This is a genomic window from Lachnotalea glycerini (assembly GCF_003201285.1).
GTDB lineage: Bacteria > Bacillota > Clostridia > Lachnospirales > Lachnospiraceae > Lachnotalea > Lachnotalea glycerini.
This window is the reverse complement of record NZ_QICS01000001.1, coordinates 428,378-486,048: the sequence shown is the minus strand read 5'-3', so window position 1 is coordinate 486,048 and position 57,671 is coordinate 428,378. Positions and strand designations below refer to the sequence as shown.

The following is a 57,671-nucleotide window of genomic DNA, read 5'->3' as shown; positions in this document are numbered from 1 at the left end:
TACTAACCAAAAATCAAAAGAATATTATAATTACACCTCATATGAAAGAAATGTCAAGATTATCCAAGCGTAATATTAATGATATAAAAAATAATTTAATTGAAAATGCAACTGAAATGGCAAAAAAGTATAAGCTGATTTGTGTCTTAAAAGATTCAAGAACAATAGTTGCAGATTACAATAAAAAGGTATATATTAATCAGAGTGGAAATAATGGAATGGCAAAGGCAGGTTCTGGTGATGTTCTATCTGGGATTATAACTGGACTGTTGGCACAAAAAATGAAGCCTTTTGAAAGTGCCGCTCTAGGGGTATATATACATGGAGTTTCAGGTGATGAGGCATCTAATCTAAATGGATGCTATAGTACACTTGCAAGAGATATTGCAATGAATATTACAAGAGCTTTACACTAGTGTAAGGGCAGAGCCTTTATATCTACCAGAATAGGTGTATCATAAGACACGATTGGAGGTAATTATGGAGAAGTATAAAAGAGTATATGCAACTGTGAATCTGGATGCAATCGCATTTAATATACAACAAATGAAAGCAAATATAGATTCTGATACGCAGATTATTGCAGTGATTAAAGCAGATGGATATGGTCATGGAGCGGTACAGATTGCACATTTAATAGAAGAATATGATTATATTTGGGGTTTTGCTGTAGCTACAGCAGAGGAAGCTTTCATATTACGTAATCATAAGATAGCAAAACCAATTTTAATTTTAGGCTATGTGTTTCATGAGCATTACAAACAATTGATTCAAGAAGAGATACATCTTACTGTATTTACATTTGAGATGGCTAAAGAGCTTTCAGATATAGCAAAAGAGGTAAATAAAAAGGTTAAAGTTCATATTAAAATTGATACAGGTATGAGAAGAATTGGTTTTCAATGTAATTCTGACAGTCTTATGAAGATTAAAGATATAAGTAAATTATCAAATATTGAAATTGAGGCAGCATTCACACACTTTGCGAAGGCTGATGAAGCGGATAAAACTTCTGCAAATAGGCAACTTGATTTATATAAACAATTTGTAAGCGAAATAGAAGAAATGGGAGTGCCAATACCGATTAAGCATTGTTCAAACAGTGCAGGTATTATGGATATGAGGACTGCAAACATGGATGCTGTAAGGGCTGGTATTATTATTTATGGATTGTATCCGTCTAATGAGGTATCCACGGATAAGGTAATGCTTCGTCCGGCAATGGAATTAAAAAGTCATATTGTTCATATAAAAGAGATTCCTAAAGATTTTGGAATTAGTTATGGATGGACCTGGACAACAAATAAGACGACTAAGGTAGCAACCATACCGGTAGGATATGCAGATGGATATCCAAGAAGCCTTTCAAATCAAGGCTGGGTTTTGATTAAGGGACAAAAAGCTCCTATTCTAGGAAGAATTTGTATGGATCAATTTATGGTTGATGTTACAGAAATCGAAAATGTGCTGCCAAACGATGAAGTGACTTTGATAGGCAAAGATGGAGAATTATTGATAAGTGTGGAAGAAATAAGCGATATTTCAGGAAGATTTAATTATGAATTCGTTTGTGATATAGGAAAAAGAGTTCCAAGAGTTTTTTTGAAAAATAATAAAATCGTTGAAACAAAGGATTATTTTAACGAATAAAGTCGAAGAAAAATAATTACATTTTAGAATACGTCTGATGAATTGGTTAATAATAAAAGTAGATACATATACTACAATCATCGGAGTGTGAAAAAAGTGATTATTAAAAGAGGCGATATATTTTATGCAGACTTAAGGCCTGTAATAGGATCAGAACAAGGAGGAATAAGACCTGTACTGATAATTCAAAATGATGTGGGTAACAAGCATAGTCCCACTGTGATATGTGCAGCAATAACATCGAAAATGAATAAAGCAAAATTACCAACACATGTTGAAATAGACTCAAAAAAATATGCTATTGTTAAGGATTCTGTTATATTATTAGAACAATTAAGAACAATTGACAAAAAGAGACTTAAGGATAAAGTGTGCCACTTAGACAATGAAATACTGGAAAAAGTAGATAAAGCATTACTAATTAGTCTTGAGTTGAATACATAGAAAGGGATTTAAATTAAAGAATGACAAAGAACAGTCAGATTATTGGGATTATAGTTTTAGCTTTCTTGATATGTGTGGATGCATTATTATATGGTTTTGGATCGGCAATACAAGCAATAAACGAAAATACCGTAGAAAAAAGAGCAAAAGATGAAAAGGATAGACGATCTATTCTATTAAATCAAATGATTGATAACCCCGCGAATTTTATTAATACAATTCAAATTGTAATAAATCTGATTAGCATAATTTTTGGTGTTTTTATGACTAAACTATTTCAAAGACCAATATTAGCATTTATAATCATTTTCTATCTTGTACTTACATTAGGCATACAGATTCCCAAAAAGATTGGGAAAAAGTATTGTGAAAAATGGGCTTATAGTCTTGTATATTTTATAAATGCAATCATTATTTTATTGTTACCATTTACTGTAATAATTTCATACGGAACAAATTTAGTCTGTCGGATTTTTAGTATAACACCAAATGCCAATGAGGATGATGTGACAGAAGAAGAGATTATTTCCATGGTTCATGAAGTACATGAGCAGGGAGATCTTTTGGCCAGTGAGGCCGAAATGATTAATAATATTTTTGAGCTGGGTGATAAGGAAGCCAAAGATATCATGACTCATAGAAAAAATGTAGTTTCTGTCAATGGTAATGATACCGTGTCCGAAGCTTTAAAATATATGTTAAAGCAGAATTATTCAAGGTTTCCGGTATTTGAAGACGATTTGGATAATATTATAGGTCTGATTCATTTAAAGGATATATGCATAGCGTATTACGAGCATAAGGAATTAAGGGACAGACCAATTAAATTAATTAAAGGGATGTTAAGAGATGCAGTATTTATTCCTGAGACTAGAAATATTAATGTACTGTTTCAATCCATGCAGTTACAAAAAATACATATGGTTATCATAGCAGATGAATATGGACAAACTTCAGGGATTATTGCTATGGAAGATATTTTAGAAGAAATTGTAGGCAATATATTAGATGAGTACGATAAAGAGGATGCCATGGTAGTAAAGCAGTTGGATGGTTCATATTTGGTGGATGGCATGACCAATCTTGAAGATTTAGAAGAAATTCTTGAAATAGAGTTCGAAACAGATGACTGTGAAATCTTAAATGGATTTTTGATTACACAATTGGATAAAATACCTACAGAGGGCGAAAGCTTACTGGTGAATTATAAAAATTATACCTTTGAAGTAATCAAAGTTGAAAATAATATGATAAAATTAGTTAAAGTTACAAAAAACAATGTCGAAGCGATGATATAAATTACTGTATTATCTTTCTCTAAAAGTAGGTACTACAGCAACAATGCAGGCGGTTATATCACCAGCAATTGCTATTGACACAAGAATAACTTGGTCGTCATCAGATAATCAGGTTGCCGTGGTTGATACCAATGGTTTGATTATCATAACCAAAGTAGGCAGATATCTTATAATATTCTTCTTGAAATAGTGTTAAAACGGTGTTAAAATTATGAAATATAGTGCGCATCAGCACTGTAATTAGTTTAGAATCATGATGTATGCTTACGCAGATCGTCTAATAGCTTAACAGAAAGCTGTTAGTTTGCAGTACATAAGGAAAAGGAGTTTAGTTCATGTCAGGACATTCAAAGTTTGCAAATATTAAACATAAAAAAGAAAAAAATGATTCAGCAAAAGGTAAAGTTTTTACCATTATTGGAAGGGAAATAGCAGTAGCAGTTAAGGAGGGAGGACCGGATGTTAATAATAATAGCAGACTAAGAGATATAGTTGCTAAAGCAAAGGCTAACAACATGCCGAATGATACAATTGACCGTGGAATAAAAAAAGCTGCAGGCGATATCAATTCAGTAAGTTATGAAGTAGTCACTTATGAAGGTTATGGTCCAAGTGGTACCGCCATTATTGTCGATGCATTAACTGATAACAAAAACAGAACGGCTGCCAATGTCAGAAGCGCATTTACAAAAGGAAAAGGAAGTATTGGAACGCAAGGCTGTGTCTCTTTTATGTTTGATCAGAAAGGACAAATAATTATTGATAAAGAGGAATGTAAAATGGATTCCGATGAGCTTATGATGCTCGCTTTAGATGCCGGTGCAGAAGATTTTAATGAAGAGGAAGACAGCTTTGAGATAACAACAGTACCTGAGGATTTTTCAAAAGTTAGACAAAGCTTGGAAGAATCAGGTATTCCTATGGTTGAGGCTGAGATTACTATGATTCCTCAGACATGGGTAGAATTAACAGATGAGACGGCAATTGCTAATTTACAAAAGACTCTGGATTTACTGGATATGGATGATGATGTGCAGGCAGTATACCATAATTGGGATGAATAAATATTATTTAATGAAAGATGTGGAAGAAGAAGTTTCCATCTGCCACATGTGCGTAAAAAGTTGCACGAATGGAGGAAATCATGAACTTTAAAGAAGGTAAATGTCCAAAATGTCTTGGTATACTTCAAGTGCCAGAAGACAGGGATAAAATAATTTGCATGTATTGTGGGGAGAAGCTTAAGGTTGCCGAACTATTAAAACAAGACGATAATCAAGCTTCAGTAATGCAAGAGTTGAAAAAACCGGCAGATTATGATAAGTATTTACAAATAGGAATGGAAAGACTTCCTAAGCTTTTAACAGAAATTGATAATCCATTGGTAGCCTTTAAAAAGGATCGGTATGAGCAGTTTTTTAACCAGATATATCAGGCAAATTCAGACCTGCTTGAAGCAATTGAACAAGTCTGTCTTTTTGCACAAGATAAAGAAGAAACAATGCAGCAAATAGCTCTTAATCTGGTAAATAAGGCAACATTAAGTATTGATGCTATCCCAAAGAAGGGTGCAAAAGAGCAAAAACTCATGGACTATAATTTGAGTCTTGCAGTTTATGTAATTCCGGTTATATTAAAATATAAAAACAGAACATTAGAAATTCTGGCAGATAAAATATTAGAGGAATGGAAAAATAAATTTCCAAAAACGAATGTTGGAAAATCCGATTATGAAAACATTAATAAGGGTTTTCGTAAAAAACTGTGCTATATAACAACAGCAGTATGCGAAACATTAGGTAAAGGTGATGATTGTTATGAATTGACTCTTTTAAGAAATTACCGTGATAATTTCTTAATGAGCCAAGATGACGGTGAGGAGATTATAAGCGAATATTACAATATTGCACCGACAATAGTTAAGAGAATTAACAAGCTATCTAATTCAAGTGAAATCTACCATGCTGTATGGGAAAATTATTTAAATCCCTGCGTTCGGTTAATAGAAGAAGATAGAAATACAGAATGCAAAAAAGTTTATTATAAAATGGTAAAAGATTTGCAACAAGAATATTGTCATTAAAGGGACCGTTGGCAAAGCGCTTTCGGTCGCTTTTTCTAAATGGATAAGAACGTTTTTGTTGGTAACAAAATTTGGAAGGAATTATTTATGATAAATTGCTTTAAGTTATCGAACCATATCAAGGTTGTATGTGAACCAATGCCATATCTTCGCTCTGTATCACTGGGGATATGGGTGAAAGCGGGATCGGTTAACGAGTCATTAGAATTAAACGGAATATCCCATGTCATAGAACACATGCTTTTTAAAGGAACAAAAACAAAAAGTGCAAAAGAAATTGCAGATATAACCACCAGTCTGGGAGGTAATTTAAATGCTTTTACCAGTAAGGAATATACTTCTTATTATATATGTACACTGGATAAGCATTTAGACGCCAGTATTGAATTGCTAAGTGATATGCTAATCAATTCTACTATTAGCAACAAGGACATAGAAAAGGAAAAAAGTGTAATATTAGATGAAATAGACATGTACGAGGATTCACCGGAAGAAATGGTTCATGAGGTATTACAGCAATATGTCTGGAAAGACAATTCTCATGGATATATTATATCAGGTGATAAAGATACAGTAAAAAGTTTTACAAAAGCTCAGATTATAAATTTTAAGAATTATTACTATACCGGAGAAAATATAGTAATATCAGTTGCGGGAAGCTTTGAACAGGACAGATTAATCGATAAGCTGGAGAGATTCTTTGGACAAATTCCTTTGAAAGGAAGTTCAAATGCACCGTTAGCGCCTATTTTCACGAGGTGCGATTATCAAAAAAATAAAGATATAGAGCAGGCACATCTGAATATTGCATATGAGGCTATTTCGGCTCTTTCTCCCAAGCGTTATGCATTTTCTATTGTAAATTCTGTGTTGGGCGGCAGTGTTAATTCCAGATTGTTTCAAAGAATAAGAGAAGAAGAGGGAATGGTATATTCGATTTACTCCTATCAAAGTTCCTATGACCAATGTGGCCTGTTTCAAATTTATGCGGCAATGAATCCTGGTTTAATCAATGCTGTTTTAGATGAAATATATGCTACAATAGATGAATTTGTAAAGATGAAGATTTCTAATTCGGAATTAAATAATGCGAGAGAAGAAATCAAAACAGAACTTATTATTAATGCAGAGAGTACGCAGTGCAGAATGGAAAATAACGCCAAATCACTATTACAGTTTGATAAAATTATTTCAATGGATGAAACCATTAAGGCGCTGGATATGGTTACTGTGGATGATACGGCACTGATTATTGATCAATATATAAGAAATATGAAACCTGCGACTGCGATTATTGGAAAGCTAGATTAGTTTAATAGTAATAATATGAATTTGGCACAATTACGTGTATACAAGGAGGAATTTATTATGAATGATAATTACAAACGAGAAACCATATGTATTCAGTCGGGTTGGCATCCCAAGGCAGTATTTGCTGAGTCAGTATCGAATCCGACTTTAGTTATTCTTGATATAGAAAAATTTGCAAACCTTGCACATAGTCATGGAGTACCGTTAATTATTGATAATACCTTTGCAACGCCAATCAACTGCAGACCATTTGAATGGGGTGCAGATATTGTTACTCATTCTACGACAAAATATATGGATGGGCATGCAGTCAGTGTCGGAGGGTGTATTGTTGACAGCGGTAATTTTGACTGGCTTGCACATGCAGATAAATTTCCGGGTCTTACTACGCCGGATGAATCTTATCATGGTATTGTATATGCTGAGAAATTTGGTAAGGGGGCTTACATAACTAAAGCAACCTCACAGCTTATGCGTGATTTGGGAGCAATTCAATCACCACAAAATGCATTTTTGCTAAACATTGGATTAGAAACGTTGCATTTAAGAGTGCCAAGGCATTGTGAAAATGCGCAAAAGGTAGCTGAATATTTAGAAAAGAAAGAGGAGGTTGCATGGGTTAATTATGCCGGACTTCCAAGTAATAAATATTATTCACTGGCCAGGAAGTATATGCCGGATGGAGTTTGTGGAGTAATTTCCTTTGGACTCAAGGGAGGAAGACAAGCTTCAACCAAAATGATGGATCAGTTTAAGCTTGTGTCTATTGTTACACATGTGGCTGATGCGCGAACTTCGGTATTACATCCGGCAAGTCATACGCATCGCCAGATGAGTGATGAACAGTTGATAGCTGCTGGTGTGGCACCTGATTTAATTCGATTGTCTGTAGGTATTGAAAATGTAGAGGATATTATTGAAGATTTAGAGCAGGCAATATCAAAATTAAAATAATATTGAATCGAATAAAAATAAAATAATCCTCCATAATAAAGGATAATAAGAACAAAATGCATTTTAACGAGTTCTTTAAATTATGGAGGATTATTTTATGGGAAATAAAGAAAATGAAAAAGTAGAAGAAGAAGTTCAGGAAAAGAAAGACGAAAAAATAAAGGCAACAGGCCAATTAACTTTAGACAAAAATAAAAATAATTATAGAATTCATTTATTAAGTATAATTGGTGAAGTGGAAGGACATGAATGTCTTCCACCCAATACAAAAACGACGAAGTATGAGCATGTATTGCCTACCATGGCTTCTATTGAAGACAGTGATGAGGTAGATGGAGTACTCATTATTATAAATACTGTTGGAGGAGATGTGGAAAGTGGTCTTGCAATTGCAGAAATGATATCATCGCTTAGTAAGCCCACAGTTTCCCTTGTGCTTGGAGGTAGTCATTCAATTGGCGTTCCGCTTGCTGTGGCTACTGATTATTCTTTTATAGTTCCAACCGGAACTATGATAATCCATCCTGTGCGGGTAAATGGACTGGTTATCGGAGTTCCCCAAACTTTCGATTATTTTAAAATAATCCAAGACAGAATTCTTAATTTTATAGTAAATCATTGTAAGACAAGTGAAAAAAGATTAGAAAAACTAATGATGGAAACAGGAATACTGACTAAGGATGTTGGAACTATTCTTGTAGGTAAGGAAGCTGTTTATGAGGGACTGATTGATGAAGTCGGTGGTATTAAGGATGCATTAAAGAAGCTTTATGAAATGATTGATTCTTATAAGATTCAGAATAAATAGGAACAGAACGGACAAGTCAGCATCAGCGGTCAAATCCCTCACACATGAGGGACTTGACCGCTTTGCCGCGCAAAATGCTGTTACGCAGTGACATTTTCTCCTTGCATTCGTACGCATTGTGTTTTTATTTCATAGGAATCAAACTTTTTACTTAACAACAAGGTCTTTTCTATGAAATAAAAACAGAGGGTTTCCTAAAGCTGTAAGCGATAGGAAACCTTTTAAGTTGTGTATTGTATTAACATAAGTAATGACATTTTTATAGTTAAATGATATAATAAAGATTGAGAAAGATAAAGCAAACATATGTTTGTGCGTTTAAAACACACAGGAGGAGAAACAATGTCACTTTTTCAAGCAATTTTAATGGGGATTATACAAGGAATCACAGAGTTTTTACCTATTAGCAGTTCAGGACATTTAGCTATTTTTAAAGAATTGTTTAAAGTGAACTTAGAGACAGGTATTCTGTTTGATATATTACTGCATTTGGGCACATTGGTAGCTGTTTTTATAGTTTACTTTAAAGACATTAAGAAATTAATAATAGAGGGATTTTGTATACTTGGAGACTGTATTATTAATTTAAGAATATTTTTTTACAATAAAATACGTAAAGAGGAAATGCCTTACAGACTTGTGATTCGTAACTCTTACAGGAAGTTTGTTATGCTTGTAATCGTATCAACTGTACCGACGGCTATTATAGGTTACGCAGCTAAAGACTTGGTGGAAGCAGTATCAGAAATTTTAATCGTACCTGGTGTTTGCTTGATTATAACAAGTATATTATTGTTTATTGCAGACAAATATAATGAGGGAACAAAAACACCAAAATATGTATCCTATAATAATGCGTTTATTATAGGTATTTGCCAGGGGATTGCGACACTGCCGGGAATTTCACGCTCGGGAACAACAATAACAGCATGTCTGGTGAGTGGGTTTGATCGAAAATTCGCAGTAAAATACTCCTTTATAATGTCTATTCCCGCAATACTGGGAGCGGCTGTTTTGGAACTGAAAGATGTAGGCAAAATGACATTTACCGCAGGAGAAATTATTAATTACTCAATAGGCGCAATTGTTGCTGCTGTTGTAGGATATATTAGTATTAAAATAATGTTGGTTGTAGTTCGAAATAAGAAATTTAAAATCTTTGCCATTTATTGTTTACTGGTTGGTATTACAGCATGCATCGGGTATTTCCTTTATATTTGAGAAATTTTGAATTTTAAAATTAAAAAAGGGACTACGACAGTATATAATTTTTCACGCTACACGCAACTGATACATTGGCGGTTTGCGGATAGAAGTATGCTGTGCGTATTCTGTTTTGATGCGCTAAGCTGGAAGAAGATTAAAACTTGGGAGGCAGTATAATGAGTTCAAGTACTAACAAAAAAGTAACTACATCGCGAAAGAAAAAAAATACATATAATAAAAACAGAAAAGGTACTAATAAAAAAACAAATAAGACACAAGATGATAATAGTTTTATCAAGGCAGAGGTGGTTTTATTATTAGTATTGGCATTTTCAATAATACTATTGATTAGTAATTTTGAATTAGGGGGAAGTGTTGGCAGCTATATTAGTAGTATGGTATTTGGTGTATTTGGATTAATGGCATATGTGTTACCCTTTGCATTATTTTTTGGCTGCGGTCTATTTTTATCAAATAGGCATAATACTAAGGTTGTAGTAAAAATAATTGCTGGAATCATGTTATTTCTATTTATTTGTGTATTAACACAGTTAATAAGCCAAGCTTATAAATGGTCTAATACCTTACAAGAATATTATAATTATTCTTCTATAAACAAGAGTGCAGGAGGTGCAGTTGGAGGAATTTTATGCAACCTGTTTTCCTCAGCTTTTGGTATTGCAGGTGCTTATATTTTAGATATTACATTAATTATAATTTCTTTGGTTATCATTACGGAAAGATCATTTTTTAAAAGTGTGAAGAAAAGCAGCAATAAGGTTTATACTACTGCTGTTGCTGGAAATGAAAGATTAAAGGAACGTGCGCAGCAAAGGCACATTGAGGCAGAGAATAGACGTATTAATAAGCGTGTGGAAGGTGTATGTGTAAACACCTCAATTGATACCAAAAATAAGACTGCCAAGCAGGATATTCACGAAATAACAATGGATTTTATTCCTGATCCTAATTTAGCAAGTCTTCATATTGAACGAGCTGAGTTAAACGCAAATGCTTTGGAACAGAAAGAGACAGTTACAACAATATGTGATACAAGTATTCCCTTTTATGAGTTACCTGAAACTTCTGAGCAGGAAGAAGAACCAAGCATTCTGAAAGCGGATACTTTGATAAAGGAAAAGCCAATAAACAATCCAGAAGAAACAAATACCTCCTTAGAGAAAGAAGCATTGGAAGTGATAAAAGCAGCACCGGATATGAAGCAGGAGCACACGAGTGATGGAGAAGCCTTTTTACAGGAAACTCTGATTAATAATAAGGAAGTTGCTGCAAGCGTACAGATAAAAGAAAGAGAGTATATATTTCCTCCAATTGAGTTACTAAAACGAGGTTCTTTGAAAGGAACCGGTGATACGGATGGACATCTACGTGAAACGGCGAATAAATTGCAGCAAACGTTACAAAATTTCGGAGTTCGGGTTAATGTAACTAATATTAGCTGCGGACCAACGGTTACTCGTTATGAATTACAGCCTGAAATGGGTGTTAAAGTAAGCAAAATAGTCAGTTTATCTGATGATATAAAGCTTAACCTGGCGGCGGCAGATATTCGAATTGAAGCTCCCATTCCAGGTAAAGCTGCTGTTGGAATAGAAGTTCCGAATAAAGAAAACAGTACGGTAATGCTTCGAGAGCTGTTAGAAACGAAAGAGTTTAAAAAACACTCATCCAATATTGCATTTGCTGCCGGTAAAGATATCAGTGGACATACTGTAGTTACAGATATTGCTAAAATGCCTCATTTATTAATAGCTGGATCGACAGGTTCGGGAAAATCGGTATGCATTAATACTTTAATCATGAGCATTTTATATAAGGCAAAGCCTGATGATGTGAAGCTTATTATGATTGATCCTAAGGTGGTAGAGCTTAGTGTTTATAATGGTATTCCACATTTGTTTATTCCGGTAGTAACTGATCCCAAAAAAGCGGCAGGAGCACTTAATTGGGCAGTAGCCGAAATGAGCACAAGATATAAGAAGTTTGCCGATTTAAATGTAAGAGATTTAAAAGGATATAATGAAAAAATTACTTTAATTGAAAATATTGAAGATGAGAATAAACCTGAAAAACTTCCTCAGATTGTAATTATTGTAGATGAGCTTGCTGATTTAATGATGGTAGCACCGGGTGAGGTGGAGGATTCAATCTGTCGTCTGGCTCAGCTTGCAAGAGCCGCAGGAATCCATTTGATTATAGCAACACAGCGGCCTAGCGTTAATGTTATAACAGGTTTGATTAAGGCAAATATGCCTTCTAGAATAGCTTTTGCTGTTTCATCTGGAGTAGACTCCAGAACAATTATTGATATGAATGGTGCGGAAAAGCTTCTTGGTAAAGGAGATATGTTATTTTACCCTCAGGGTTATCAAAAGCCTGTGCGTGTACAAGGTGCATTTGTATCTGATAAAGAAGTAAGCGACGTTGTAGACTTTTTAACCACTCAACATGGTGTTGCTGAGTATAACATGGATATAGAAGCAACCATTACGACGGCAGTACAGCCAGGAGCAGATGCAGGTAATACAGGTTCAGAGCGAGATACGTATTTTGTAGATGCTGGCAAGTTTATAATAGAAAAGGAAAAAGCATCCATTGGTATGCTGCAAAGGGTATTTAAGGTAGGCTTTAACCGAGCCGCCAGAATCATGGATCAGCTTTGTGAAGCTGGTGTAGTTGGCGAAGAAGAAGGTACAAAGCCTCGGAAAGTTTTAATGACTATAGAAGAATTTGAACAATTTATTGACGAAAGCCTATAAGCTGTGGTAAAAATATTTCAAAACCTTAAGGAGGAAGCAGAATGAAAACGGATATTCAGATTGCACAAGATGCACAAATGATTCATATTAAGGATATTGCGCAAAAATTAGATATTATGGAGGATGAATTAGAATTATATGGTAAGTATAAAGCTAAATTATCGGATGATTTATGGGATAGAGTAAAAGGTAATAAAGATGGTAAGCTGGTGTTAGTAACTGCAATCAATCCAACACCTGCCGGTGAGGGTAAGACGACAACAACAGTAGGCCTTGGACAAGCATTAGGCCAGTTAAATAAAAAAGCAGTAATAGCACTAAGAGAGCCATCTTTAGGACCGTGTTTTGGTATTAAGGGTGGAGCTGCCGGAGGTGGTTATGCACAGGTGGTTCCGATGGAAGATTTAAATCTGCATTTTACTGGTGATTTCCATGCAATAACTTCTGCGAATAATCTACTGGCAGCACTGCTTGATAATCATATACAGCAAGGAAATGAGCTTAATATTGATACCAGACAAATTATTTGGAAACGTTGTGTTGATATGAATGACAGGGTTTTGCGAAATGTTGTGGTTGGTCTTGGTGATAAAATGGATGGAGTAGTAAGAGAAGATCACTTTGTTATTACCGTGGCTTCTGAAATTATGGCTATTCTTTGCCTTGCAAAGAATAGGAAAGATTTAAAAAAGAGACTAGGAAGTATTATTGTAGCATATAATTATAATGGTGAACCTGTAACTGCGAATGATTTACAGGCTACCGGTGCGATGGCCGCACTCCTAAAAGATGCAATGAAGCCTAATTTGATACAGACCTTAGAACATACTCCTGCTATTGTTCATGGCGGTCCATTTGCCAATATTGCTCATGGGTGTAATAGTGTAATTGCAACCAAGACTGCACTTAAGCTTGCGGATATTGTAGTGACAGAAGCGGGCTTTGGTGCTGATTTGGGCGCCGAGAAATTCTTTGATATTAAGTGTCGTAAGGCAGATTTAAAGCCTGATGCAGTTGTTTTAGTAGCAACGGTACGTGCACTTAAATATAATGGAGGAGTTGCAAAGCAAGATTTAGCGGTAGAAAATCTGGAGGCATTAAAAAAGGGAATCGTGAATCTGGAGAAGCATATTGAAAACCTTCAAAAATATCAAGTTCCGATTATTGTAACACTAAATTCTTTTATTACGGATACGCAGGAAGAGTATAAATTTATCAAAGACTTCTGCGAACATAAGGGTTGTGAATTTGCATTGTCCAAAGTGTGGGAATTAGGTGGAGCTGGCGGAATTGATTTAGCTAATAAGGTAATTGAAACCTTAGAGAATAAAAAGAGTAACTTTAGCCCATTGTATGAGGATGATTTATCCTTAAAGGATAAAATATATAAGGTTGCATCTGAAATTTATGGTGCTTCTCATGTTATTTATGCGCCGGCTGCTGAGAAAGCAATAAAGCGTATTGAAGAGATGGGATTTGGACAGTTACCTGTATGCATGGCTAAAAATCAATATTCATTGTCTGATGATGCCACTTTGCTCGGAAGACCGACTGACTTTGATATTAATGTAAGAGATATCTATGTATCTGCCGGAGCAGGCTTTGTAGTAGTGCTAACAGGAGCTATTATGACAATGCCAGGACTTCCTAAAAAACCGGCAGCGAATAATATTGATGTAGATGACAATGGAGTAATTACCGGACTATTCTAATGATATAGGCAGAGAGGAACACAAATATGACACAAATAATTGATGGCAAGATTATATCGAAGCAAATTAAAGATGAGCTAAAGCAAACCGTAGATAAATTAAAAACCGAGAATAAAGAAATTACATTAGCTGTGATCCAGGTTGGAAATGATCCTGCATCTTCTGTCTATGTAAATAATAAGAAAAAAGCATGTGCATATATTGGAATCAATTCACTTTCCTATGAATTAGAAGAAAAGGTTAAAGAAACTGAATTGTTGGAATTAATTTATGATTTGAATGACAATCCAATAGTAAATGGAATTTTAGTTCAATTACCATTACCGTCACATATTAACGAAGATAAAATAATCAATGCCATTACTCCGATGAAAGATGTAGATGGCTTTCATCCACAAAATGTAGGAGCCATGTGTATAGGGGGACAAGGATTTGTTTCTTGCACGCCTGCTGGAGTGATTCAATTATTAAAGCGTTCTCAGATTGAAATTGCCGGAAAAGAGTGTGTAGTTGTTGGCAGGAGTAATATTGTAGGTAAGCCAATGTCTTTATTGCTTTTAAAAGAAAATGGTACTGTAACAATCGCTCATTCCAAAACGAAAGATTTAAAGGAAGTGACAAAACGAGCCGATATTTTAGTCGTTGCAGTTGGTAAACCTAAATTCATAACTAATGAGTATGTGAAAGAAGGTGCAGTTGTAATTGATGTTGGTATTCACCGTGATGATAATAATAAATTATGTGGTGATGTAGATTATGAAGCAGTTTATAATAAAGTGAGTGCAATCACACCTGTACCTGGAGGGGTTGGTCCTATGACAATAGCTATGTTAATGAATAATTGTGTAGTATCAGCATTAAATTTTTAGAAATGAGGAAATGATTATGGTTTGCACTAAATGTGGTGCTGAACTAAAGGATACAGATTTATTTTGTCTAAATTGCGGCGAGGAAGTTCGAATCGTTCCAGACTATAGTCCGGTTGAGGAATTAGTCATACAAAATCTTGCAGAAGCCCAGCAAAACGAAATAACATTTGAGAATGCAAAGGAAGCAATATCTGAGAAAGTAATAATAAATAAAAATACCAAAAAAGCAAAACCGAAACCGAAAGATAAGAAACCAAAGACACCTAATGAAAAATGTAATCGTAAGAGCAATCATAGTCTGTCACTCATGATTGCTGCTTTTGTTATACTTGTTATAGTAGTAGCTGTATTATGGAATTTACATAAACACTCATTTGAATATCAATATAATCAGGCTATAAAGAATGTAGATAGTGATAATTATGCAGCTGCTTATGATTATTTATCTGATGCATTAAAAAAAGATGACAGTAATATTAATGCGCGTTTATTAATGGCGTCTGTATACCTGGAGCTTGGAAAAACAGAAGAAGCAATCTCATTGTTAAAAGAAACATTGAAAATGGATCAGACGAATGAGGAAGCCGCAAAACAACTGCTTGAAGTCTATTCGGAATATAACTATACGGATGAATTAACTGAATACAGTTTACAGCTAAAAGGAACTCATCTCGCTGAGGCATTAGGCGATTTTTATGAAAACAGACCGGTTTTTAGTATAGATGGTGGAATTTATGATAAATACATTTCGGTTGAATTAACTTCAAAAGAAAATAGTGATATCTATTATACTGTTGATGGGTCAAAGCCAAATAACTCTGCTATAAAATATTCAGGGCAGATCAGACTGCGTGGTGGTACAACTCAAATCAGAGCAGTTGCTATTAATGAATCAGGAGATTTAAGTTTGGAAACAATTCAAGAATATACGGTCAACTCTACTGTACCTGATAACCCAGTTATCAAACCAGCTTCAGGAGTATATTCAACCCCTATTTCAATTAATATAATAGTACCTGATAAATGTAAGGTGTATTATACTTGGGATGGAACTGAGCCGACAGAAAAATCAAATCTTTATTCAAAACCATTGGATATGCCAATCGGACAACATACATTATCGGTTGTGGCTATTGATGAAAATGGCATTACAAGCAATACGATTCAAAGCAATTATGATTTGGAATTTGAAACTCATTTTACAGTTGATCAGGCTTATGAAATTATAATACAAAGACTCGGTGGTGAGCTTGTTGATGATAAGGGAGCTTTTGATTTAGAGTGTAGTTCTGCAATTGAAATTGGAGGGTATAATCTTTATGTTTTTGATAAAGTTTACGGTACCGATGATAACGGCAATAAGATATATGGAACAGAAAAGTTTACTTTTGACGTATTAACCGCTGAGACCTTTTATACAATCCGAAATGCGGCAGGGGGTTATGATTTAACTCCATTTTAAAGCGGAAGATACAAAAATCTTCCGCTAAGGATGTTAACTTTTTCGACACCCCTTTAAAATTTAGGGCTACCGTTATAAATTTTATTTACTGGTTGATAAATGTTGGTTACAAAAGTAATCTTTGATTAGTTCTCTTGTTTTTTAAATTGGATGATTCCACCTTTAAGAGATTCAATTCTTGCCAAAGAATAAACCTCAATCATAGCTTCGTTTAATTTATTTCGACCTGCTTGAAAAGATTTCTCAATTAAAATTCCAACGCCTGCAATGGTGGCATTTCCTTTCCTGACAAGTCGGATTGCACCTGTAGATGCTTCACCGTTTGCAAGAAAATCATCAATTATAAGTACATGGTCGTTCTCTGATATATGTGATTTTGATACCGTTAGCTCGTAACTGGAGCCTTTGGTAAAAGAAACTACCTCTGTATGAAATAAATCGGTTTTCATTACGTTGGACGGAGATTTTTTCATAATAATTAATGGTACGCCAAGTGCCAATGCAGTCATAAGTGCAGGTGATATTCCTGAACTTTCAATAGTAGCAACTTTTGTAATGCCTCTATCCTTAAAATATTCGGCAAATTCTTCTCCGATTTCTTTCATCAGCTTTGGATCGACTTGATGATTAATAAATCCATCAACTTTCAATATTTCATCGTTTAAAACCACACTTTCGTTAAGAATTTTATCCTCTAACAGCTTCATAGCAATCACCTCACATGTTATTATTACAATATATGTCTAATAAGATATTATATTGTTAAAAAAATTATATCATAACTAGCCATAAAGTTATAGCTTAATTTCTGTATATAAATAATTCTAATTACTGTATATAAATAATTCAATTTCTGTTCTTATTCGATAATTTTTTATTGATTTATAAAAGTCGTTATTGAATTTTTAGACATTATGACTTATCATATAAGTAGTATTTTAAAGGAGGATTTCTATGTACAAAATAGTGAAAGCTGAAGAACTTGCTAAGAATATTTATCTTATGGAAGTTGAAGCGAAGAGAGTTGCACATTCGTGTAAGCCTGGACAGTTTGTTATTGTAAAGCTTGATGAGAAGGGAGAACGTATCCCACTTACAATTTGTGATTATGATAAAGATGCGGGGACAATTTCTATTGTTTTCCAGACAGTAGGAGCATCTACACAAAGAATGGCCGAGTTAAAAGCAGGCGATAGTTTTAGAGATTTTTCAGGTCCGCTAGGCTGTGCTTCAGAATTTATTTCTGAAAGCTTGGAAGAATTAAAAAACAAAAAAATGTTATTTGTTGCAGGCGGCGTTGGTACAGCACCTGTATATCCACAGGTAAAATGGTTACATAACCATGGAATTGACGCAGATGTAATTATAGGAAGTAAAACAAAGGATATGCTGATACTTGAAGATGAAATGAGAGCAGTAGCTGGAAACCTTTATGTTACTACGGATGATGGTTCCTATGAAAGAAAAGGTTTAGTTACAGATGTAATAAAAGACTTAGTAAATAATCAAGGAAAAAAATATGATGTGATAGTGGCTATTGGTCCTATGATTATGATGAAGTTTGTTAGTTTATTAACAAAGGAATTAAATATTCCTACCATTGTTAGTTTAAATCCAATTATGGTGGATGGTACGGGTATGTGCGGTGCCTGTAGAGTTACCGTTGGTGGAAAAATTAAATTTGCTTGCGTAGACGGTCCAGAATTTGATGGACATTTAATTAATTTTGATGAAGCAATGAAAAGACAGCAAATGTACAAATCAGATGAGGGACGAGCTATCTTAAAGCTACAAGAAGGAGACACACATCATGGTGGATGTGGTCAATGTGGAGGTGACGAGTAATGGATGTAATGAAAAAAGTCCCTGTAAGAGAGCAAGATGCTAAAATTAGAGCAACAAATTTCAAGGAAGTTTGTTTAGGATATAATAAACAAGAAGCGATGGAAGAAGCCACTCGCTGCTTAAATTGTAAAAATGCAAAATGTATTGTTGGATGTCCGGTTTCAATTGATATTCCTAAATTTATAAAAGAGGTTTCGGATGGTAATATAGAAGAAGCAGCCAAGACAATTGGAAAATCTTCAGCATTACCAGCTGTATGTGGCCGTGTATGTCCGCAAGAAACACAATGTGAAGGTAAGTGCATCAGAGGAATTAAAGGAGAACCTATTTCTATTGGTAAGCTTGAAAGATTCGTAGCAGATTGGTCTAGAGAAAATAATATTGAACCAGAGGCACCAAAGCCATCCAATGGTAAAAAGATAGCAGTAATCGGTTCTGGACCAGCTGGTCTTACTTGTGCAGGTGACTTGGCAAAAGAAGGTTATGATGTCACCATATTTGAAGCTTTGCATGAGCCGGGCGGAGTATTAGTATATGGTATTCCAGAGTTTCGTTTACCAAAGGATAGCGTTGTTAAGCATGAAATTGATAATGTCAAAAAATTAGGTGTTAAAATTGAAACAAATGTTGTAATTGGAAAGTCAACTACAATAGATGACTTAATGGATGAAGAGGGATTTGATGCTGTATTTATTGGTTCTGGTGCAGGATTACCTAAATTTATGGGTATACCAGGAGAAAATGCAAACGGAGTATTTTCAGCAAACGAATATTTAACTAGAAATAACCTGATGAAAGCATTTCAGGAAGGCTATGAAACTCCAATACTTGCGGGTAAAAAAGTAGCAGTTGTAGGTGGTGGAAATGTTGCAATGGATGCTGCAAGAACCGCTCTTCGGTTAGGTGCTGAAGTACATATTGTATACAGACGAAGCGAAGAAGAGCTCCCTGCCAGAGTGGAAGAAGTGCATCATGCAAAACAAGAAGGTATTATTTTTGATCTGCTCACCAATCCAATTGAAATTCTTGTTAATGAAAACGGATGGGTAAGTGGGATGAAATGTGTTAAGATGGAACTTGGTGAGCCAGATGCTTCCGGAAGAAGAAGACCGGTTGAAATGAAAGGTTCTGAGTTTGAAATGGAACTTGATACAGTAATCATGTCGCTTGGAACATCACCAAATCCATTAATTTCCTCCACAACAGATGGATTAGAAGTTAATAAATGGCAGTGTATTATTGCGGACGAAGAGCATGGTAAAACGACAAAAGAGGGTGTTTACGCCGGAGGAGATGCTGTTACAGGTGCAGCAACCGTTATCCTTGCTATGGAAGCTGGTAAAATAGGCGCAAAGGGTATTATGGAATACCTAGGAAATAAATAAAACTAAGATATCAATTAATTTAAATAACGAAAAGGAAGTACAACCATTGAAGTACTTCCTTTTTTCATTATTAAGCCTCTGCCAACTCTTCCCACTTTTCGTATAAATTAAGCAGTTCTTCATCAATGGTAGTTTTTTCATTATTTAGCTCTACCAACTTCGAAACATTAGTGCAAATATCAGGCTGAATAATTAGTGCTTCAATTTCAGTGTTTCGTTGCTCTAGTTCGTGAATTCTAAGTTCAGTTTTAGCTAAATCATTTTCTCGTTTTCTAATTTTGGCCTGTTCCTCCTTTTGCTGTTTCCAGTCAAGTTTGGAACTATTATCCTCAACAGAGGTGTCCAAGATGTCATCCGAAGAATTGGCGTATAGTTGCGTTAGCTCCTCTCTTTTTTCAATATAATAATCATAATCACCTATATAATTAATAATCGTATGATGTGTTAAATCTAGGATTCTGGTAGCAGTTTTATTAATAAAATAACGGTCATGTGAAACAAATAAAACTGTTCCGGTGTAACTGTTTAGCGCAGATTCTAGTATTTCCTTGGAAGTAATGTCTAAATGGTTGGTTGGCTCATCAAGAATTAAAAAATTGGCTTCAGAAAGCATTAATTTCGCCAAAGAAACACGACCGCGTTCTCCGCCACTCAATTCATTAATATGTTTAAAAACATCATCATTAGTAAATAGAAAAGCAGCTAGGACATTTCTGATTTGCGTATTTGTTAAATTCGGATATTCATCTGATATTTCGTCAAATAATGTTTTTTCCTTATGTAAAACATTGTGCTCCTGATCATAATAGCCTATTTGTACCTTAGATCCAAGCTTGACCTCACCTGAATCAGATGAAATAATTCCATTTATTATTTTAAGTATTGTTGTTTTACCCGTCCCATTATTGCCGATTAAAGCAACCCTCTCACCACGTTTTATATCAAAATTTATATTTGAGAAAAGATCGAGTGAAGAGAAAGCTTTCGTAAGTTCCTTTACATCTAAAACATCGTTGCCGCTAATGACTTGTGGCTCCAATTGAATGTTCATTTTGTCATTGATTTCTGTTGGTTTGTCCAATACCTCTATTTTATCAAGCATTTTTTCACGGCTTTCCGCCCGCTTAATTGATTTTTCACGGTTAAAGGATTTTAATTTGGCAATTACCTCTTCCTGATGTTTGATATCTCGCTGTTGGTTTAAATACGCTTTTATTTCAGCTTCACGAACCATGGTCTTTTTTTGGGCATAAGCTGAATAGTTCCCCGAGAATACAAAACCTTTGCCATTATCTAATTCTATAATTTTCGATACTACCTTGTCTAAGAAATATCTGTCATGAGCAACAATGACAACAGCACCGTTATAATTGAGTAAAAAAGTCTCAAGCCAGGCAATTGATTCCATATCCAAGTGGTTGGTAGGTTCATCCAAAAGAATAATATCAGGTTTCGATACTAATAGCTTACCTAAAGCCACACGCGTTTTTTGTCCCCCCGAAAGAGAATGAATAGGCTTTTCAAAATCCTGTTCAGTAAACCCAAGTCCTTTTAGGATACCAACTACTTCGCTTTTATAAGCATAGCCGTTTTTTAATTCAAATTCGTGAACTGCCTTATTATAGGACTCTAGCATTAGAGTTAGTTCGCTGCCATCTTTTAAATGCATTTGAGCTTCATACTCACGGATTCGTATTTCTAATTGTATGATATCTGCTTTTGTTTCGAGAATTTCCTGATAAATTGTTCTTGAAGTTGATAAATTCTGATGCTGTGCCAGATAGCCAATTGTTTTTCCCTTTGCCAATATGACTTCTCCGCTGTCTGCGGTCAATTCTTTCATAATAATTTTTAACAGAGTCGATTTTCCGGCTCCATTCATTCCTATAATAGCTGCTTTTTCCCTATCATTTATATGAAATGAAATATTGTTTAGTATTTCATCTGTTCCAAATGCTTTTGATATGTTTTGACATGATAAAATCATAATAGTATCCTTTCTATTAATCTCTATTCAATATAATTTTGTAATTTCATACATAGTAGTTGCAAGATTGGTTGCAAATATCTTTATTTATAATTTTAATAAAAGTTTTATAATTTAAAAGTTTACAAAACTCCAGTATTATTATACAGTAAATAGAATAAATTACAATCACATTTTCCAAGGATTTAAATAGAAAATCCAACCTAAAGGTGATATAATTACTATAATTAGTTTGCATATGTTATTGTCTGACAGTTAGAAAATAACATATGTGTTAAAATAAAGTTGAAACTATCAATCAGGCAAAAGAAAAGTAAATAAAATAATACGAGTGTAAATGAGGGTAAAATATGAATAATTTTGAGAGAGAAGTAAAGCAGGGAGAATTTTATAAACATTTTAAAAATAAAGTATATCAGATTATTGCTATTGCAACGCATTCGGAAACCAGAGAAAAAATGGTAGTGTATCAGGCTCTATATGGAGACTTTCAGTTTTATGTAAGACCATATCATATGTTTATCAGTGAAGTGGATCATGCTAAATATCCTGAGGTAAAACAAAAATATCGCTTTGAAAAATATGATGTAAATGTGGGTTCTATTATAAAAGAAGAGAATACAAGGGTTTTCATGCAAAGCACTGATTATGTATCAGAAAAGCCGATATTGGTTCAATCCCCAAATGAAAATAATGATGTACTGAAAGAAGGAGAAGTTTCTCCTTTGTTATTAGAATTCTTGGATTGTAAAACTTATGAAGAAAAATTAGATAAATTTGTAACGCTTAAGAATAAAGCAGATGACAGAATGTTAAGTGATATTGCAATGTCCTTGGATATTACAGTAGAGAGTGAAAAGTTGCAGGATAAATATGAAGAAATAAAAACCTGTTTATTGACCTTTGTCCATTTTGAAGACAATCGAATGAGATAGAAATAGCATGTGAACTAATAAAAACAAAGTGTGAGCTTTTTTCACACTTTGTTTTTATTTATTTATATTTTATTTGATAGATATCCTCGGCAAGTTTGTCTAAATAATCTTCATTTAACTCGCCGTAGGCTTTTTGAACAATCTCTTTTATATTATCAATTCGTTTAAAGTATTGAATTTCTTCCACCATGTCAAGATTTACTCCATTGTCTGTCAAATCTTTTGTAATATTTTTATTAAACCAATCCAAAATATCATTGGTTAACTGATTTTCACTTTCAGCCTCTTTTGCTAATTTTTTGGATGCTTTTAATGAAGCAAGTCCAATTATTATAAAAATAAGCAGCAAAATAGCCATACCACTATAAGTTACATATTTTCCTGGCGATGCTAAATGCAAATCTATGATGTTTGTTATAATTAATAACAATACGATTAAACCACCAAAGCCGACAAACAGAAGAGTATATGCAGAAGATAGAGTATCCTTGTATTTATCCTCTTTTCTTACGTAAGCAGGAGTCTGCTTTAAAATTCCATCTTCATCAAGTTCATTTTCCGTCGTTTCATAATGATCAAGCTCATCGATGATTACCTCTTGTCTTATTCCAAGCTGATTTTCAAAAAGCATTTTATCGTACTCTTCCAGAGACTCCACAAGTGGTACATTGCAATCCATACAAACTTTAATACCCTTTCTATATTCATTCCTACATTTGGGACACCAAGCCATATTTTCCTCCATTCATGCGATTAATATCGTACGCTCATATAAAAAGAATCATTTTTTACACATTTTTCCTTTATTAAATATCCTAATAGAGATAGTAGCATAGTTTGTGATTCTTTTTCAAGTTTTTCATAAATATTGTAAAAATAATTATACTTTTATTCACAATATAGTATACTAAAAATTGTGAAATTAATTTATAAGTATATGAAGTTGACATAACTAAGTTATGGTAAACTAAAATAGAAAGGATTATAACATGAAGATAACCCTATTGACGGTTGGAAAAATGAAAGAAAAATATTTTAAAGGGGCGATTGAAGAATATTCCAAACGGTTAAGTAGATATTGCAAGCTGGAAATCATTGAAGTAGCAGATGAAAAAACGCCGGATCATGCAAGTATGGCTGAAGAGGAGAGCATAAAAAAAAGAGAATCTCAGAGACTTTTGAAATATATTACAGAGCAGTCATATGTTATTGCACTGGCAATTAATGGTGATATGTTAGATTCGATAGAGCTTTCTCAAAAAATTGAAAAGCTTGGAGTATGCGGGGTAAGTCAAATTATGTTTGTCATTGGCGGTTCATTAGGATTGGAGGAGGAAATTTTAAAAAGAGCAGACTGTCAGCTAAGCTTTTCTAAAATGACCTTTCCTCATCAGTTGATGAGAGTAATTTTGTTAGAACAAATTTACAGAGCGTATCGAATTGCTAAGAATGAACCCTATCACAAATGACTTAAAACTTGTAAGAATATTTGTGTTCATGTTATAATGACTTTGAATATAATTTACAGGAATAAATAAAAGCATATGCGAAGAGCGTATATGCAGGTACATAATACATTAATAATCTTTTATAAGTTGTCATAAAGGCACAAGAGGTTTGTACAAAAGGAGAAAATTATGGCATATGAAATGCTGGTTCTGGATATTGATGGAACACTAACTAATTCTAAAAAAGAAATATCAAAAAAAACAAAAGAAGCAATTTTAAATACTCAGGCAAGAGGACACCATATTGTTTTAGCTTCCGGCAGACCTACGCCAGGCATAATGCCTTTGGCAAAAGAACTGCTGATGGATCAATTTGGAGGATTCGTTTTATCATTTAATGGTGCAAAAGTAATTAACTGTAATAACAATGAGGTTATTTTTCAAAAGGTAATTCCATTAGAGCTACTACCAGAAATTTATCAAGCTGCGATTGAAGAAAAGGTCGGGATTATTTCGTATGATGATACATCAATTATTACAGCAAGTGAAATAGATGAATATATTGAAAAAGAGAGTAAAATTAATCATATGCCGATCAAAGCGGTTGATGATTTTATTTCATATATTAATTATCCAATCAATAAGTGCCTGATGACAGGAGAGCCAAAATATTTGGCAAAGGTAGAAAAGAGAATGAAGCTTCGCTTTGGTGACAAACTTAGTATTTACCGTTCTGAGCCATTTTTCTTAGAGATTATGCCTTTGCATATTGATAAAGCGCATTCCCTTGAAAAGCTTTTGGACACACTTCATATGTCGAGAGAACAAATGATTAGCTGCGGTGATGGATATAATGATTTAACTATGATACAATATGCAGGTAAGGGTGTAGCAATGGGCAATGCGCAAAAAGAAATTCAGGAAGCCGCAGATTATATTACTTATAGTAATGACGAAGATGGTGTGGCGCATGTAATTGATAAGTTTATATTAGTTTAACCGATTAGTTTATATAAAATAAGGAGATAAAAATGTACCAAATTATATTAGCGTCTGGTTCACCAAGACGCAAGGAATTATTGGAACAAATTGGTGTAAAATTTACGGTAGACCCGAGTACCTGCAAGGAAAGGATATCAGACACAGATCCTATTAAGGTAGTTGTGGATTTATCTTTTCAGAAAGCCTGTGATGTAGCAAGGCGGTATGAGAATACTATTATCATTGGTTCCGATACCATTGTTTCAAAGGAGAAACAGATTCTTGGAAAGCCTAAAAATGAAGAGGATGCTTATCGGATGCTTAAGCTCTTGCAGGGAGACACTCATCAGGTTTATACTGGAGTTACCGTAATTGACAAACAAAAAGGCGAATATCAGGTTTATTCCTTTTATTCCGTTACGGATGTAAGCTTTTATTCTATGACAGATGAAGAAATATACAGCTATATTAATACGAAAGAACCTATGGATAAAGCAGGTGCTTATGGAATTCAGGGTAAATCAGCTGTATATATTAAAGAGATTAAGGGTGATTACAATACAGTGGTAGGTTTGCCTGTAGCAATGCTTTATCAGACATTACTCAACAATGGTATCAATCTTTTGGCATAGTAGGAGGAATGACAAATGTATAAAGCATGTATTTTTGATTTGGACGGAACATTGACTGATTCAGTTGAATCCATTGCATATTCAGCTAATCGTGCCATACAAGAGTATGGTTTTAATCCCAATCCTGTTGAAGCATATAAGATGTTTGCAGGTGATGGAGCTGATAAGATGCTTAAGCGCAGCTTAATTGCTGCCGGTGACACCAATCTTTTTTATTTTGAGCAAGTAAAGCAAAGGTTTCAGGATTTATTTGCTAAAGATTGTATGTATATGGTAAAACCTTATGACGGTATTGTGGAATTGCTTATTGAACTCAAAAATAAAAATATTAAATTAGCTGTTTTATCAAATAAGCCTCATAATCGGGCGGTGGATGTTGTAGAAACCATATTTGGTAAAAATTATTTTGACATAATTATAGGACAATCCGATCATATTAATAAAAAACCAAGTCCTGACGGGGCATTAATTATTGCAGATGAGCTTTCCTTGCTTACAAATGAATGCCTTTATATAGGAGATACAGATACAGACATGCTTACCGGGAAAGCAGCAAATATGTTTACCGTTGGTGTTACATGGGGCTTTCGGGATCGCCAGGAGCTGATAGAGAATCATGCAGATTATATTATAGATTCTCCATTAGAATTATTAGAGATAGAGGAAATACAATGATTAAATTAATTGCAAGCGATTTAGACGGAACGCTTCTTCAAAATGGCGCACAACAGCTTACTGAGCAGGTCATACCATACATAAAAAGACTGAAAGAAATGGGAATTGTATTCGTAGCGGCAAGTGGCAGGCAATATGCTAATTTGCAAAGACTCTTTGAACCGGTTAAGAATGAGATTTCCTATATTTGCGAAAACGGAGCTTTAGTAGTCAATGAAGGAAAAATTTTACATAAAACGATTATTAATAAGGAATTAGGTGAAGAAATTTTAGTTGATATACGTCAAAAAGAAGGTTGTGAAATTTTGCTGTCAGGCATGAATACCTCTTATCTGGAGCCAAAAACAAATGAGTATGCACACAGAATGCAGTATATCGTAAAAAATAATGTCACAATCGTAAAAGATATTTTGGAAGTAACAGAGGACTATTTAAAAATTTCAGTCTATGAACGTGAAGGGATTAACAATTCAGAAGAATATTTTAGAGATAAATGGAAAGATAAAGTTACAGTGGTTACTTCAGGAACGGAGTGGCTGGATATGATATCCCTTGGAACAAATAAGGGTAATGCAATGAAAGTTTTGCAGGAAACCTTTCATATTTTACCGGAAGAGACGATGGCCTTTGGAGATAATTACAATGATGTTGAAATGCTTAAAAATGCTGGTTATAGCTATGCTATGAATAGTGGAAAAAAGGATATTATAAATTTATCTCGTTTTTCAACAAACAGAGTTGAGGATATCCTCGCAAAGGTATTGAATGGAGAGATTAAATAACTATGATAAAACTAATAGCAACAGATATTGACGGAACATTAGTAAAAGACGGTTCCACAGATATTAACCCTGAAATCTTTGAAACAGCTATGAAGTTAAAGAAAAAAGGAATTGTATTTGTAGCGGCAAGTGGCAGACAATATCCGAGTATTCGAAGATTATTTGATCCAATACATAATAATATTATTTTTATAGCAGAAAATGGTGCCTACATTAAGTGCCGCGGAGTAGAAATGTTTAAGTCAACTATGGATAAAGAGACGGTGAAAGAATTGATTCTTGAGGTGAGGCAATTGCAAGACAAAAATGTTATGCTTACCGTATCAACACCCGAATGCATGTATATTGAATCTAGAAATAAGGAATTTCAGGATTTGTTAGTTTATGGTTATCAAAATACAATTAAACAAGTGGATGATGTATTAAAGGAAGATTTAGATATTATCAAAATTGCATTGTTTAAAGCAGATGGTATCAGGACAATTGCAGAGGAAATCTTGATACCTAAGTGGGAAAACAGACTAAAGGTAGTCATGGCGGGTGCAGATTGGCTTGATTTTATGGATAGCCAGGTGGATAAAGGAAATGCTTTGCTAACCATACAAAACGCTTTATCGATACAGAAAAAAGAAACGATGGCCTTTGGAGATAATCTTAATGATGTGGGAATGCTAAATCATGCTGGTGAAAGCTTTGCCGTTGAAAATGCAAGAGAGGAATTAAAGGCTGTGGCAAAGCATATTGCAGCGGCTTATTATGAGGATGGCGTATTAAAAGAGTTAAAGAAACTATTATAAGGAGAATTGGTTATGTATCATTATGATGAAGAATGTTTAAAAACCTTTTTGGAAAAGCAAAAGCAAATTTATAAGGAAAATGTTGCAGAAACCTTAGAGGAAGCAGACGAGTTTTTAGAAGATTGTATGGCAATTGTAGTCAACTCTCAAAAGGAAATTAAGGTGTATTTTGATGAGGTTGGTGTAGATGTACAGGGAATGTCACTAAACGATATAGAAAATTGTGATGAGGTAATTAAGCTGCCTAGCGGCAGATACCTGGTTGTTGAAGTATAATGAAGAAAAATGATTTTAAATTAATTGGAATCTTATTTCTTGTTGCAGTTATATGCCTTATTGCAATACAGTTAATAAATAAAACGGGCGGAAAAGTTATTGTTACAGTAGATGGAAAGGAATATGGCACCTATAAGTTAACTGAGGATGCTACTATTAAAATTGAAAGTGAATATGGTACTAATACTTTAGTGATTAAGGATCAAAAGGCAAAGATGGAAGAAGCCAATTGCCCGGATAAACTATGTGTACATCAAAAGTCAATCGATAAAACAGGGGAAACCATAGTTTGTCTGCCCCATAAGGTGGTAATAACAGTGATTGATGCAAAAGAAAATGAGTTAGATGTTATTGCACAATAAATTATTAAAAACCAAGACGAGGGAGGAACGCATATGATTTCTTATATAAAGGGCAACATAATCGAAATCGAAGAGGATTTAATTATTATTGAAGCAAACAATATTGGCTATAATATACGAATATCCAATCAGACAGCAGCAAGCCTTCCAGGAATTGGACAAGAAATAAAAATATATACCTATATGCATGTCAGAGAGGATGCTATCAGTCTATTTGGCTTTATGACCAGAGATGATTTAAAGGTCTTTAAACTTTTGATCGGAGTATCAGGAATTGGTCCAAAAGGCGGACTTGCAGTACTTTCAGCTCTTTCAGCAGATGATATACGCTTTGCAGTTTTATCCGATGATGTGAAAACGATTTCAAAGGCACCTGGCATAGGAACAAAAACAGCACAAAGGCTTATTATAGAACTAAAGGATAAGCTTAAATTAGAAGATGCGTTTGAACAAAGGCTTGAAAACAATCAGATCGCTACATCGGAAAGTAATCTTAAAAATGATGCAAAAAGCGAAGCAATACTTGCATTAACTTCACTGGGATATTCAAACTCCGAGGCATTAAGAGCAGTAAAAGAAGCTGATATAACAGACGATTTAGATTCTGAGGCAATTTTGAAAGCCGCGTTAAAAAAAATAACATTTTTATAAATAAAGGATTGAAATAAATGATGGGAAAACGAATTATTACAACTGAATTAACAGAAGAAGATTTAAAAATTGACAGTAATTTGCGTCCCATGACTTTAAATGAATATATCGGACAGCAAAAGGCGAAAGACAACTTAAAGATATATATTGAAGCTGCAAAGCAGCGAAAGGAATCACTTGACCATGTGCTTTTTTATGGACCTCCGGGACTTGGAAAGACAACACTTGCCACAATCATTGCAAATGAGATGAATGTGAATCTCAAAGTTACTTCAGGACCAGCGATTGAGAAGCCGGGAGAGATGGCAGCAATCCTTAATAATCTGCAAGAGGGAGATTTGTTGTTTGTGGATGAAATCCATCGTCTGAACCGACAGGTAGAGGAAGTTTTGTATCCTGCCATGGAAGATTATGCAATTGATATTATTATTGGTAAAGGTGCTACGGCTCGTTCGATCCGACTTGATTTGCCTAAGTTTACTTTAGTGGGGGCAACTACAAGAGCAGGTTTGTTATCCGCTCCGTTAAGAGATCGCTTTGGTGTGGTTCATAGACTGGAATTTTACACAACAGAGGAATTAACAGAGATTGTTACACGTTCTGCTAAGGTGCTAGAGGTTGAAATGGATCAAAAGGGTGCCGTAGAGTTGGCAAGACGTTCCAGAGGAACACCAAGATTAGCCAACCGATTGTTAAAAAGAGTCAGAGATTTTGCACAGGTTAAATATGATGGTGTTATTACCGAAGAGGTTGCCAGATTTGCGCTGGATTTATTGGATGTAGATAAGTATGGTCTGGATCATATTGACCGTACTATTTTAATTACTATGATAGAGAAATTTCAGGGAGGTCCTGTCGGACTTGACACATTGGCTGCTTCAATTGGGGAGGATTCAGGTACGATTGAAGATGTCTATGAACCATATTTAATCAAAAACGGCTTTATCAACCGAACACCAAGAGGACGGGTGGTTACAACACTTGCATATCATCATTTAGGACTCAATGGATAAACCGCTACAAAGCATAGAAAAGGGATCTTCTGCAAGTGTTATGCTTGCGAAACGCTTTAGAGTGGTTTATAATGAAGTCTATGAATTATGAAAAATAATCGGTGATGGAAAATACTTTTCATATTATGGGAAATGGGGTTTATTATTATGGCAGTTAAGAATAATATAGATGTTATTATAGGCGGCAAGGTATTAACACTAAGTGGATATGAAAGTGAAGCTTATTTGCAGCAGATAGGCAGTTACATTAATCATAAGATTTCTGAAATTACCAAAACAGAAGGATTTAATCATCTGTCTTTTGACATACAAAATATGTATATTCAGCTTAATATAGCAGATGATTATTTTAAAGCCAAAAAGCAGGCAGAATTTCTGGAAGGAGAAATTGCTCTAAAAGATAAGGAAATGTATAATTTCAAGCATGATCTGATAAATGAAAAGTTAAAAGCAGAGGAAGCCGAAAAAAAGATAGATGCTTTAAAAAAGGAAATAAATGAGTTACAAAAAACAATAGTTAAACTAGAAGCCAAGCAATAAAAAATAGTGCGTAAAGAATAAACTTCCCATAGGAAGAATAATACATAACTGGCTGTTGCATTGCATGTAACAGCCAGTTATGTATGAGGATGACAGGATGAATGATAGAAAAATAGAATTACTTGCTCCGGCTGGTTCCTTTGATGGAATGAAATCAGCGATTCATGCTGGGGCAGACGCAGTTTATATAGGAGGTCTGTTATTCGGAGCAAGGGCGTATGCAAATAATCTTGATACCGAAGGGATGAAAAGAGCCATTGACTATGCTCATATACACGGAAGAAAGCTATACCTTACTGTAAATACTTTACTGAAAAATAATGAATTGAATAATAAACTATTTGATTATTTAAATATCTATTATGAACATGGACTGGATGCAGTAATTGTGCAGGATATTGGTGTATTTCAGTTTATAAAAGCTAATTTTCCTAAATTAGCAATTCATGCCAGTACACAGATGACAATATGTGGAGTGGAAGGGGCAAGAATGCTTAAGGATATGGGAGCTTCCAGAGTAGTAACGGCAAGAGAACTGTCGCTTCATGAAATAAAAGAAATTCATAATCAAGTAGATATTGAGATTGAAAGCTTTGTTCACGGTGCTTTGTGTTATTGTTATTCTGGTCAATGTCTGTTAAGCAGTTTCATTGGCGGGAGAAGTGGTAATCGGGGCAGATGTGCACAGCCTTGCCGCCTTCCATATAAAGTGATGAAAGATAATAAGCAGATTAACAGCACGAATGAAACCTATGTTTTAAGTCCCAAGGACATGTGTACGGTTGATTTGATACCAGATATGGTTGAGGCAGGGATTGACTCTTTCAAAATAGAGGGAAGAATGAAAAAGCCTGAGTATGCGGCAGGCGTAGTACGCATATATAGAAAATATATCGATCACTATCTAATAAATGGTAGAAAGGGTTACCAAGTATTAAATAGTGACAAAAAAGAGCTGGAAGATATTTTTAATCGATGCGGTTTCAATCAAGGATATTATAAAGAACATAATGCAAGGAATATGATAACGCTTAAGGAGCCGGTCAAAAGGGCTAGAAACGAAGTGCTGAATAAGGAATTGGAAGAATATCAGGTATTGGAGCCGAAAGAAAAAATCAATGGAAGTTTAACCTTGTCAACAGGGCGACCGGCCAGACTAGTTGTAAAATATGGTAATGTGGAAGCAGAAGCATGGGGAAATACAGTAGAAAATGCAAACAAACAGCCCATGGACAAGGAGAGAATTTATAAGCAGATAACCAAAACAGGAAGTACTCCATTTGAATTTGAGGAGGTTGATATTCAAATGGACGATAATATTTTTATTCCGGTACAAAGTATAAATGAGCTAAGAAGAAATGCGTTAGAAGTATTGCAAAATAAGATATTAAAGCAGTATAGACGAGAAGATGCTTTTTTAAGGAAGACGGATTACATTAACAGAAACATTGAGTTAAAAGGTAAGCCGGTTATAACTTCTTTCAACGTTTATATTGAGAAAGAAAGTTATTTGACGGAGGTATTAAAATTTCGAGAAGTGCAAACGGTCTATATTGATGTTAATATGCTGGAAAAACCGATTGATTATTATATAAATTTATGCCATCAGGCAGGTAAGAAATGCTTCTTAAGCTTACCGCATATTTTCAGAAATACGAAGAAAATAAGTTCTTTTAACTACCAAGATTTGATAAATGAAAAACTTGATGGTTTTTTAATTAAAAATTATGAAGAATTTGATTATTTAAAATCGTTATATGATAAGAAAGAACTTGTACTTGATTATAATGTATACACCTTTAATCAGATGTCACATAGTTTTTGGATGGACAATCATATTTCCTATGATACAGCTCCGGTTGAATTAAATTATAAGGAGCTTTTGGAAAGAGGAGTAAAAGAGAGTGAGCTGATTGTTTACGGTTATCTACCTGTCATGGTTTCAGCACAATGTGTTCATAAGACGATAGAGGGGTGTGACAAAAACAGCACAAAGCTATTTTTGAAAGATAGAATGAATAAGCAATTTTTTGTACGAAACCATTGTAAATACTGTTATAATGTGATATATAATTGTCAACCCCTTGTATTATTGGATTATGAGGAAGAAATTTGTTCAATAAAGCCAAAGAGTCTTCGTTTGAATTTTACAATTGAGGACACAAAAGATATTTCAGCCATTATACGAAAATATATTGACTCTTTTATTTATCATAAATCAGTTAAAAATGATTTTGAAAACTTTACAAGAGGACATTTTAGAAGAGGAATAGAGTAGGTGTTAAAGTGACAAACATTCTAATAGAATTATCAAGATATTTAATTATAATTGCAATAGCTGTGTATACCTACAAAGGCTTTGTGATATTTCGCATCACGGATGAAAAAGAAAAAGAAAATATTTTAAGAGTTCAAAACCACCTTATGTTTGCGATTCATTTTATGGCGTATCTTATTTTATTTTTGTCAACCAATCAGATAGAAATTGTATTTTTTTATCTGTTGCAAGTGGTATTTTTATCTGCGGTAATTGCGCTATATCGCGTGATATATCCTCGCTCATCAAAGCTGCTTATCAACCATATGTGTATGCTGTTGTCCATCAGCTTTATTATTTTAACCAGATTATCTTATACAAAATCAATCAAGCAATTTAAAATTGTAATTGTTTCTATGGTTATAACGATGTTAATACCTTATTTGTTTAAAAAAATTAAGTTTCTGGACAGACTTGGATTTGTTTATGCAGGAATAGGGATAGGACTGCTTGGTCTTGTTGCAGTTGCAGGAAGCATCAGTTATGGTGCGAAATTATCCTTTAGCTTTGCAGGAGTATCACTTCAGCCATCTGAATTTATTAAAATAACATATGTATTTTTTGTGGCAGCGCTGCTTAGTAAATCTCAGGAGCTAAAGCAGCTACTTATTGTGACAGCACTGGCAGCACTTCATGTGCTGATTTTGGTAGCTTCAAAGGATTTAGGCGGTGCTTTGATTTATTTTATAACATATGCCTTTATGCTATACGTAGCAACCAAGGAATACCTTTATTTGACAGGCGGCCTTTTATCAGGTGCAATTGCCGCATTTATTGGATATAGGCTTTTTAGCCATGTAAGAGTACGAGTGATTGCCTGGAAAGATCCCTTTAGTGTAATTGAAAATGAAGGGTATCAATTAAGCCAGTCTTTGTTTGCGATTGGTACGGGGGGCTGGTTTGGAATGGGCTTGTATCAAGGAATTCCGAATACAATACCGGTAGTCGATCAGGATTTTATTTTTTCTGCAATTGTGGAAGAATTGGGTGGATTATTTGGCTTATGTGTCATTTTAATCTGTATAAGCTGCTTTGTGATGTTTATGAATGTTGCAATGCAGGCAAAAGAGCGCTTTTTTAGAATGGTTGCTTTGGGAATTGCCCTTATGTATGGCTTTCAGGTATTCTTAACAATCGGTGGTGTTACGAAGTTTATACCACTTACCGGTGTAACTCTTCCGTTGGTAAGCTATGGCGGAAGCTCTGTTTTAAGTACATTGATTATGTTTGCTATTATTCAGGGATTATATATATTGAAGCAGGAAGAGGACGAAAAGGTTGAAAAAATTAAAGCAGATGCTGCAAGAAAGACAAAACAGGCAGCTAAAAAAAGAAAACAACAGCAAGAATCGAAATAATAAAGAGCTTTCTATTGTTGCTTATATATTTGTAGGCTTATTTGTCTTGCTAATGGGATATTTTGTTTATTTTAATATCGTTAAAAGCCCTAGTATTATTAATAGCTCCTACAATACAAGACAAGATTTATTTGCTAAAAAGGTAATACGTGGTAAGATAGTTTCCTCCGACGGCAAAATTCTGGCACAGACTGTGGTAAGTGAGGATGGTACGGAATCAAGAGAATATCCCTATGATAATATGTATGCTCATGTAGTGGGATACGCATCCAAAGGAAAAGCGGGATTGGAATCGTTAATGAATTTCAACTTATTAACCTCAAATGCACCACTTATGGAACGCATCATCAAGGAATTTAAGGGAGTAAAAAATACAGGAGATAATGTCGTTACAACGCTTGACAGTAAGCTTCAGGAAACGGCTTACAAAGCGCTTGGAAGTAATAACGGAGCAGTCGTTGTAATGGAGGCAGATACAGGCAGGATACTTGCTATGGTTTCAAAGCCAGACTATAATCCAAATGATATTGATACAATATGGGACAGTTTGGTAGCCACTGATAATACAGAGGATAGCTCTCTTTTAAACAGAGCGACGCAGGGAAAATATCCACCTGGCTCGACCTTTAAAATATTAACACTGATGGAATATATCAGGGAAAATCCTGATTATGAAAATTATACTTATGAATGCAGTGGAAAGATTGTTATCGATGACAGTACCATTAACTGTTACCATAATACAGTTCATGGAACGGAGGATTTGTATCAATCTTTTGCAAAGTCTTGTAATTCTTCCTTTGCAAATATTGGATTGCAGTTAAACATTAATTCATTATCAAAACTGTGTAATGAATTTCTGTTTAATTCAGCACTACCTTATTCCATGGTATATAATAAAAGTAGTTTTACTTTAACGAATAAGGCTGAAACCTATGATATTATGCAGACGATGATTGGACAGGGTGAAACGCTTGTTTCACCTCTTCATATGGCATTGATTACGCAGACAATTGCGAATAATGGGGTTATGATGAAGCCATATCTTGTGGATCATACAGAAAATTATGACGGAAAAGTCGTCAAAAAATACAAGGATTCTGCATATGATACAATAATATCAGAGAAAGAAGCCGCTATTTTGAAAGATTTTATGCAAAATGTAGTCGAGAATGGGACAGCAACAAAGCTTAGCGGACAGTCCTATACAGTAGCAGGTAAAACAGGTTCTGCCGAATATGGAAATGTAAAGGGTCAAAGCCACGCATGGTTTGTAGGGTTTTCTCCGGTAGAGGATTCTAAAATCGTAGTGAGCATTGTAGTGGAAGAGGCAGGAGCAGGAAGCGAATATGCGGTACCAATCGCCAAGAAAATTTTTGACGCTTATTATAACTAATTGCTTGCATGGAAATGCCAAAAAGGTTATACTATAATCAGTCATAGATGACACACCATAATACAGGAGGGATTGCAATGATAGAAGCAACTAGCTGTGGCGGTGTGGTTATATTTCGGGGCAAAATATTAGTCTTATATAAAAATTTTAAGAACAAATATGAAGGCTGGGTTTTACCAAAGGGAACTGTGGAAGAGGGAGAAGATTTTAAGGATACTGCCGCCAGAGAAGTTCTAGAAGAAACCGGAGTGAATGCTGCAATTATCAAGTATATTGGAAAAAGTCAATATACATTTACTGTTCCTGAGGATACAGTTGCAAAAGATGTTCATTGGTATTTAATGATGGCTGATAGTTATTACAGCAAACCACAGCGTGAAGAATTTTTTATAGATTCAGGTTACTATAAATTTCATGAGGCCTATCATCTATTAAAATTTTCAAATGAAAAGCAAATTTTAGAAAAAGCATATAATGAATATTTAGATTTAAAGAAAAGTAATCTCTGGGGAAATCATAAATATTTTTAAGTAAATCATAAGAATCATCCATATATTTAAGATTATATGGGTGTTTTTTTACAATTTTATATGATAGGATAACAAGATATCAACGGGAAATAAATTAATTAAGGGGATAATATGGTATTTCAATATGCAATTAATTGTTCAGAAGGTTTGAAGCAAAGAGAATATGAAATATTTTATCAGATTGCTTCTGAGGAACGAAGAACTAAAATAGATAAGTATAGATTTGAAGAGGATAAAGTGCGCAGCTTGATGGCTGAAATTGTATTAAGATATGCATTATGCTGGCATTACAAGTTGTCAAAGAAGGATGTAACATTTCAATATAATGAATATGGTAAACCGTATCTGGCCAAATACCAAGACATTTATTTTAATATTTCTCATTCTGGAGAGTGGGTTGTATGTGGAATTGGAGATATTCCTCTTGGAGTTGATGTTGAAATGGTAGCTCATGGTAATATAGATTTGGCGAAACGTTTCTTTACAAATCAGGAGTATTCCTATATCATGCAGCAGCCACTTAACAATCAGCCCTATGCTTTTTGTTCCTTATGGACCTTAAAGGAAAGCTATATTAAGGCTGTCGGAAAGGGACTTGGTATAGCGCTTGATTCTTTTCGCTTTGAGGAAAAGGAGAACAAAATTTACTTGTATCATGAAGAGAACCTTGAATATGATTATGTTTTCTTAAAAGGACAATTGGACAAAATGCATTGTGTAGCTTTATGTGCCAAATGTAATACAGATAATGTAATAAAAGATATCGTAAAATTATCTATATATGACCTTTTTAACTGGGCATTACAAATAGAATAAAGATAAAAATATAAAGATTATATGAGTGACATTTTATCACACTTAAGGAATAAAAGAGTTCAAAGGGTTAATGTTTGAACTCTTTTCCTTGCAAAATATTTAATCTGGTAATTGGGATAATATTTGTGCCCATTCCAGAAACTTATTCTGTAACTCTTTCTGATGAGAGGATTCTTGTTCAACGATCTCAAGGTGATCGACATCATCTAATTCACCCATATAATTCCACACACCTCTTACAGGAGAATCTGGATTATAGTCTATGATTTCGTCAGCAGAGCCTTCATGAGGTCCAATTGCGGAGCGAACGCTTACGATTCCATCATTTGGCCACCAACTACTGTCTACCAAAACTTTACCTTCTGAATGATTCGTATAGTTACCCATAATAATAGAGCTTTTAATTAATAACGAATTCATATTAAGGTTAGGTGTATGATATCCCGTAAATATTTTAGCATGCGTATCAACACAGGCAACGGAAAAATAGTAGATGTCGCTTTGTGCTTTTACCCAACTGTTTAATTCCTTAGCACCCTCTAAGGATAAATCCCAAATACTCAAATCCTTAGTATTTTTCCATATATTACTGTCGAATACGCGGTCAATATATTCAGTATAAGTTTCATCGGATTTCTTTTTTAGTCCCCATTGATCCATTTTTAAATCAATGCAAGGATTGTTAGAATCAAGCACGCCACCCTTTGCAGAAATCGATGCAAAGAATTTATGTATGAATGGCTCAAAGGCAGCTTGTATTTCATCATATTGACTGCCGTCATGTGGAGTTGCTATCGTTGTAATGCTTTCTATCCAGTGATGACCACCGCAAAACAAAGGACTGATATCAGAGGTGTTTTGCTCTATTTCATCAGAATCCCCATTTTCTAATAGCTGAGCTAAGACGCGAATCGTTTCACCTCCCATGCTATGGCCCATCAAATGTACTTTTTTAAGGTTTCCATTTTCATCAGCCGTTCCAAGGTCACGATAAACACCAGGATATGTTTTACCAAAACGGGCATGTCCCATTGCTTGGGAATGTACTTGTCCATAATCTACTGTTCCTCCTACAAGGTAGGCATACAATTCGCAAGCTCTGTCCCAGTTGCTGGAAATCGATCCGATGGTAGGAGTATAAACCGTATAGCCATTATTGGTTAGAAATTCCCTTAAACTGTTTTTACCACCCCAATAATTGATATCAAATAGTTCATCATTTCCCCAGCCAAACAAACCATGTACCATTATGATCGGATAATGGTTCGTTGCTGAAGCAGCATTGAGAGTGTCTGCGTTTGCATCATCGAATGTGTCAGTGCCTGCATCAACTGTGCGTTCAGCAGCATTAGCAGGTAACACTTTTACAGAAGAAGCAAAAACTGTAAATAAAAGGAAAAAATTAAAGATAGCGCTTCTTTTCATTATTTTTGTCATCATGCATAACCTCACTTATTTGTTTTTTTGCTAAAAAATTAACATATAGCATTTTATGCTCTTAAATTACAAATTATTCCACTTAATATCTACATATCACAAATTATTTTAAATTATAATCATTAATTATTTAAAAAGTTGATAAATTTGCCATTTTTTTATTGTAAAAGTCTAATTTATTGGTTCATATTTATTGTTATATTGAAAGTTTGTTTTTATAGTTATATAATATAAATAAAAACGACTATTTTAATAGTTTTAAAATAGTAACATTTAATATATGTGGTGTTATTTCAATAAGGATCCGGTGCTAAAGAAAGGAGGTAAGCTTAGGCGGGCTTATTGATATAAAGTAGCAAGAGTGAGGGAAAAAGGGAGGTTTTAAAGATGAAATTTTTGAAAAATCAAATGTATCAAGTAGTTTCTATTTTAGCGATTAACGGTGCTTTTGAGGGTTGGGGAACAAGCCTTTGTTGGTGGGCGAATCGAGTCGGCTATTCGGAACAACTAGCCACACAGGCAGCTCAGTTATTCTATAATAAGAATACTGGCTTAGGTCTAAATATTATGAGGTACAATATTGGCGGCGGAGATGATCCGACACATAATCACATTACAAGAACAGATTCCAAGGTGCCAGGCTATGCAGTAAATGTGACAGGCACTTCAGACACAGATAATTTGAGTTGGGATTATGATTGGAGTGCAGATTATAATCAGCGTAATATATTAACAAAATGTATAAAAGAGAGTGGCAAGGAAGCAATTGTTGAAGCTTTTTCCAATTCACCACCTTATTTCATGACAAACTCAGGATGCAGTTGTGGTGCTGTAAATGCTTCAAAGAATAATTTACATAATAATTGTTATGACGATTTTGCTAAATATCTTGCCGATGTAGCATATCATTTCAAGAAATCCTTTGGAATCACCTTTCAAAGTATTTCACCGATGAATGAGCCATATACAAGCTATTGGATGGCAAATAGCAATAAGCAGGAGGGATGTCACTTTGATCAGGGCGAATCTCAATCCAATATGATAACAGCTTTAAGAGGGGCGTTAGATAAAAACGGATTGAACAGCCTGATGGTAACGGGAACGGATGAGACGAGCATTGATACCCAGATAGTATCCTATCAAGCTTTGTCTACGAAGGCAAAAAACATGTTAGGAAGAATTGATGTACATACCTACAGTGGTTCAAATCGTGCCGGAATAAAGGCTCTTGCACAAAAAGAAAATAAAAATCTTTGGATGTCTGAGGTGGACGGCGGACTTACCGCAGGAGAGAATGCAGGTGAAATGGGTGCAGGTCTTTGGCTGGCTCAAAGGATTATTACAGATGTGAACAATATGACACCTTCTGCTTGGGTATTATGGAATATAATAGATAATCATATTTCAAAGGATGGCTATCAGGGGAATCAGGATTCAGGTGATGTGGACAGAAGTAAAGGTTACTGGGGAATCGCAGTTGCTGATCATGATAATCAAACGATTCATCTTACTATGAAATATTATGCATTTGGACAATTTACCAGATATATTCGTCCAGGCTATACAATTATACCAACCGGCTCTAACACGCTTGCAGCATACGATGTAAAGGGGAAACAGTTGATAATTGTTGCCGTCAATGCGTCGGCTTTTGATGTAAATTATAATTTTGATTTATCTTTGTTTCATGCAGTTGGAGCGAGTGTAAAGGTAATCCGGACAAGCGGTACTATGTCAAGTGGAGAGAAGTGGGCGCAGCTTAAACCGTTGACTGCCAATGCTTCGGGTTTTCAGGCAACACTTAAGACAAATTCCGTTACCACCTATATTGTTTCGGGTGTGGAGTATAACAATGCAGCTTTCTCTGAGATCACTTTAGTTGAATAGGATTTATGGAACTTTGTGTAAGCTTTTGCCGATTATGGTAACTCGCTGTAAAAGCATATGTTAAAAACTTTAATTAAAATTGCTTTATCTTATAGATTATGATATAGTATTAATCAAAAGTTAGCTTAGACTAACTATGTCGTAATTTTGGAATAAAACATTATTGATATAAAAAATTACCTGACACTTCAAGTACAAGTGTTTAGTGAAAAAGGAAAGCAATATGAATTATAATAACTTAATATTACAATATGCGAAAGCAAATCTGGAATTGGATGGAGCCTATCATATGTCATTACCTCCCGGCAGCAAGGCGGTTGCTCAAAATACGATGAATGGAGTCTGTGGTCTTGTATTTCCGATAGGAGGAAAAGCGAAGTTTACTGTAAGCAAACAAGATTATGAGTTGAAAGTGGGAACGATTCTTCATGCAGGCTCTAATATGGATTTAAACAAAGAGGTTATCGGTGAAGATAATTGGGAATTTATCCTGTTGCATTACAAGGTTTTGCAGCAGGATAATCAAATCGAATCCCTTTTAAATTTGAATTATTGCGTTCAGATATTTTCTGACCAAAATATGGAAATCAGAAAGCTTTTAGAATCCATACTCTTTTTGCAAAGGGAATATGGAAGCAAATATGTATTAAAGACTAAAATTTTGCTTTATGAACTGATATCTAAAATTCTGGCCTTTTCACAAACACGGCAAAATCCAGAACCAAGAGAACAAATCAGTGAAATTTTAGAATACATACACACACATTTGGAGAAAAATTTATCTATTGCACAAATAGCAGAATACTTTCAACTAAACGCAAAGCAGTTTCATTATTATTTTCAAAAAAAGATGGGAATTTCTCCTAAAAAATACATTATTGATACCCAAATGAAACGGGCAAAGGAGCTTTTGCTGGAAAGTAATCTTACGATTGTTGAAATTTCAAACCAGGTAGGCTATGAGGATGCGTTGCATTTCAGTCGAATTTTTAAGCAAAATACAGGTACATCACCGAGTATATTTAGAAAACAATTTGAAAAATATCCATGTTAAATTGAAAAAAGTCTATTCAAATTTTATAATGCCTATGCTATATTCTCTCTTGTAAATGAAAATGAATTTCATAATCAAAAGGAGTGTACTATGAAAAAATCTTTAACAATGATAACTATTGGTGCGCTGTCATTCTCTTTATTGGCAGGCTGCCAAAGCCAAAGCACGACAGAAGACTCTTTAGCAGAAGCAACGACAACGACAGAGGAAACAGCAAGTGATACACAAACCCAGGTCAGTGAAAAAGAAACGATAAAGGATTCTCAAGAGGAAGCCTCTTCTATTACTTATCCATATGTTTATACAGATGCAGCGGGCAGAGAAGTGACAATAGAAAACGAGCCAGTTAATATTGCAGTAGATTATCTGCCACTTTGGGAAACTCTTGTAATGCTTGATGTGATGCCGATAGCAGCTACAGGAGCAGAAAATTATATCGCTACCTGGGATGCTTTCGAAGGCTATGATGTAAGCAGTGTCACAGATCTTGGTGCAAGTGAAGTAAATTTAGAATTGTTAGCACAGCTTCAACCGGATATTATTTTAGATCAAAGCTATGATATCAGTAATTTGGATATCGAGAATTTGGAAAAGGTTGCTCCTGTTGCTGTATTTGGAAATGATACCAAAATGGATTGGAGATTGAGCTTAAGAGAGGTTGCTAAAGTTGTAAATAAGCAGGATAAGGCAGAGGAAGTAATTGCTGAAGTTGATGAAAAGCTTGCTAACGACAGAGAGAAGTTGTCGAAAGAGTATGAAGGTCAGACTGTTATACAATTCTCTCTTATGGGTGAGGACAAATACTATTGTGCATACCGCCCTGATTTATACGATAAGGAAACAGGCTTAGGTCTTAATCTGCCGGAAGGATACACCACCTCAGAAACCTATGAACAGGTATCGATGGAGGCAATTGTACAAATGAATCCTGATTATATTTTTGTTAATGTATTTGATGGTGATGAAGCTTTATTTGAAGCCTTAGAGCAAAATTCTGTATGGCAGTCCCTAAAAGCAGTTAAGGATGGTCATGTGTATCGTCTGGATGGCAGCGGTCATGCAGCCAGCCCACTTGCTACGTTATATACCGTCAATTTTATTACAGAGGCATTATCAGCAGAATAATTAATTACTATTCTAAAAGGGCAGATACAGGCTTAACAGATTGTATCTGCTTTCTTAATCTAGCAGGAAATGCCTGCCAGATTAAGAAAGTAATCCGTGAAGGATGCATACAAATGCAAAAAGAAGAAGTCACTTTGTGACTGTCTTGCCTTGCTTTAAAAGGGAAATAATATTAATTCGTAAATAGGGATGAAAAAATTATGTTAAAACAAGCATTAAAATATTATAAGCCTTATCAGGCGTTATTCATTATTGATTTATTATGTGCGGTAGCCGTGGCGATTATTGAGCTTTTATTTCCTTATGCGATTAGCCATATTGTGGATGAGTTGCTGCCGATGGGAAAATGGATTGAAATGATAAAAATTGGTGTTCTATTGCTGATTGCTTATATTTTTAATACATTTTTGTATATGGTCATTGATTATTGGGGTGAAAAGCTTGGCATGTATATTGAAAATGATATGAGAAATGATTTGTTTACTCACTTGCAAAAGATGTCCTATCGTTTTTTCGATAACAATAAAACGGGACAACTGATTGCCAGAGTTTCCAATGATTTACATCAAATCGGAACAGTTGCACATTATGCGCCAGAACAGCTAATTGTGGCTAGCTCCATGCTTATTACGACAGTTATTATTATGTTTTCAATCAGCAAGCTTCTTGCTGGTCTGATTTTACTCAATGTAGGGCTTTTACTTGGAATTAATATCAATTTTACAAAAAAAATGGTCAACACCTCCAGGGAGCTTTTCGGAAATGTAGGAGAAATGGCGGCACAGCTTGAAGAAAATTTTGCGGGAATCCGAGTCGTACAGGCTTACTCTTATGAAGAACAGCAACGAAAAAGTTTTCAGGATATAACGTTAGAATATTGCAGCAAACAGCAGGAAGGATTTAAAAGGGTAGCTGTCTGTAACGGTATCACATATTATGTAACAAAACTATTACCGGTTCTCATTATATTGACCGGAGGATGGCTAACCTTACATCAGGAAATCAGTGAAGGACAATTTTTTAGTTTTATCCTTTTGACCAATATGGTACTAAAGCCTATTGAAATGATTAGCAATTTTGTAGCACGTTATCCAAAGGGTATTGCAGGCTTTAAAAATTTTATGGAAATTATGCAGATTGAGCCGGAAATCGCAGATGCCCAAGATGCAGTTGAGGTAGACAAGCTAAAGGGAGAAATTGAATTTTCTAATGTAGCTTTTTCGTACGATGAGGGAAAACCGGTGTTTTCTCAGCTTTCTCTAGAAATCAAAGAAGGAGAAACGATTGCTTTCGTGGGAAGTTCAGGAGCCGGGAAAAGCACGATTTGTAATCTGATACCTCGCTTTTATGAAATAGAAAAAGGACAGATTAAAATACAAGGAATGGATATAAAAAAAATAAAGCTGTCATCACTTCGAAAGCAAATAGGTGTGGTAGCGCAGGATGTATTTTTATTTTCAGGTACGATTGAGGAAAATATACGTTTTGGAAAACCTGAGGCAAGTGAAGAAGAACTGTGGGAGGCTGCAAAAAAGGCAATGCTCTACGACTTCATTCAAGGTCAGCCAAAAGGTATGAAAACCGTTATAGGAGAACGTGGAATTAAGCTCTCGGGCGGGCAAAAGCAACGCCTGTCCATTGCCAGAATGTTTCTGAAAAATCCTCCAATCTTGATTTTGGATGAAGCGACCTCTGCACTTGATGCGGAAAATGAAATGGAAATACATAAAGCGTTAAAGCAGCTTTCCTTAGGAAGAACGACACTTTTAATTGCACACCGCTTTTCAACAATTAGGGATGCAAATCGAATTATAGTCGTTGACCCAGGCGGAAAAATAGAGGAAGGTTCTCATGATACTTTAATGCAAAGTAATATAACCTATAAAAAATTATATCAATTACAACAAAATGGAAAGGCCTCCTAGTGACACTTTAACAGTTAGAAGGCCAGAAAGGAGCTGAAGATGAAAGCCGCTTATCAAACAAAAAAAACACGGGTACAAATCTGCATTCTTGTAATAACAGGCAGCTTTCTTGTACTTGTAGCAGCTATTTTAATATCAATTATGACAGGAGCGGCGAATCTGTCGATTAACACAGTTTTAAATGCATTTTTTTCTTTTCAAGTTACTAATCCAGAGCATTTGCTAGTTCGTGAAATGCGAATTCCCAGGGCACTTTCTGGCGCATTAATTGGAGCAGCTTTGGCTGTTGCAGGAGCCATGATGCAGGGAATGACAAAAAATCCATTGGCAGATTCAGGACTGATGGGATTGAGTGCAGGCGCAGGACTGTTTCTGGCCATCTCGTTGGTATACTTAAATGGCATGGGCTATTATAGTATTATTATTATGACGTTTTTAGGTGCTGCCTTTGGTGCATTGAGCGTACATATTATCAGTAATCTGGTGCCGGGAGGAAATCATCCTATGAAGCTTGTGCTTGCAGGTGCCACTGTAAGCACCCTGTTTTCAGCCATTAGTCAGGCAATTGCCATAGCAGCCAATGCCTCTCAGAGTATAATGTTTTGGACTATGGGAAATGTGTCAGGAACAAGCTGGATGCAGTTGAAAATAGGAGGACCGGTTATATTAGCCAGTGCTTTAATTGGAATGGCTTTATCTAGAAGAATCTCTATATTGAACATGGGAGAGGAAATGGCGAAGGGGCTTGGAGTCAATACCAGACAGACCAGAATACTTGGGACATTAATTGTTGTTCTTTTATCAGGAACATCTTTTGCATTATGCGGTAGTATTACATTTGTAGGAATGATGATTCCTCATTTTGCAAGGTTTTTAGTTGGTTCTGATTATCGCTTGATCATACCAATTAGTGCGGTGCAAGGAGCTGCTTTGGTCGTACTTGCAGATATTTTTTCAAAGACAATTCAACCACCTACAGAAATCCCTCTAGGAGCTGTCATATCGGTGATTGGTGTTCCAATTTTTCTGTATTATGCAAGAAAAGAAAGGGGTAAGGCCTAAAATGAAACACTTATTTCAAAAACAAAATAAATGGGAATTTTTAATGCTTTCTTTTCTTATCTTGGTGATATTGTTTTTTATCAGTATCAATGCAGGTTATACGCCAATCGGATTTCGGGATATTCTTCGAATTCTGGCAGGAGGTGGAGAAGCAAGGGAAAATCTTGTGATATTTGATTTTCGTCTTCCACGTATTGTGATTGCCATTTTAGTAGGTATGGGTTTTTCTCTATCGGGTTGTGTGCTGCAAGGAATTACAAGAAATCCGTTGGCTGATCCGGGTTTGATGGGGATTAATTCAGGAGCTGGTATAGTTGTAGTCATTTTCATGACATTGTCAGGAACCCTAAGCATCGGCGGTGTCTTAACTCTTCCTTTTTTCTCCTTGCTTGGTGCACTGCTGACTAGCGTAATTCTTTATTCCATTTCCATTCAAAAGAACGCAGGCTTGAATTCAACTAGGCTGATATTAAATGGAGTAGCGATACAAGCGGGAATTAATGCAATGATGACCATTATTGTTCTTCAATTAGATGATACCCAATACAATTTTTTGGCTGTATGGCAGGCAGGAAGCATCTGGAATTCCAACTGGAAACTGGTTGTCAGTCTGCTGCCTTGGATTGTACTAGGAATGCTTTATCTTTTCCTAAAAGCAAAGGAGCTGGATTTATTAATGGTTGGAGATGAGCTATCTTCAGGGCTTGGAGTAGCGGTAAATAAAGAAAAAAAGAGTTTGCTGTTTGCAGCAGTAGCATTGGCGGCAGCTTCTGTAACGGTAAGTGGGAGTCTGCACTTCGTAGGTCTTTTGGGACCGCATCTTGCAAGAAGACTGGTAGGATCAAGGCATAAAATACTTCTTCCGTTTTGTGCAATAACAGGTGCCATATTAGTGCTTTTGGCTGACACGATAGGTAGAACAATTGTTTCGCCCAGTGAAATTCCTGCCGGAATCGTGGCAGCAATTCTTGGAGCTCCCTATTTTATCTTTTTATTAATTACCAACAATAAAAGTAAAGTCAAAGAGAGGTAGCACAAATGAGAGAATTTAAGACAGAGAATATAGAAGTAGCATACGCAGATAATACGATTATTAAAAACTTAAGTATCAAGATACCAATTGGAAAAATCACGACTATTATTGGCCCTAATGGTTGTGGGAAATCGACCTTATTAAAAGCTATTGGTAGGATTATGAAAACCAAAAACGGTGCCATCTATCTGGATGGAAAAAACATATATGAACTTTCAAGTAAAGATTTTGCAAGACAATTAGCGATACTTCCGCAAAGTCCGATTGCACCGGAGGGGCTTACTGCCAGGGAACTGGTTTCATACGGGCGTTATGCCCACCAAAAAGGGTTTGGAAAGCCAAGTGAAAAGGATAAGGAAATCGTAAAGTGGGCGCTTGAAGTAACGAATTTATCAGAATTAAGCGAAATAAGTGTCGATAATATGTCAGGTGGACAAAGGCAAAGGGTATGGATTGCCATGGCACTGGCGCAACAGACAGATATGATTTTATTGGATGAACCAACAACCTATTTGGACGTTGCATATCAGCTTGAGGTATTGGAGCTTTTGGAGGATCTAAATAAGGAGCATGGATGCACTATCGTTATGGTGCTTCATGACATTAATATGGCTTCGCGTTACGCAGACTATTTGATAGCCCTAAAGAATGGTAATATCGTGGGAACGGGAACACCAAAAGAGGTCATCACAAAGGAGATGCTTCGTGAGGTTTATCATATTGAAGCTGATATTATGATAGAAGAACGGACGAAAAAGCCGACCTGCATTTCCTATCGGTTAAACAATCGGAAAATAGCAGTGGAAGCAGGAATAAAAAAAGGAATTAAGGTGGTAGGATGAAAAAAATAGCGATATATGGAAAAGGTGGAATCGGAAAATCAACAACGGTTTCGAATTTGTCTGCTGCTTTGGCAGTCAGTGGTTATAGGGTAATGCAGGTTGGATGCGATCCTAAGGCGGATTCCACCAGAAATTTAACGGGTGGGAAAAAAATAGCGACCGTACTTGAATTATTAAGAGATAAAGAAAATGTAAGCCTGAAGGATTTGGTCTATGAGGGAGATGAGGGAGTCTTTTGCGTAGAGGCAGGCGGACCTGTTCCGGGAGTTGGGTGTGCAGGAAGAGGGATTATTACAGCATTTGAAAAGCTAGAGGAATTAGATGCATTTGAAGTATACAAGCCTGACATTGTTATCTATGATGTGCTAGGAGATGTTGTATGCGGTGGCTTTGCCATGCCAATACGAGGAGGTTATGCAGAAGAGGTCTATATTGTTTCTTCTGGCGAAATGATGTCATTATACGCAGCTTCCAACATAGCATATGCAGTTAAAATGTTCGGAAAAAGAAAATATGCTTCTTTGCGCGGAATCATCCTAAACAGTAAAAATATAGAAAACGAAGAAGCACTCGTGCGTGATGCAGCGGCAGAAATCGAAACACAAGTAGTATATCAAATTGGTCGTAATCCGTTGGTGCAGCAAGCGGAAGCAATCGGAAAAACGGTGGTCAGTGCTTTCCCAGAAAGTGACATGACAAAGAATTATTTAGAACTTGCAGCTATGCTATAGCAGAAAGGAGATTATTATGAAGCAATCAAAGTTTCCTTATCGTCTGTCAGAAATAGAGAGTAATCAGGGAATCTTATTTTCTCATGAGGGAGCATCACCGGGTTGTCATTGTCCAATGCATACAGCATTATCTGCAATTCGTAATATAGAAGGCTTGTCAAGTCTTGTGGTTGGTATGCCAGAATGTAGTTTTTACAGTAGATATGTAATGGATACCCCCATTGGTCCAAACAAAGAACTTCACTATACTTATGTGTTAGACTCTAATGAGGTTGTATTTGGCTGTCGCGATGGTTTAACGAAAGCTCTTGAGGAAATGGAGAGAGACAATGCAAAGGCAATTGTAGTAATCATGACGTGTATCCCGGCGCTGATTGGAGAGGATATTGCAGAAATTGCAGAAGCCTTTTGTGAAGAGCATGTCACGAAAGCAGTTTGCATTGACTTGGCTCATTATAAAAGAAATGGGTATGAAGCCGGTTTTTATGAAAGCTATCAGGCTTTGTTAAGTTTTTGTGTAAAGCAAAACAGAATAGATAATCAAGTTGCATTCTTAGGTTCGTGCAGCGGTGAAGAGGGAAATTTTCTAAAGCTGAGTTTGAAAAATAATGCGTTTGAGATATTGGAAATCAATGCGTTCTTTTCGATTGCGGAATTTCAAAGGGTCACGGCATCAAGACTTACAATTGTAACACAAATTCATTTTCTGCCTTTGGCAAAACGCCTGGAACAAGAATATCATATTCCCTATATCTTTTTAGCAGGCTCCTATTCTATTAAAGCTATCAATAAATGCTATCAGCAGATTCAAGAGCAGCTTACCTTGTCAGAAGCCTTTGATTTTACAAGCTTTAACAGTTTACTTCAAAAAGAAAATGAAATACGTAAAAAATTTAAAAACAGTCGTTTTGTCATTACTGCAGTTGTAGAGGATGTACTTCTTTTGACAGAATATTTATGTTCTTTGTCAATGAAGCCTTGCCTTCTGCACCTGGAGGAATATCGGGTCTTTATGAGAGAATGGAAGGAGAAAATTCTTGCCTATTCAGTTAATCCGCTGATTACCTATATGGTACAGGACGAGCCTGTAGCTAAGCTCTTAAAAGAGGCCGATTTTCTGTCAACAAAAGAGGATATTCGTCTTTGCATCGGTAATCGTTTTGATGAGGACGTTGTCTGTATTAAGACAGGACGTTTTCAGGTACCTTTTATTGGATATGAGCGTACACTTACACTATTGACACAAATGGAAAATGCATACAAGGAGGAAGCTTATGCCACTATATAAACAAACACCGAATCCATCCGGCAGAATGGGACTTCTATGGGCACTGGCACCAATTCATGATGCAGCAATCATAGAATATGGATCTATGGGGCATATGCTTTATGCTAACAAATGGATGAGCTATACCGGTTTGGTAAACTATGCAAAGATGATTACCACGCATTTATCAGAAAAAGATATTGCTCTTGGTATAACCCAAAGACTAGAAGCGTGCGTCGATAAAGTTGTAAAAGAGAATAAAGCAAGGGCAATCTTTTTGTTGCCTTCAAGTGTACCGGAAATGATTGGTACCGATTTGGAGGCAATTGCAGATGAGCTTCAATCTTCATACCCAAAGATTCCAATTTTGAGTTTTCGTTCAGGTAATTTTAAATCAGAAATGAAACAAGGGATGGAAGAAGCATATGACAGGCTTGTAAAAGAATTGCCAAATCGATTGGGAGTGATTGATTCAACTCATGTAGAAAGAGGAAGAAAGGCTCGCTTTCATTTACTTGGCTCAGGCTGTGACTGGTCTTGCTTTCAGTCTGATTGTGCAGAGATAATCCGTATTATGGAGGGGGCTTTTGATATGAAAAAGGCCTGTGTATTCGGAGCCGCCTCAAGTGTAAAAGATTTTTATGATATAGCAGGGGCAGAGCTGACTCTTGTAATGCGAGAAGATGGTCTTAAGGCAGCAAAAGAACTAAAAAAAAGATATGGGATACCTTATTTTTATCAGGCTCCTTACGGCTTAGATGGGACTCTTAGCTTTGTTCATGCATTGGAAGAAATTCTTGGAAAAAAGGCAGATGAGTCATTCATAAAGAGAGAATATGAGGAAACCACATATACAACTGATCATTGCAAGAAATGGACGACTTATCGAAAGGACAAAGCCAAAATATGGGTTAGTAAGGAGGATGAGCTTGCTAAGGGCTTAAAAGATTTTGCAATAGAATTAGGCTTTAACTTAGAAAAAGGAGAAATTCACATGTCTGATCTTCACGACTTAAGGGAAAATTTCGGAAAATGCAATATAGAAATTAGACGCAGCACCCTATCTAATGATATCAATCCTTATGAGCTGCCTTTTATGGGCTTTCGTGGTGCAATGAATCTGAGTGCGCTATGGTATCAACATTTAGTGAAATAGATTACAATAAATTGCCTATCACCTACAAAAAAAGATAGCTGTAATAATCAAAAGTATTAGCACATAAAATTAATCAGCAAATAAAAACTAGGTGGGAAGAAATGGATTCAGAGTTGAATGGTGAAGATAAAGTCTTAGACTATACGCTAAAGCAAACAAAAGAAACTTTTGAGGCCTTTGTAGAGGCTGTGATTCCACGCTCGCCCAAGCTGGCAGAGCAATATGGTAACATACAGTATTATGGTGCATTGGATTTTCTCATTGACGAATATTTGATTATTACGCTGAATGAATATCACCCGGATTTGGCAGAAGCGACAGCAGAAATGCTAAATGTTGCTGCCGAGAAACTGATTTTAAGAAACGAAAACAGGGAGCCTGTTCATTTTAATGGGAGCGGGAATTTCTCGGCTCTGACACCAAACGATCGGTTGTTGGCTTTGGCCTTGTTAAAAAAATATCAATATACATCCTCACATTTATTATTTCCATTTGAAAATATTTTTTTTAATATTACCGATAACCTTATACGAATTACTATGATGGGGTATTATTCAGAGTGGTTTGGCTATGGTATGACACGCCTAAAGATGCCAAATGAGCGTATTCTTGAGTTTTATCCATTAAGCTGGAATCAGGTTGGTTATCCAGGTCCGGTACCTGGGCATGTGTTTAAAAATAGTCAAGAACAAAAGGAGACACAGGTATGAAGTCGGATTTTGAAGTAATCGTAATTGGTGGAGGTGGCGGAGGAGCAGTAGTTGCTAGGGAGCTTTCAGAAAAAGGAGTTTCGGTTTTGTTATTAGAGGCAGGTCCTTGGTACGGAAATAGAAAGTGGCCAAAGCCAAATGATGAACAAGGTGCTAAAAGCTCATCTCAATATGAGGACTTAAGTATTGATATATTGAAAGAGTGCTTTACCGATTTAGAGGACGATATGAATAGCCTTATATCGGGTAAATTCAGATGGGGACCTGCTAATCGAAATCAGGGACCATGGGAGAGGCGTGTTGCACATGGTGGTTTTACATGGCAAAATTCAGGAATTGGTGGAAGCACACTGCATTATCTGGGCAATTCACCAAGAGCTTATCCACAAGCAATCAATCGAGTGTGGCCAATTACATATGACGAATTAATTCCATATTATGAAATAGTTGAGAAAAAGCTGTCTGTTTCTCCGGCTCCTGCTTTAGCTAAGGAAGAACTATTTTATTACGGTGCTCAAAGAGCACGCTGGGAGCCATTAGAAACAAAGGATATTATGAGTCCGGGTTATCGGGCGCAGCCAAATGCAATTTTACGTAGAAGTCAGCCCTTTGAATACACATTGGAAAATTCGAAAAGTTATGAACCATATGGATGCAGCTTTCGGGGACATTGTGTCAATGGATGTCACATAGGACCGGCTGTGGAGGCGGTGGCAAAACGCTCTACTTTTGCAAGTTATATTCCATATGCTCTAAAGACGGGTAATGTTGAAGTAAAGCCTAATTCCTTTGTCATTCAAATACTAACAGAGGAGAACGAAAACAAGGAGAAGCAGGCCATTGGTGTAATAGTGAGAAATACTTGGACAGGAGAAATAAGCGAATATAGAGCCGATGTTATTGTTATGGCAGCCGGTTCGATTGAAACACCTCGTTTATGGATGAATTCCAACTTACCCGAAAATGAATGGGTTGGAAGAGGCCTGGTAAATCATTGGTTTGATTGCGTGACAGGGATTTATGAAGAAGCAACATTAATGGAGAATATTGGAAAGCCAAATATAAAACCATATGTAGGACAAAACTCAGCCGTTCGTTTTGACTATCCGGGTTTGGGTGTGATACAAACCTTTGGCTGTACTCCAGGTGTATTTTCGTCTCTACTTTATGCATCGAGTGACAAAGGCTACTATTTTGAAAATGAAACAAATCCTGAGTCTCCTTGGGATTTTGAAGGCGCTGTCATCGGAGAACAGCTTAAGGAATTTATGATGAATTATCAAAAAACATTATGTGTGATAATCTTTACAGATGACGAAGTCAGCCAGCAAAATGGAATTATACTTGACAGGGAGCAAAAGGATGAAAACGGCTATATTCCAATTATAACCTATCACCCAAGTGAAAAAGACAGAATTAAGAGAGATAAGCTGGCAGTCATTGCAGCAAACATATTAAGAGAGGCCGGCGCCAAGACAGTAATACGTGCCAATTGGTCACCGGACATCTATATTCATATATTAAGCACCATGCGTATGGGGTTTGTAACAAATACAGATTGTGAGACGTTACAGGTAAAAAGGTTGTACATAGCGGATAATAGTGTGTTATGCAATTCACTTGGAGGACCCAATCCCACTCTGACTACCCAAGCGCTGGCAACTCGTACTTCCGAAAAGATTTTCTCTAAATATTTTGCATCTTATCATAATAAACCTGCACAATAATAGCCGTTTGGAATAAACTGGATATAAAGGTAACTTAGGAGGTTTGTGTAGTTTATATGGATGAAACAATATATGGTGCAAAAGATAATCCAATGGTTGGAATTCCTTATCAACATGTAAACTGGAAAGACATACAAGGACAGCCATTTGGTTTGGCTTCTCAATTTAATCTGTTCGTGTTTGGAGATGCCAACAATATTGTAGATGTAGAAGGTGCTGTTGCTGTAGGGGGCAGTTATTACAGCCCAAGGGGATTAAGCATAGGTTTTCAAAGCACGAATGGTCAACAGGGAATTGAATTTTCACCTGATCTGGCAAGGTATTTAGTAGGAAATATTGTTTCCATGAAAGGACCGTTAGTTGTTGTAGGGCATGTCATTTCTGGCGGAGGCTTTAAAGCTGCGTTAGGAAGTACCTATTATATTGGAAAAGATGGATCAGATAAGCAGATGGAGGAATTAAAATCTTTATATCAGGCTAACGGAGGAAGTCCCTATTGGACTCCAAGTGATAAAGGAGATTATTATATCATTCCTAGCTATGATGTTCCACGAGTAATACCTGCTTCCAGAATATCCGCAGATTTACCTGCATTTTTCCAAGCAGCAAGAAAAAGTATTGATACATTTAAAGATTGTATTCAAAAATTAGATAGCAATGGAAAGATAACAAGCAATTCCTATGAATGGATATTAAGCGGAACCAATCCAAAACAAAATGTTTTTACAATTGATGCAAGTCCAAACGGTATTTTAAATAAAGGGATTCGATTTGAAGTGCCACAAGGCAGTCTGGCAATCGTCAGACTAAAAACAGGTCCTCATGCACATTTACAATCGGGATTATACGGGGGGAAAAGTCAAGCAGAGAATACGTTATATGTATTTGAAGATGCAACGAATATTCATATGGAGAATTCTTCCGACATATGGGGCAGTATTTTAGCTCCTCAAGCGATGTTTCATGGTCATCCTACAGGAGGACATGTGAGTGGTAATGCCGTATTGGGTGGATTTGCAGTAAATGCAAACAGCGGTTTTGAATTTCATTTGGCACCATTTTTGGGTAATGTGGATTGTATGCAGAGTATGCCTAAGCAGGAAAATGAATCAGAAATTATTTCAGTTCCATTGCCGGAAACCCCAGCTTCCAATCAAGGAGAGATTTCCAGTGGCATTTCAGAGCCATGTCCGACGTGTCCGACATGTCCAGAGCCAGAGCCATGCCCAATGTGCCCAGAACCAGAGCCATGTCCGACATGTCCAACGTGTCCAAAACCAGAGCCATGTCCGACGTGCCCGACATGTCCAACGTGTCCAAAACCAGAGCCATGTCCGACGTGCCCGTCATGTCCAACGTGTCCAAAACCAGAGCCATGCCCAACGTGCCCGACATGTCCAACGTGCCCAAAACCAGAGCCATGCCCAATATGTCCGACTTGTCCGCCATGCCCAACGTGTCCAGAATGTCCGCAGCAAAAAGATGAAACAGAAGAGAAAGCAGAGTATGTAGCTATACCGGTTCCGGTTCCCATACCGTATCCGGTTCTTGTCAGAACCGATCCGGATGTTTCAGAATGCCCGATTTGTGAAGAAAATAAGATTACTATGGGTTTGATTGAAGGCTGTATCTTAGGTTGCGATTGCTGCAGAAATCATGAATGGGATATTATGCTCTATCAGATGAGCAATGGAAAGAAAATATTGATTTCATGTGTAACGATATGTCACCTTGGGTGTTTCCGCTTTAAAGCAGATTTTTATGGAGCATATGTTCTTGTAATATGTCCATTAAAAAGAACTTGCTGCTTTTCATCATGTAGACCAAGAATTTTATTAAAAAATATAGGTGTAGCAAATCTTACCATTGAATAAAAAGGGTAGTTTAAACTGTTGATTGATTCATAGCGAGTCAATTGGCAGTTTATGCTATTATGCCAAAAAATCATAGCATTTGCTTTTATATTTTTACTATTTTTTAAAATAATAAAAAATTTGTAAAAAATATCATAATTGTATTGTAAAACAAATAAAATATGTTACTATTGTATAGTAACTGTAAATATTACTTGAAAATTTAGTTAATAAGGGGAAAAACATGAAGAAAATGTACAAAAAATTTTTACCTGCTGCTTTGAGTGTTAGTATGATCTTTTCTATGGCTTTAAATGTAAGTACTTACAATGTAGAAGCTGCGGCAACAGACCCGCTTCAATTAGAAGCAAATTCAGCAAGTGCAAACACAGGTTTGACTTCAAAAGGAATGTATACGAATCTTTATAATACAGAAGATTCGGTATTTGGTGATGCTATTTATGCAGCAGCAAATGGAAGCAGCAGTGCAACAGGAACAAAAAACAGTCCGCTTGATTTGGCAAGTGCAATTCAAAAAGCGGCAGAAAAAGACAATGCTGTCATTCTTTTAAAGGCAGGAACCTACAGTCTGAACAGTCAACTTACGATTGGTACCGATAACAATGGAACAAGCAACGCTTATAAAATACTAAAGGCTTGTAAAGGTGCTAAGGTTATTTTAGACTTTTCAGGTGAAAGCTACAATATGAGTGATACATCTGTAAATAACAGAGGTATCCAGCTTAATGGTAATTATTGGTATATAGAGGGTATTACAATCTATGGTGCAGCAGATAACGGAATGATGGTATCTGGAAGCCATAATGTAATTGAACGATGTAGTTTTGACTCAAACAGAGATACCGGTTTACAAATCAGCAGATACAGCTCAGCAGTAACTAATTTTGCAGATTGGCCAAGCTATAATTATATTATAAACTGTACCTCTAAAAATAATTGTGATCCTGCAACCTATGAGAATGCGGATGGTTTTGCTTCTAAGTTAACTTGCGGTGACGGAAATGTATTTGATGGATGTATTTCTCATAATAATAGTGATGATGGTTGGGATTTGTTTGCCAAAACTGCTACCGGTCCAATCGGTGTAGTAACAATTCGAAACTGTATTGCGATGAGAAATGGTATTACAGAGGATGGAACAACCGAATCCTCCTGTGATGGAAACGGTTTTAAACTGGGTGGTTCAGGAGTGGGTACTCCTCATGTGATTACAAACTGTCTGGCAATTGAAAACTTACATAATGGTTTTACGGATAACAATAATCCAAGTGCAATTTCAGTAGTAAACTGTACTGCATTTAATAACAATACTAGCGGTACTAAGAATAATTTCAGCTTATATCGTTGCAAAGATGCATATGCTGCAAATTGTATTTCTTATACAACAAATAATACATCTGATAAATTTGTTAATTTATCAGGAGATCATTTAGTTTTTTATAACAGTAGTAAATGGTACAAGGTTACTGACTTACAGGTAATGAACACAGGCTCCTCCGCTTCAAGAGGAACAGCGATTTCTACAGGTATTACAGCAGTAGACTTTACCAATGCAACAATACCGACGGTTGGTACTGATTTTGATACATTGTGGAGAAATACGGATGGTACGATTAATACAAAAGGTGTAGCAATGATTTCTTCTTCAAGCAATTATGCAACATTTTCCACAGATGGTGGTGCAATAGGTGCGAGATTATCTTCCAATATTGCATCAACAGAGCTAACGATCAACAGTTCCAGTTCTGTATCTGATGCTAGTGATACAGATACAGACACAGATAATAGCAATGAAACAACAGAGGAAGTTTTAACAGGATCTAACGTACAAAATTTCACAGAGAGTGGTTTAAACAGTGATTTTTTTACAATTAGCGGTAATCTGGCAACCAATAAAGGAACTGTTACCTATCAAGATTTGACTTTGACAACCGCATTAAAATTAGAGAGCAGTACCAGTATTTCATTTACAACGAGTTCAGTCTCTACTTTAACATTGGTATTTAATGCTGATTGTAATAAAAATGTTAAGATTGATGGAACCAAGTTAAGCATCAACAATGGTGTATTGGAAATGGAATTATCAACTGGCAAACATACAATTAGTAAAGCGGATGCCGTTAATTTATATTATATATCTGTAGTGAATTAATTAATATTTAACCTTAAAAGGAATATCTAAATTGATAATAGATTTTTGTTAATGAGGTTAATGAGATATAAATAAAAGAGAAATAGATAGAATAACGATTGAAGTCAGAAATGCAAGAAAACAGGGGTAATCTCATAATGTTTTGCCTCTGTTTCCTTGATATTTGATGATTAATAAGTGTTTGTTAGTTCTCGTATTGTAATTATACCTGATAGATAAAGCTAGTTATAAAAATTTATCAATTATCATTTTTTTGTATTACTTCAGTAATAGGTAAATTCCATTGAGAGCTCAAACTGTTAACTAAATCAAAATCTTCCATAGACTGATTCATAGAATCTTTACAACAAATCTGTTGTTTCTGAAGTAATTTCATACAAAGATAT

The 57,671-nt window shown here is 35.6% G+C and carries 52 protein-coding genes and 1 pseudogene (2 of these 53 running past the window's edge); 48 read left to right on the top strand and 5 right to left on the bottom strand.

All coding sequences use genetic code 11. The annotated features are described in order from the left end of the window. The 15 genes and pseudogenes from C8E03_RS02005 to C8E03_RS01935 all read left to right on the top strand — a co-directional run. Window positions 1–416 carry the 3' portion of an NAD(P)H-hydrate dehydratase gene (locus C8E03_RS02005; RefSeq protein ID WP_110290143.1) on the top strand. The gene continues 1,060 nt to the left of window position 1, outside the view, so only the last 416 of its 1,476 coding nucleotides appear in the window; the start codon falls outside the window, past its left edge; its stop codon occupies window positions 414–416. A gap of 64 nt (window positions 417–480) precedes the next feature. Further along, on the top strand, window positions 481–1,650 hold the full coding sequence (alr, locus tag C8E03_RS02000) for an alanine racemase (protein ID WP_110290142.1): 1,170 nt from the start codon (window positions 481–483) through the stop codon (window positions 1,648–1,650). Window positions 1,651–1,746: 96 nt separating this feature from the next. Further along, on the top strand, window positions 1,747–2,094 hold the full coding sequence (locus tag C8E03_RS01995; protein ID WP_094378132.1) for a type II toxin-antitoxin system PemK/MazF family toxin: 348 nt from the start codon (window positions 1,747–1,749) through the stop codon (window positions 2,092–2,094). A 20-nt stretch (window positions 2,095–2,114) separates the two neighbouring features. Then, a complete protein-coding gene (locus tag C8E03_RS01990; RefSeq protein WP_110290141.1) occupies window positions 2,115–3,392 on the top strand; it encodes a hemolysin family protein in 1,278 nt (425 codons plus the stop codon). A 4-nt stretch (window positions 3,393–3,396) separates the two neighbouring features. Continuing rightward, window positions 3,397–3,582 (top strand): Ig-like domain-containing protein, encoded by a 186-nt coding sequence (locus tag C8E03_RS01985; protein ID WP_278321166.1) that lies wholly within the window; start codon window positions 3,397–3,399, stop codon window positions 3,580–3,582. Between the two features lie 145 nt (window positions 3,583–3,727). Then, window positions 3,728–4,456, top strand: coding sequence for a YebC/PmpR family DNA-binding transcriptional regulator (locus tag C8E03_RS01980; RefSeq protein ID WP_094378135.1), 729 nt, complete (start codon window positions 3,728–3,730; stop codon window positions 4,454–4,456). 80 nt (window positions 4,457–4,536) lie between these two features. Continuing rightward, complete coding sequence (locus C8E03_RS01975; protein WP_094378136.1) at window positions 4,537–5,475, top strand: CFI-box-CTERM domain-containing protein; 939 nt, start codon at window positions 4,537–4,539, stop codon at window positions 5,473–5,475. A gap of 87 nt (window positions 5,476–5,562) precedes the next feature. After that, the gene (locus C8E03_RS01970; RefSeq protein ID WP_170122866.1) at window positions 5,563–6,786 is read left to right on the top strand and encodes a M16 family metallopeptidase; all 1,224 of its coding nucleotides are present in this window, start codon (window positions 5,563–5,565) and stop codon (window positions 6,784–6,786) included. 111 nt (window positions 6,787–6,897) lie between these two features. Beyond that, a pseudogene (locus C8E03_RS01965) lies at window positions 6,898–7,740 on the top strand (O-acetylhomoserine aminocarboxypropyltransferase/cysteine synthase family protein); the annotation flags it as partial. 97 nt (window positions 7,741–7,837) lie between these two features. Further along, window positions 7,838–8,548: a ClpP family protease gene (locus C8E03_RS01960; RefSeq protein WP_094378139.1), complete on the top strand. Its 711-nt coding sequence runs from the start codon at window positions 7,838–7,840 to the stop codon at window positions 8,546–8,548. A gap of 342 nt (window positions 8,549–8,890) precedes the next feature. Next, window positions 8,891–9,769 (top strand): undecaprenyl-diphosphate phosphatase, encoded by an 879-nt coding sequence (locus C8E03_RS01955; RefSeq protein ID WP_094378140.1) that lies wholly within the window; start codon window positions 8,891–8,893, stop codon window positions 9,767–9,769. Window positions 9,770–9,930: 161 nt separating this feature from the next. After that, entirely contained in the window at window positions 9,931–12,534 is a 2,604-nt protein-coding gene (locus C8E03_RS01950) for an FtsK/SpoIIIE family DNA translocase (RefSeq protein ID WP_110290139.1), read from the top strand. A 41-nt stretch (window positions 12,535–12,575) separates the two neighbouring features. After that, entirely contained in the window at window positions 12,576–14,246 is a 1,671-nt protein-coding gene (locus tag C8E03_RS01945) for a formate--tetrahydrofolate ligase (RefSeq protein WP_110290138.1), read from the top strand. A gap of 26 nt (window positions 14,247–14,272) precedes the next feature. Further along, on the top strand, window positions 14,273–15,115 hold the full coding sequence (gene folD / locus C8E03_RS01940) for a bifunctional methylenetetrahydrofolate dehydrogenase/methenyltetrahydrofolate cyclohydrolase FolD (RefSeq protein ID WP_094378143.1): 843 nt from the start codon (window positions 14,273–14,275) through the stop codon (window positions 15,113–15,115). 16 nt (window positions 15,116–15,131) lie between these two features. Then, window positions 15,132–16,577 carry a tetratricopeptide repeat protein gene (locus C8E03_RS01935; protein ID WP_170122865.1) on the top strand — a complete coding sequence of 482 codons (1,446 nt, stop codon included), beginning with the start codon at window positions 15,132–15,134 and terminating at the stop codon, window positions 16,575–16,577. 125 nt (window positions 16,578–16,702) lie between these two features. On the opposite strand, the gene C8E03_RS01930 is transcribed toward C8E03_RS01935, so the two are convergent. Continuing rightward, window positions 16,703–17,284: a xanthine phosphoribosyltransferase gene (locus tag C8E03_RS01930; RefSeq protein WP_094378145.1), complete on the bottom strand. Its 582-nt coding sequence runs from the start codon at window positions 17,282–17,284 to the stop codon at window positions 16,703–16,705. A gap of 247 nt (window positions 17,285–17,531) precedes the next feature. On the opposite strand from C8E03_RS01930, the gene C8E03_RS01925 reads away from it, so the two are divergent. Continuing rightward, the gene (locus C8E03_RS01925) at window positions 17,532–18,422 is read left to right on the top strand and encodes a sulfide/dihydroorotate dehydrogenase-like FAD/NAD-binding protein (protein ID WP_094378146.1); all 891 of its coding nucleotides are present in this window, start codon (window positions 17,532–17,534) and stop codon (window positions 18,420–18,422) included. Further along, a complete protein-coding gene (gene gltA / locus C8E03_RS01920) occupies window positions 18,422–19,807 on the top strand; it encodes an NADPH-dependent glutamate synthase (RefSeq protein ID WP_094378147.1) in 1,386 nt (461 codons plus the stop codon). The genes C8E03_RS01925 and gltA overlap by 1 nt, the downstream gene beginning before the upstream one ends. A 70-nt stretch (window positions 19,808–19,877) precedes the next feature. Here gltA and C8E03_RS01915 read toward each other — a convergent pair whose 3' ends face one another. After that, on the bottom strand, window positions 19,878–21,794 hold the full coding sequence (locus C8E03_RS01915; protein ID WP_110290136.1) for an ABC-F family ATP-binding cassette domain-containing protein: 1,917 nt from the start codon (window positions 21,792–21,794) through the stop codon (window positions 19,878–19,880). 350 nt (window positions 21,795–22,144) lie between these two features. Here C8E03_RS01915 and C8E03_RS01910 point away from each other — a divergent pair, with 350 nt between their 5' ends. Then, complete coding sequence (locus C8E03_RS01910; RefSeq protein ID WP_094378149.1) at window positions 22,145–22,729, top strand: DUF1653 domain-containing protein; 585 nt, start codon at window positions 22,145–22,147, stop codon at window positions 22,727–22,729. Window positions 22,730–22,787: 58 nt separating this feature from the next. Here C8E03_RS01910 and C8E03_RS01905 read toward each other — a convergent pair whose 3' ends face one another. Next, a complete protein-coding gene (locus C8E03_RS01905; protein WP_110290135.1) occupies window positions 22,788–23,462 on the bottom strand; it encodes a hypothetical protein in 675 nt (224 codons plus the stop codon). A 256-nt stretch (window positions 23,463–23,718) separates the two neighbouring features. On the opposite strand from C8E03_RS01905, the gene rlmH reads away from it, so the two are divergent. From rlmH to C8E03_RS01825, 16 genes are all read left to right on the top strand, one after another. After that, a complete protein-coding gene (gene rlmH / locus C8E03_RS01900) occupies window positions 23,719–24,198 on the top strand; it encodes a 23S rRNA (pseudouridine(1915)-N(3))-methyltransferase RlmH (protein WP_094378151.1) in 480 nt (159 codons plus the stop codon). Window positions 24,199–24,366: 168 nt separating this feature from the next. Beyond that, window positions 24,367–25,176: a Cof-type HAD-IIB family hydrolase gene (locus C8E03_RS01895; protein ID WP_110290134.1), complete on the top strand. Its 810-nt coding sequence runs from the start codon at window positions 24,367–24,369 to the stop codon at window positions 25,174–25,176. Window positions 25,177–25,208: 32 nt separating this feature from the next. Continuing rightward, the gene (locus C8E03_RS01890) at window positions 25,209–25,790 is read left to right on the top strand and encodes a Maf family protein (RefSeq protein ID WP_094378153.1); all 582 of its coding nucleotides are present in this window, start codon (window positions 25,209–25,211) and stop codon (window positions 25,788–25,790) included. Between the two features lie 15 nt (window positions 25,791–25,805). Further along, a complete protein-coding gene (locus tag C8E03_RS01885) occupies window positions 25,806–26,465 on the top strand; it encodes an HAD family hydrolase (protein ID WP_094378154.1) in 660 nt (219 codons plus the stop codon). Further along, window positions 26,462–27,247 carry an HAD family hydrolase gene (locus C8E03_RS01880; RefSeq protein WP_110290133.1) on the top strand — a complete coding sequence of 262 codons (786 nt, stop codon included), beginning with the start codon at window positions 26,462–26,464 and terminating at the stop codon, window positions 27,245–27,247. Before C8E03_RS01885 ends, C8E03_RS01880 begins: the two co-directional genes overlap by 4 nt. A gap of 2 nt (window positions 27,248–27,249) precedes the next feature. Further along, on the top strand, window positions 27,250–28,044 hold the full coding sequence (locus C8E03_RS01875; RefSeq protein ID WP_094378156.1) for an HAD family hydrolase: 795 nt from the start codon (window positions 27,250–27,252) through the stop codon (window positions 28,042–28,044). Between the two features lie 12 nt (window positions 28,045–28,056). Beyond that, window positions 28,057–28,320: a glyoxalase gene (locus C8E03_RS01870; RefSeq protein ID WP_110290132.1), complete on the top strand. Its 264-nt coding sequence runs from the start codon at window positions 28,057–28,059 to the stop codon at window positions 28,318–28,320. After that, the gene (locus C8E03_RS01865) at window positions 28,320–28,682 is read left to right on the top strand and encodes a NusG domain II-containing protein (protein ID WP_094378158.1); all 363 of its coding nucleotides are present in this window, start codon (window positions 28,320–28,322) and stop codon (window positions 28,680–28,682) included. The genes C8E03_RS01870 and C8E03_RS01865 overlap by 1 nt, the downstream gene beginning before the upstream one ends. 33 nt (window positions 28,683–28,715) lie before the next feature. Further along, the gene (ruvA, locus tag C8E03_RS01860; protein WP_094378159.1) at window positions 28,716–29,333 is read left to right on the top strand and encodes a Holliday junction branch migration protein RuvA; all 618 of its coding nucleotides are present in this window, start codon (window positions 28,716–28,718) and stop codon (window positions 29,331–29,333) included. Between the two features lie 20 nt (window positions 29,334–29,353). Next, window positions 29,354–30,346, top strand: coding sequence for a Holliday junction branch migration DNA helicase RuvB (ruvB, locus tag C8E03_RS01855; protein ID WP_094378193.1), 993 nt, complete (start codon window positions 29,354–29,356; stop codon window positions 30,344–30,346). 144 nt (window positions 30,347–30,490) lie between these two features. After that, window positions 30,491–30,886 carry a cell division protein ZapA gene (locus C8E03_RS01850; protein ID WP_094378194.1) on the top strand — a complete coding sequence of 132 codons (396 nt, stop codon included), beginning with the start codon at window positions 30,491–30,493 and terminating at the stop codon, window positions 30,884–30,886. Between the two features lie 97 nt (window positions 30,887–30,983). Beyond that, the gene (locus C8E03_RS01845) at window positions 30,984–33,164 is read left to right on the top strand and encodes a U32 family peptidase (RefSeq protein ID WP_110290131.1); all 2,181 of its coding nucleotides are present in this window, start codon (window positions 30,984–30,986) and stop codon (window positions 33,162–33,164) included. An 8-nt stretch (window positions 33,165–33,172) separates the two neighbouring features. Next, a complete protein-coding gene (locus C8E03_RS01840) occupies window positions 33,173–34,561 on the top strand; it encodes an FtsW/RodA/SpoVE family cell cycle protein (RefSeq protein ID WP_094378161.1) in 1,389 nt (462 codons plus the stop codon). Beyond that, the gene (locus C8E03_RS01835) at window positions 34,500–35,957 is read left to right on the top strand and encodes a peptidoglycan D,D-transpeptidase FtsI family protein (protein WP_408609907.1); all 1,458 of its coding nucleotides are present in this window, start codon (window positions 34,500–34,502) and stop codon (window positions 35,955–35,957) included. Before C8E03_RS01840 ends, C8E03_RS01835 begins: the two co-directional genes overlap by 62 nt. Window positions 35,958–36,034: 77 nt before the next feature. After that, window positions 36,035–36,487 (top strand): NUDIX hydrolase, encoded by a 453-nt coding sequence (locus C8E03_RS01830; protein ID WP_094378162.1) that lies wholly within the window; start codon window positions 36,035–36,037, stop codon window positions 36,485–36,487. A gap of 111 nt (window positions 36,488–36,598) precedes the next feature. After that, window positions 36,599–37,303 carry a 4'-phosphopantetheinyl transferase family protein gene (locus C8E03_RS01825; RefSeq protein WP_110290130.1) on the top strand — a complete coding sequence of 235 codons (705 nt, stop codon included), beginning with the start codon at window positions 36,599–36,601 and terminating at the stop codon, window positions 37,301–37,303. A 99-nt stretch (window positions 37,304–37,402) separates the two neighbouring features. Here the strand turns inward: C8E03_RS01825 and C8E03_RS01820 are convergent, their stop codons facing one another. Beyond that, on the bottom strand, window positions 37,403–38,743 hold the full coding sequence (locus tag C8E03_RS01820; RefSeq protein WP_110290129.1) for an esterase/lipase family protein: 1,341 nt from the start codon (window positions 38,741–38,743) through the stop codon (window positions 37,403–37,405). Between the two features lie 384 nt (window positions 38,744–39,127). Between C8E03_RS01820 and C8E03_RS01815 the strand changes: the two genes are divergently transcribed. The 14 genes from C8E03_RS01815 to C8E03_RS01750 all read left to right on the top strand — a co-directional run bounded on the left by C8E03_RS01815 (window position 39,128) and on the right by C8E03_RS01750 (window position 57,285). Then, a complete protein-coding gene (locus C8E03_RS01815) occupies window positions 39,128–40,627 on the top strand; it encodes a glycoside hydrolase (RefSeq protein WP_110290128.1) in 1,500 nt (499 codons plus the stop codon). 223 nt (window positions 40,628–40,850) lie between these two features. Further along, window positions 40,851–41,681: a helix-turn-helix domain-containing protein gene (locus tag C8E03_RS01810; protein ID WP_110290127.1), complete on the top strand. Its 831-nt coding sequence runs from the start codon at window positions 40,851–40,853 to the stop codon at window positions 41,679–41,681. Between the two features lie 90 nt (window positions 41,682–41,771). Further along, on the top strand, window positions 41,772–42,806 hold the full coding sequence (locus tag C8E03_RS01805) for an ABC transporter substrate-binding protein (RefSeq protein ID WP_094378167.1): 1,035 nt from the start codon (window positions 41,772–41,774) through the stop codon (window positions 42,804–42,806). A gap of 200 nt (window positions 42,807–43,006) precedes the next feature. Continuing rightward, on the top strand, window positions 43,007–44,731 hold the full coding sequence (locus C8E03_RS01800) for an ABC transporter ATP-binding protein (protein WP_110290126.1): 1,725 nt from the start codon (window positions 43,007–43,009) through the stop codon (window positions 44,729–44,731). 39 nt (window positions 44,732–44,770) lie between these two features. After that, complete coding sequence (locus tag C8E03_RS01795; protein WP_110290125.1) at window positions 44,771–45,793, top strand: FecCD family ABC transporter permease; 1,023 nt, start codon at window positions 44,771–44,773, stop codon at window positions 45,791–45,793. A gap of 1 nt (window position 45,794) precedes the next feature. Continuing rightward, window positions 45,795–46,826: a FecCD family ABC transporter permease gene (locus C8E03_RS01790; RefSeq protein WP_110290124.1), complete on the top strand. Its 1,032-nt coding sequence runs from the start codon at window positions 45,795–45,797 to the stop codon at window positions 46,824–46,826. A 5-nt stretch (window positions 46,827–46,831) separates the two neighbouring features. Then, a complete protein-coding gene (locus tag C8E03_RS01785) occupies window positions 46,832–47,668 on the top strand; it encodes an ABC transporter ATP-binding protein (protein WP_110290123.1) in 837 nt (278 codons plus the stop codon). Then, entirely contained in the window at window positions 47,665–48,399 is a 735-nt protein-coding gene (locus tag C8E03_RS01780; protein WP_094378172.1) for a nucleotide-binding protein, read from the top strand. The genes C8E03_RS01785 and C8E03_RS01780 overlap by 4 nt, the downstream gene beginning before the upstream one ends. Before the next feature lie 16 nt (window positions 48,400–48,415). After that, window positions 48,416–49,687: a nitrogenase component 1 gene (locus tag C8E03_RS01775; RefSeq protein ID WP_110290122.1), complete on the top strand. Its 1,272-nt coding sequence runs from the start codon at window positions 48,416–48,418 to the stop codon at window positions 49,685–49,687. Further along, window positions 49,674–50,822, top strand: coding sequence for a nitrogenase component 1 (locus tag C8E03_RS01770; protein ID WP_170122864.1), 1,149 nt, complete (start codon window positions 49,674–49,676; stop codon window positions 50,820–50,822). Before C8E03_RS01775 ends, C8E03_RS01770 begins: the two co-directional genes overlap by 14 nt. A 101-nt stretch (window positions 50,823–50,923) precedes the next feature. Beyond that, entirely contained in the window at window positions 50,924–51,532 is a 609-nt protein-coding gene (locus C8E03_RS01765) for a hypothetical protein (RefSeq protein ID WP_110290120.1), read from the top strand. After that, window positions 51,529–53,259, top strand: a complete 1,731-nt coding sequence (locus C8E03_RS01760; protein WP_110290119.1) for a GMC family oxidoreductase N-terminal domain-containing protein — start codon at window positions 51,529–51,531, stop codon at window positions 53,257–53,259. The genes C8E03_RS01765 and C8E03_RS01760 overlap by 4 nt, the downstream gene beginning before the upstream one ends. A gap of 56 nt (window positions 53,260–53,315) precedes the next feature. After that, complete coding sequence (locus tag C8E03_RS01755; RefSeq protein ID WP_110290118.1) at window positions 53,316–55,133, top strand: choice-of-anchor A family protein; 1,818 nt, start codon at window positions 53,316–53,318, stop codon at window positions 55,131–55,133. A 223-nt stretch (window positions 55,134–55,356) separates the two neighbouring features. Next, window positions 55,357–57,285: a right-handed parallel beta-helix repeat-containing protein gene (locus C8E03_RS01750; RefSeq protein ID WP_110290117.1), complete on the top strand. Its 1,929-nt coding sequence runs from the start codon at window positions 55,357–55,359 to the stop codon at window positions 57,283–57,285. Window positions 57,286–57,523: 238 nt separating this feature from the next. On the opposite strand, the gene C8E03_RS01745 is transcribed toward C8E03_RS01750, so the two are convergent. Then, a protein-coding gene (locus C8E03_RS01745; RefSeq protein WP_242993339.1) for a CsxC family protein crosses the window boundary here: on the bottom strand, window positions 57,524–57,671 show its final stretch. It continues 680 nt past the right edge of the window; the window shows 148 of its 828 coding nt (coding positions 681–828); the start codon falls outside the window, past its right edge; the stop codon is at window positions 57,524–57,526.

What these genes read in the sequence shown, in the direction of transcription:
- rlmH (WP_094378151.1), top strand. Translation starts at nt 23,719, where the DNA reads ATGAAGATAACCCTATTGACGGTTGGAAAAATGAAAGAAAAATATTTT.
- C8E03_RS01830 (WP_094378162.1), top strand. Translation starts at nt 36,035, where the DNA reads ATGATAGAAGCAACTAGCTGTGGCGGTGTGGTTATATTTCGGGGCAAA.
- C8E03_RS01875 (WP_094378156.1), top strand. Translation starts at nt 27,250, where the DNA reads ATGATAAAACTAATAGCAACAGATATTGACGGAACATTAGTAAAAGAC.
- C8E03_RS01750 (WP_110290117.1), top strand. Translation starts at nt 55,357, where the DNA reads ATGAAGAAAATGTACAAAAAATTTTTACCTGCTGCTTTGAGTGTTAGT.
- C8E03_RS01935 (WP_170122865.1), top strand. Translation starts at nt 15,132, where the DNA reads ATGGTTTGCACTAAATGTGGTGCTGAACTAAAGGATACAGATTTATTT.
- C8E03_RS01785 (WP_110290123.1), top strand. Translation starts at nt 46,832, where the DNA reads ATGAGAGAATTTAAGACAGAGAATATAGAAGTAGCATACGCAGATAAT.
- C8E03_RS01765 (WP_110290120.1), top strand. Translation starts at nt 50,924, where the DNA reads ATGGATTCAGAGTTGAATGGTGAAGATAAAGTCTTAGACTATACGCTA.
- C8E03_RS01960 (WP_094378139.1), top strand. Translation starts at nt 7,838, where the DNA reads ATGGGAAATAAAGAAAATGAAAAAGTAGAAGAAGAAGTTCAGGAAAAG.
- C8E03_RS01845 (WP_110290131.1), top strand. Translation starts at nt 30,984, where the DNA reads ATGAATGATAGAAAAATAGAATTACTTGCTCCGGCTGGTTCCTTTGAT.
- C8E03_RS01910 (WP_094378149.1), top strand. Translation starts at nt 22,145, where the DNA reads ATGAATAATTTTGAGAGAGAAGTAAAGCAGGGAGAATTTTATAAACAT.
- C8E03_RS01800 (WP_110290126.1), top strand. Translation starts at nt 43,007, where the DNA reads ATGTTAAAACAAGCATTAAAATATTATAAGCCTTATCAGGCGTTATTC.
- C8E03_RS01990 (WP_110290141.1), top strand. Translation starts at nt 2,115, where the DNA reads ATGACAAAGAACAGTCAGATTATTGGGATTATAGTTTTAGCTTTCTTG.
- C8E03_RS01775 (WP_110290122.1), top strand. Translation starts at nt 48,416, where the DNA reads ATGAAGCAATCAAAGTTTCCTTATCGTCTGTCAGAAATAGAGAGTAAT.
- C8E03_RS01930 (WP_094378145.1), bottom strand. Translation starts at nt 17,284, where the DNA reads ATGAAGCTGTTAGAGGATAAAATTCTTAACGAAAGTGTGGTTTTAAAC.
- folD (WP_094378143.1), top strand. Translation starts at nt 14,273, where the DNA reads ATGACACAAATAATTGATGGCAAGATTATATCGAAGCAAATTAAAGAT.
- C8E03_RS01870 (WP_110290132.1), top strand. Translation starts at nt 28,057, where the DNA reads ATGTATCATTATGATGAAGAATGTTTAAAAACCTTTTTGGAAAAGCAA.
- C8E03_RS01790 (WP_110290124.1), top strand. Translation starts at nt 45,795, where the DNA reads ATGAAACACTTATTTCAAAAACAAAATAAATGGGAATTTTTAATGCTT.
- C8E03_RS01760 (WP_110290119.1), top strand. Translation starts at nt 51,529, where the DNA reads ATGAAGTCGGATTTTGAAGTAATCGTAATTGGTGGAGGTGGCGGAGGA.
- C8E03_RS01865 (WP_094378158.1), top strand. Translation starts at nt 28,320, where the DNA reads ATGAAGAAAAATGATTTTAAATTAATTGGAATCTTATTTCTTGTTGCA.
- C8E03_RS01895 (WP_110290134.1), top strand. Translation starts at nt 24,367, where the DNA reads ATGGCATATGAAATGCTGGTTCTGGATATTGATGGAACACTAACTAAT.
- alr (WP_110290142.1), top strand. Translation starts at nt 481, where the DNA reads ATGGAGAAGTATAAAAGAGTATATGCAACTGTGAATCTGGATGCAATC.
- C8E03_RS01955 (WP_094378140.1), top strand. Translation starts at nt 8,891, where the DNA reads ATGTCACTTTTTCAAGCAATTTTAATGGGGATTATACAAGGAATCACA.
- C8E03_RS01820 (WP_110290129.1), bottom strand. Translation starts at nt 38,743, where the DNA reads ATGATGACAAAAATAATGAAAAGAAGCGCTATCTTTAATTTTTTCCTT.
- C8E03_RS01915 (WP_110290136.1), bottom strand. Translation starts at nt 21,794, where the DNA reads ATGATTTTATCATGTCAAAACATATCAAAAGCATTTGGAACAGATGAA.
- ruvB (WP_094378193.1), top strand. Translation starts at nt 29,354, where the DNA reads ATGGGAAAACGAATTATTACAACTGAATTAACAGAAGAAGATTTAAAA.
- C8E03_RS01975 (WP_094378136.1), top strand. Translation starts at nt 4,537, where the DNA reads ATGAACTTTAAAGAAGGTAAATGTCCAAAATGTCTTGGTATACTTCAA.
- C8E03_RS01970 (WP_170122866.1), top strand. Translation starts at nt 5,563, where the DNA reads ATGATAAATTGCTTTAAGTTATCGAACCATATCAAGGTTGTATGTGAA.
- C8E03_RS01795 (WP_110290125.1), top strand. Translation starts at nt 44,771, where the DNA reads ATGAAAGCCGCTTATCAAACAAAAAAAACACGGGTACAAATCTGCATT.
- C8E03_RS01885 (WP_094378154.1), top strand. Translation starts at nt 25,806, where the DNA reads ATGTATAAAGCATGTATTTTTGATTTGGACGGAACATTGACTGATTCA.
- C8E03_RS01950 (WP_110290139.1), top strand. Translation starts at nt 9,931, where the DNA reads ATGAGTTCAAGTACTAACAAAAAAGTAACTACATCGCGAAAGAAAAAA.
- C8E03_RS01905 (WP_110290135.1), bottom strand. Translation starts at nt 23,462, where the DNA reads ATGGCTTGGTGTCCCAAATGTAGGAATGAATATAGAAAGGGTATTAAA.
- C8E03_RS01890 (WP_094378153.1), top strand. Translation starts at nt 25,209, where the DNA reads ATGTACCAAATTATATTAGCGTCTGGTTCACCAAGACGCAAGGAATTA.
- ruvA (WP_094378159.1), top strand. Translation starts at nt 28,716, where the DNA reads ATGATTTCTTATATAAAGGGCAACATAATCGAAATCGAAGAGGATTTA.
- C8E03_RS01835 (WP_408609907.1), top strand. Translation starts at nt 34,500, where the DNA reads ATGCTGCAAGAAAGACAAAACAGGCAGCTAAAAAAAGAAAACAACAGC.
- C8E03_RS01825 (WP_110290130.1), top strand. Translation starts at nt 36,599, where the DNA reads ATGGTATTTCAATATGCAATTAATTGTTCAGAAGGTTTGAAGCAAAGA.
- C8E03_RS01755 (WP_110290118.1), top strand. Translation starts at nt 53,316, where the DNA reads ATGGATGAAACAATATATGGTGCAAAAGATAATCCAATGGTTGGAATT.
- C8E03_RS01925 (WP_094378146.1), top strand. Translation starts at nt 17,532, where the DNA reads ATGTACAAAATAGTGAAAGCTGAAGAACTTGCTAAGAATATTTATCTT.
- C8E03_RS01880 (WP_110290133.1), top strand. Translation starts at nt 26,462, where the DNA reads ATGATTAAATTAATTGCAAGCGATTTAGACGGAACGCTTCTTCAAAAT.
- C8E03_RS01980 (WP_094378135.1), top strand. Translation starts at nt 3,728, where the DNA reads ATGTCAGGACATTCAAAGTTTGCAAATATTAAACATAAAAAAGAAAAA.
- C8E03_RS01780 (WP_094378172.1), top strand. Translation starts at nt 47,665, where the DNA reads ATGAAAAAAATAGCGATATATGGAAAAGGTGGAATCGGAAAATCAACA.
- C8E03_RS01815 (WP_110290128.1), top strand. Translation starts at nt 39,128, where the DNA reads ATGAAATTTTTGAAAAATCAAATGTATCAAGTAGTTTCTATTTTAGCG.
- gltA (WP_094378147.1), top strand. Translation starts at nt 18,422, where the DNA reads ATGGATGTAATGAAAAAAGTCCCTGTAAGAGAGCAAGATGCTAAAATT.
- C8E03_RS01945 (WP_110290138.1), top strand. Translation starts at nt 12,576, where the DNA reads ATGAAAACGGATATTCAGATTGCACAAGATGCACAAATGATTCATATT.
- C8E03_RS01810 (WP_110290127.1), top strand. Translation starts at nt 40,851, where the DNA reads ATGAATTATAATAACTTAATATTACAATATGCGAAAGCAAATCTGGAA.
- C8E03_RS01805 (WP_094378167.1), top strand. Translation starts at nt 41,772, where the DNA reads ATGAAAAAATCTTTAACAATGATAACTATTGGTGCGCTGTCATTCTCT.
- C8E03_RS01770 (WP_170122864.1), top strand. Translation starts at nt 49,674, where the DNA reads ATGCCACTATATAAACAAACACCGAATCCATCCGGCAGAATGGGACTT.